The 56279-nt window shown below is 71.2% G+C and carries 53 protein-coding genes and 1 riboswitch (2 of these 54 cut by a window edge); of the genes, 23 read left to right on the top strand and 30 right to left on the bottom strand.

Going from position 1 to position 56279, the window contains the following annotated elements:
* A protein-coding gene (aroA, locus tag N4G70_RS19170) for a 3-phosphoshikimate 1-carboxyvinyltransferase (RefSeq protein WP_261713885.1) crosses the window boundary here: on the bottom strand, positions 1–481 show its 5' end (the start). Its footprint begins 845 nt before the window's first position; 481 of the gene's 1326 nt are visible here — the first part of the coding sequence; its start codon is at positions 479–481; its stop codon lies off the left edge, out of view.
* Between the two features lie 26 nt (positions 482–507).
* A complete protein-coding gene (locus N4G70_RS19165) occupies positions 508–1209 on the bottom strand; it encodes a M50 family metallopeptidase (protein WP_261713884.1) in 702 nt (233 codons plus the stop codon).
* A gap of 50 nt (positions 1210–1259) precedes the next feature.
* Here N4G70_RS19165 and N4G70_RS19160 point away from each other — a divergent pair, with 50 nt between their 5' ends.
* The 8 genes from N4G70_RS19160 to def all read left to right on the top strand — a co-directional run bounded on the left by N4G70_RS19160 (position 1260) and on the right by def (position 8815).
* Entirely contained in the window at positions 1260–2075 is an 816-nt protein-coding gene (locus tag N4G70_RS19160) for an SOS response-associated peptidase (protein WP_261713883.1), read from the top strand.
* A gap of 92 nt (positions 2076–2167) precedes the next feature.
* Entirely contained in the window at positions 2168–2821 is a 654-nt protein-coding gene (locus N4G70_RS19155; RefSeq protein WP_261713882.1) for an alpha/beta family hydrolase, read from the top strand.
* 258 nt (positions 2822–3079) lie between these two features.
* On the top strand, positions 3080–3724 hold the full coding sequence (locus N4G70_RS19150) for a sigma-70 family RNA polymerase sigma factor (RefSeq protein WP_167157084.1): 645 nt from the start codon (positions 3080–3082) through the stop codon (positions 3722–3724).
* Positions 3721–4035: a mycothiol system anti-sigma-R factor gene (rsrA, locus tag N4G70_RS19145; RefSeq protein ID WP_053729872.1), complete on the top strand. Its 315-nt coding sequence runs from the start codon at positions 3721–3723 to the stop codon at positions 4033–4035. The genes N4G70_RS19150 and rsrA overlap by 4 nt, the downstream gene beginning before the upstream one ends.
* Before the next feature lie 258 nt (positions 4036–4293).
* Complete coding sequence (locus tag N4G70_RS19140) at positions 4294–5736, top strand: HD-GYP domain-containing protein (protein ID WP_261713880.1); 1443 nt, start codon at positions 4294–4296, stop codon at positions 5734–5736.
* 1 nt (position 5737) lies between these two features.
* Positions 5738–6994, top strand: coding sequence for an HD-GYP domain-containing protein (locus N4G70_RS19135; protein ID WP_261713879.1), 1257 nt, complete (start codon positions 5738–5740; stop codon positions 6992–6994).
* 117 nt (positions 6995–7111) lie between these two features.
* The gene (locus N4G70_RS19130) at positions 7112–8092 is read left to right on the top strand and encodes a hypothetical protein (protein WP_261713878.1); all 981 of its coding nucleotides are present in this window, start codon (positions 7112–7114) and stop codon (positions 8090–8092) included.
* Between the two features lie 90 nt (positions 8093–8182).
* Complete coding sequence (gene def, locus N4G70_RS19125; protein ID WP_261713877.1) at positions 8183–8815, top strand: peptide deformylase; 633 nt, start codon at positions 8183–8185, stop codon at positions 8813–8815.
* A gap of 127 nt (positions 8816–8942) precedes the next feature.
* Here the strand turns inward: def and N4G70_RS19120 are convergent, their stop codons facing one another.
* From N4G70_RS19120 to N4G70_RS19035, 18 genes are all read right to left on the bottom strand, one after another.
* Positions 8943–9956, bottom strand: a complete 1014-nt coding sequence (locus tag N4G70_RS19120; RefSeq protein ID WP_261713876.1) for a ribonucleotide-diphosphate reductase subunit beta — start codon at positions 9954–9956, stop codon at positions 8943–8945.
* Complete coding sequence (locus tag N4G70_RS19115) at positions 9956–12331, bottom strand: ribonucleoside-diphosphate reductase subunit alpha (protein ID WP_261713875.1); 2376 nt, start codon at positions 12329–12331, stop codon at positions 9956–9958. The genes N4G70_RS19120 and N4G70_RS19115 overlap by 1 nt, the downstream gene beginning before the upstream one ends.
* Before the next feature lie 125 nt (positions 12332–12456).
* A riboswitch (cobalamin riboswitch) is annotated at positions 12457–12617 on the bottom strand.
* A 212-nt stretch (positions 12618–12829) separates the two neighbouring features.
* Entirely contained in the window at positions 12830–14455 is a 1626-nt protein-coding gene (mctP, locus tag N4G70_RS19110; RefSeq protein ID WP_261713874.1) for a monocarboxylate uptake permease MctP, read from the bottom strand.
* Positions 14452–14724, bottom strand: coding sequence for a DUF3311 domain-containing protein (locus N4G70_RS19105; protein ID WP_261713873.1), 273 nt, complete (start codon positions 14722–14724; stop codon positions 14452–14454). Before N4G70_RS19105 ends, mctP begins: the two co-directional genes overlap by 4 nt.
* 141 nt (positions 14725–14865) lie before the next feature.
* A complete protein-coding gene (locus N4G70_RS19100; RefSeq protein ID WP_261713872.1) occupies positions 14866–15843 on the bottom strand; it encodes a helix-turn-helix transcriptional regulator in 978 nt (325 codons plus the stop codon).
* A 32-nt stretch (positions 15844–15875) separates the two neighbouring features.
* On the bottom strand, positions 15876–17999 hold the full coding sequence (locus N4G70_RS19095; RefSeq protein ID WP_261713871.1) for an MMPL family transporter: 2124 nt from the start codon (positions 17997–17999) through the stop codon (positions 15876–15878).
* Positions 17986–18966, bottom strand: coding sequence for an aldo/keto reductase (locus tag N4G70_RS19090; RefSeq protein ID WP_261713870.1), 981 nt, complete (start codon positions 18964–18966; stop codon positions 17986–17988). The genes N4G70_RS19095 and N4G70_RS19090 overlap by 14 nt, the downstream gene beginning before the upstream one ends.
* On the bottom strand, positions 18966–19979 hold the full coding sequence (locus tag N4G70_RS19085) for an endonuclease/exonuclease/phosphatase family protein (RefSeq protein WP_261713869.1): 1014 nt from the start codon (positions 19977–19979) through the stop codon (positions 18966–18968). The genes N4G70_RS19090 and N4G70_RS19085 overlap by 1 nt, the downstream gene beginning before the upstream one ends.
* A 7-nt stretch (positions 19980–19986) precedes the next feature.
* Entirely contained in the window at positions 19987–21144 is a 1158-nt protein-coding gene (locus N4G70_RS19080) for an endonuclease/exonuclease/phosphatase family protein (protein WP_261713868.1), read from the bottom strand.
* On the bottom strand, positions 21137–22207 hold the full coding sequence (locus N4G70_RS19075) for a glycosyltransferase family A protein (protein ID WP_261713867.1): 1071 nt from the start codon (positions 22205–22207) through the stop codon (positions 21137–21139). Before N4G70_RS19075 ends, N4G70_RS19080 begins: the two co-directional genes overlap by 8 nt.
* 21 nt (positions 22208–22228) lie before the next feature.
* Positions 22229–23275, bottom strand: coding sequence for an NAD(P)-dependent oxidoreductase (locus N4G70_RS19070; protein WP_261713866.1), 1047 nt, complete (start codon positions 23273–23275; stop codon positions 22229–22231).
* Positions 23269–24699, bottom strand: a complete 1431-nt coding sequence (locus N4G70_RS19065; RefSeq protein WP_261713865.1) for an aspartate aminotransferase family protein — start codon at positions 24697–24699, stop codon at positions 23269–23271. The genes N4G70_RS19070 and N4G70_RS19065 overlap by 7 nt, the downstream gene beginning before the upstream one ends.
* Before the next feature lie 28 nt (positions 24700–24727).
* Positions 24728–25678 (bottom strand): lysylphosphatidylglycerol synthase domain-containing protein, encoded by a 951-nt coding sequence (locus N4G70_RS19060; RefSeq protein ID WP_261713864.1) that lies wholly within the window; start codon positions 25676–25678, stop codon positions 24728–24730.
* Positions 25675–26634, bottom strand: a complete 960-nt coding sequence (locus tag N4G70_RS19055) for a UbiA prenyltransferase family protein (RefSeq protein WP_261713863.1) — start codon at positions 26632–26634, stop codon at positions 25675–25677. Before N4G70_RS19055 ends, N4G70_RS19060 begins: the two co-directional genes overlap by 4 nt.
* A gap of 78 nt (positions 26635–26712) precedes the next feature.
* Positions 26713–27732: a glycosyltransferase family A protein gene (locus N4G70_RS19050; protein ID WP_261713862.1), complete on the bottom strand. Its 1020-nt coding sequence runs from the start codon at positions 27730–27732 to the stop codon at positions 26713–26715.
* A gap of 43 nt (positions 27733–27775) precedes the next feature.
* Positions 27776–28036 (bottom strand): hypothetical protein, encoded by a 261-nt coding sequence (locus N4G70_RS19045; protein WP_261713861.1) that lies wholly within the window; start codon positions 28034–28036, stop codon positions 27776–27778.
* Between the two features lie 24 nt (positions 28037–28060).
* Positions 28061–28246, bottom strand: a complete 186-nt coding sequence (locus tag N4G70_RS19040) for a hypothetical protein (protein ID WP_261713860.1) — start codon at positions 28244–28246, stop codon at positions 28061–28063.
* Positions 28247–28552: 306 nt separating this feature from the next.
* Positions 28553–29317, bottom strand: coding sequence for a GntR family transcriptional regulator (locus N4G70_RS19035; protein WP_261713859.1), 765 nt, complete (start codon positions 29315–29317; stop codon positions 28553–28555).
* 480 nt (positions 29318–29797) lie between these two features.
* Between N4G70_RS19035 and N4G70_RS19030 the strand changes: the two genes are divergently transcribed.
* The 9 genes from N4G70_RS19030 to N4G70_RS18990 all read left to right on the top strand — a co-directional run bounded on the left by N4G70_RS19030 (position 29798) and on the right by N4G70_RS18990 (position 40624).
* Positions 29798–31078: an extracellular solute-binding protein gene (locus tag N4G70_RS19030; RefSeq protein ID WP_261713858.1), complete on the top strand. Its 1281-nt coding sequence runs from the start codon at positions 29798–29800 to the stop codon at positions 31076–31078.
* Positions 31079–31153: 75 nt separating this feature from the next.
* A complete protein-coding gene (locus N4G70_RS19025; protein ID WP_261713857.1) occupies positions 31154–32152 on the top strand; it encodes a carbohydrate ABC transporter permease in 999 nt (332 codons plus the stop codon).
* 29 nt (positions 32153–32181) lie between these two features.
* On the top strand, positions 32182–33039 hold the full coding sequence (locus N4G70_RS19020) for a carbohydrate ABC transporter permease (RefSeq protein WP_261713856.1): 858 nt from the start codon (positions 32182–32184) through the stop codon (positions 33037–33039).
* Between the two features lie 9 nt (positions 33040–33048).
* A complete protein-coding gene (locus N4G70_RS19015; protein ID WP_261713855.1) occupies positions 33049–34575 on the top strand; it encodes a glycoside hydrolase family 3 protein in 1527 nt (508 codons plus the stop codon).
* Between the two features lie 799 nt (positions 34576–35374).
* A complete protein-coding gene (locus N4G70_RS19010) occupies positions 35375–36460 on the top strand; it encodes a phytanoyl-CoA dioxygenase family protein (protein ID WP_261713854.1) in 1086 nt (361 codons plus the stop codon).
* A complete protein-coding gene (locus N4G70_RS19005; RefSeq protein WP_261713853.1) occupies positions 36442–37761 on the top strand; it encodes a DUF6271 family protein in 1320 nt (439 codons plus the stop codon). The genes N4G70_RS19010 and N4G70_RS19005 overlap by 19 nt, the downstream gene beginning before the upstream one ends.
* Complete coding sequence (locus tag N4G70_RS19000; protein ID WP_261713852.1) at positions 37754–38926, top strand: type III PLP-dependent enzyme; 1173 nt, start codon at positions 37754–37756, stop codon at positions 38924–38926. Before N4G70_RS19005 ends, N4G70_RS19000 begins: the two co-directional genes overlap by 8 nt.
* Positions 38927–39445, top strand: coding sequence for a GNAT family N-acetyltransferase (locus N4G70_RS18995; protein WP_261713851.1), 519 nt, complete (start codon positions 38927–38929; stop codon positions 39443–39445).
* Between the two features lie 6 nt (positions 39446–39451).
* On the top strand, positions 39452–40624 hold the full coding sequence (locus tag N4G70_RS18990; RefSeq protein WP_261713850.1) for an MFS transporter: 1173 nt from the start codon (positions 39452–39454) through the stop codon (positions 40622–40624).
* Positions 40625–40999: 375 nt separating this feature from the next.
* Here N4G70_RS18990 and nagB read toward each other — a convergent pair whose 3' ends face one another.
* Positions 41000–41785 carry a glucosamine-6-phosphate deaminase gene (gene nagB, locus N4G70_RS18985; RefSeq protein WP_261713849.1) on the bottom strand — a complete coding sequence of 262 codons (786 nt, stop codon included), beginning with the start codon at positions 41783–41785 and terminating at the stop codon, positions 41000–41002.
* Between the two features lie 601 nt (positions 41786–42386).
* On the opposite strand from nagB, the gene N4G70_RS18980 reads away from it, so the two are divergent.
* Positions 42387–43853: a sensor histidine kinase gene (locus N4G70_RS18980; RefSeq protein ID WP_261714028.1), complete on the top strand. Its 1467-nt coding sequence runs from the start codon at positions 42387–42389 to the stop codon at positions 43851–43853.
* 213 nt (positions 43854–44066) lie between these two features.
* Here the strand turns inward: N4G70_RS18980 and N4G70_RS18975 are convergent, their stop codons facing one another.
* Positions 44067–44324, bottom strand: a complete 258-nt coding sequence (locus N4G70_RS18975) for a WhiB family transcriptional regulator (RefSeq protein ID WP_004937597.1) — start codon at positions 44322–44324, stop codon at positions 44067–44069.
* Positions 44325–44641: 317 nt separating this feature from the next.
* Positions 44642–45607 carry a diacylglycerol kinase family protein gene (locus N4G70_RS18970; protein WP_261713848.1) on the bottom strand — a complete coding sequence of 322 codons (966 nt, stop codon included), beginning with the start codon at positions 45605–45607 and terminating at the stop codon, positions 44642–44644.
* Positions 45608–45702: 95 nt separating this feature from the next.
* Between N4G70_RS18970 and N4G70_RS18965 the strand changes: the two genes are divergently transcribed.
* Entirely contained in the window at positions 45703–46134 is a 432-nt protein-coding gene (locus N4G70_RS18965; RefSeq protein WP_261713847.1) for a hypothetical protein, read from the top strand.
* An 81-nt stretch (positions 46135–46215) separates the two neighbouring features.
* Here the strand turns inward: N4G70_RS18965 and N4G70_RS18960 are convergent, their stop codons facing one another.
* From N4G70_RS18960 to N4G70_RS18950, 3 genes are all read right to left on the bottom strand, one after another.
* Positions 46216–47166, bottom strand: coding sequence for an RNA polymerase sigma factor SigF (locus tag N4G70_RS18960; protein WP_399035987.1), 951 nt, complete (start codon positions 47164–47166; stop codon positions 46216–46218).
* The gene (locus N4G70_RS18955) at positions 47163–47576 is read right to left on the bottom strand and encodes an anti-sigma regulatory factor (RefSeq protein ID WP_120721444.1); all 414 of its coding nucleotides are present in this window, start codon (positions 47574–47576) and stop codon (positions 47163–47165) included. The genes N4G70_RS18960 and N4G70_RS18955 overlap by 4 nt, the downstream gene beginning before the upstream one ends.
* Positions 47577–47864: 288 nt before the next feature.
* Positions 47865–48125, bottom strand: coding sequence for a UBP-type zinc finger domain-containing protein (locus N4G70_RS18950; protein ID WP_120721443.1), 261 nt, complete (start codon positions 48123–48125; stop codon positions 47865–47867).
* Positions 48126–48181: 56 nt separating this feature from the next.
* Between N4G70_RS18950 and N4G70_RS18945 the strand changes: the two genes are divergently transcribed.
* The gene (locus tag N4G70_RS18945; protein WP_261713846.1) at positions 48182–49780 is read left to right on the top strand and encodes a Na+/H+ antiporter; all 1599 of its coding nucleotides are present in this window, start codon (positions 48182–48184) and stop codon (positions 49778–49780) included.
* A 31-nt stretch (positions 49781–49811) separates the two neighbouring features.
* Here N4G70_RS18945 and N4G70_RS18940 read toward each other — a convergent pair whose 3' ends face one another.
* The 4 genes from N4G70_RS18940 to N4G70_RS18925 form a co-directional block, all read right to left on the bottom strand.
* Positions 49812–50693, bottom strand: a complete 882-nt coding sequence (locus N4G70_RS18940; protein WP_261713845.1) for a 1-aminocyclopropane-1-carboxylate deaminase/D-cysteine desulfhydrase — start codon at positions 50691–50693, stop codon at positions 49812–49814.
* A gap of 55 nt (positions 50694–50748) precedes the next feature.
* On the bottom strand, positions 50749–51339 hold the full coding sequence (locus tag N4G70_RS18935) for an N-acetylmuramoyl-L-alanine amidase (protein ID WP_261713844.1): 591 nt from the start codon (positions 51337–51339) through the stop codon (positions 50749–50751).
* A gap of 125 nt (positions 51340–51464) precedes the next feature.
* Entirely contained in the window at positions 51465–52655 is a 1191-nt protein-coding gene (locus N4G70_RS18930) for a globin domain-containing protein (protein WP_261713843.1), read from the bottom strand.
* 89 nt (positions 52656–52744) lie between these two features.
* Positions 52745–53188 carry an Rrf2 family transcriptional regulator gene (locus N4G70_RS18925; protein ID WP_261713842.1) on the bottom strand — a complete coding sequence of 148 codons (444 nt, stop codon included), beginning with the start codon at positions 53186–53188 and terminating at the stop codon, positions 52745–52747.
* Positions 53189–53436: 248 nt separating this feature from the next.
* Between N4G70_RS18925 and N4G70_RS18920 the strand changes: the two genes are divergently transcribed.
* From N4G70_RS18920 to N4G70_RS18910, 3 genes are all read left to right on the top strand, one after another.
* The gene (locus tag N4G70_RS18920) at positions 53437–54834 is read left to right on the top strand and encodes a family 2B encapsulin nanocompartment shell protein (protein WP_261713841.1); all 1398 of its coding nucleotides are present in this window, start codon (positions 53437–53439) and stop codon (positions 54832–54834) included.
* A 66-nt stretch (positions 54835–54900) separates the two neighbouring features.
* Positions 54901–55941, top strand: a complete 1041-nt coding sequence (locus tag N4G70_RS18915; protein WP_399036106.1) for a family 2 encapsulin nanocompartment cargo protein polyprenyl transferase — start codon at positions 54901–54903, stop codon at positions 55939–55941.
* 193 nt (positions 55942–56134) lie between these two features.
* Positions 56135–56279: the beginning of an MFS transporter gene (locus N4G70_RS18910; RefSeq protein WP_261713839.1), read on the top strand. The gene runs 1079 nt beyond the window's last position; only the first 145 of its 1224 coding nucleotides appear in the window; the start codon lies at positions 56135–56137; its stop codon lies off the right edge, out of view.

Raw genomic sequence — 56279 nt, 5'->3', positions numbered from 1 at the left:
GCACGGTCATCGGGAGCGCGCCGCGGTTGTCGTCGTCGACGCGGGCACCCAGCGCGCGCAGTCCGTCGATGACACCGCCCAGCGGGCGCTCGTAGGACCGGGGGTCACCGTCGAAGCGGATGGGGCCGTCGGCGAGGGTCGCCACCGGCGGCAGGAAGCGCATGACCGTACCGGCGTTGCCGACGTCCACCGTGGCCGGGCCGTGCAGGCCGGCCGGGATCACCCGCCAGGCCTCGCCCGAACCGTCGGGGCCCACGGCCTCCTCGATGCCGACGCCCAGGGCGCGCAGCGCCTCCGCCATCAGCAGGGTGTCGCGCGAGCGCAGGGGGCGGCGCAGCCAGCCGGGCTCGGCGGCCAGTGCCGCCAGGACGAGTCCGCGATTGGTGACCGATTTCGATCCGGGCACGGTGATCGTCGCGTCGACGGCTCCGCTCGCGAGGGGGGCGGGCCAGAGGGCGTGGTGCACGGGTGTTTCGGTCATGGCCCTCACTTTAGTGGGGCCGACGGCTAGAGGCCGAGCAGCCAGCGGCCGCCGCCGATCAGGGAGCACACCGAAACGGCGTGGAAGAGGAAGAGCCAGAGCGCCGGTGGTACGTGGGTGAGCCGGGCGAGCTGGTCGGCGTCCGAGTCGCCGTCGTTGTGCCGACGGCGCTTGCGCTGGAGCTCGAAGGCCGGGCGCACCCCGCCGAGCAGCAGGAACCACACGGCCGTGTACGCGAACGCGGACTGTACGTCGGGGCCGGTCAGCCAGGACACGAGCAGGAACGCGGCACCGGTGATCACCACGGTCAGGACGCCGTACGCGTTGCGGATCATCACCAGCATCGCGAGCAGCAGGGCGGTGGCCAGCCACAGCAGGAGGGTGATGTGGTGGGCGGCGAGCAGGGCGGCGCCGCCGAGGCCGAGGAGCGGCGGCGCGGTGTAGCCGGCGGCCGCCGTCAGGATCATCCCGAGGCCGTACGGCTTGCCCCGGCTCACGGTGAGGCCGCTGGTGTCGGAGTGCAGCCGGATGCCGTCGAGGCGGCGCCCGGTGAGCAGCGCGACCAGGCCGTGGCCGCCCTCGTGGGCGATGGTGACGGCGTTGCGGGACAGGCGCCACAGGCCGTGCGGGACGACGGCCACGAGCGCGACCACGCCGGTGGCTATGACCAGCCAGGAGGCCGGCGGGCTCTGGGTGCCGAACAGCTCGAAGTCTTGCAGCGCGGTCATTTCTGGGACGGCTCCTCACGGGGTACGGGGGCCGTGGCAGTCTGGCACCCATGTGCGGTAGGTATGCAGCGAGTCGCAGGCCCGAGGATCTCGCGGGCGTCTTCGAGGTGGAGAAGTGGGACCCGGCACAGGCGCTGGAGCCCGACTGGAACGTGGCCCCCACCAAAGAGGTCCTCGTCGTCCTGGAGCGCCCCCTGAAAGACGCCGAGGACCCCCGTCCGGTTCGCCAGTTGCGCAAGGTGAAGTGGGGGCTCGTCCCCTCGTGGGCGAAGTCGCCCGACGGCGCGGCCCGGATGATCAACGCGCGCGCGGAGACGATCCACGAGAAGCCGTCCTTCAAGAAAGCGTTCTCCTCCCGGCGCTGCATCGTGCCCGCGGACGGCTACTACGAATGGGTCACCGGCGTCGGGGAGCGGGAGCTGGAGGTCGAGGGGAAGAAGAAGCGGCCGCGCAAGCAGCCGTACTTCGTGACCCCGGCGGACGGCTCGGTCTTCGCGATGGCCGGCCTCTACGAGTTCTGGCGCGACCGCACCCTGCCCGACGACCACCCCCTGGCCTGGTGGGCGACGTGTTCGGTGGTCACCACCGAGGCCGAGACCGGCCCGCTGGGCGTCGCGCCCGCCGAAGGCCCGGGCTCGCTCGCCGAGATCCACCCCCGGATGCCGCTGATGCTCACACCGGACCGGTGGGGCGCCTGGCTCGACCCGTCCCACACGGACACCGAGTCGCTGCGGGGGCTGCTCGTGCCACCCCCGCAGGGGCTGATGCGGGCCTATCCCGTCTCGACGGCGGTGAGCAACGTCCGCAACAACGGGCCCGAACTCCTGAAGGAACTGGAGGGCCCGGAGGAGGGCACCCTGTTCTGACCCGTCCGATCCGTCCGGCCGGTGCGTCCCCCGGATGTGACCCGCCCCATGTCGTACGCGGGACCGGCCGGGACCGGCGGCAGGATGGGCCCGTGAGCGACACCGAGATCGTTGAGACCGGCGCCGGAGCGGCGCGCATCACCTGGCACCCCGCCGACGCCCCCCGCCTGGTGCTGGCCGTCGGCCACGGCGCGGGCGGCGGCATCGAGGCCCGCGACCTGCGGGCGCTGGCCGGCGCGCTGCCGCCGCTCGGGGTCAGCGTCGCCCTGGTGGAGCAGCCCTGGCGGGTGGCGGGCAAGAAGCTCGCCCCCGCGCCCAAGACGCTGGACACGGGCTGGCGGGACCTGTGGCCGGCCGTGGCGCAGCGGGGGCTGCCCGTCGTCGCGGGCGGCCGCAGCGCCGGGGCGCGGGTCGCCTGCCGCACGGCGGCGGAGCTCGGCGCGGCCGGCGTCCTCGCCCTGAGCTTCCCGCTGCACCCGCCGGGCAAGCCGGAGAAGTCCCGGGCGCCGGAGCTGCTCGGCGCGGGCGCGCCCACCCTCGTGGTGCAGGGCGGCAACGACCCCTTCGGCAAGCCCGCCGAGTTCCCCGCGCCGGACGCCTTCCCCGAAGGGAGCTACGAGCTGGTGGAAGTGCCCTTCGCCGACCACGGGTTCGCCGTGCCCAAACGGGCCGGCCTCACCCAGCAGGAGGCACTGGACGTGATCACCGGGGCGGTCGGGGCATGGCTGTGCGCGCTGACCCTCTGAGCGTCCGGCGCCCTGGGGAATGCCGGGTGGGGGAGCGCTGTTATGGCCGTCGTAAGGGATACGCAGACCAGTTGTGGAGAGGGAGTCCGTCGCATGGGTTCGACCATCTGCCCGAGCCGCAAGGCCGCCTCTGACCTGGAGTGGACGGTGCTTCCCGCGGCCAGGACGGCTCCTGTTCGAGCGGCGGGCGGAGTGGATCGTCGTCTATCCTCCGATTCGAGTGGGTCCGCATTCGGACTCAGCACACCGTTCGAGGAGGTGGGTCCGGTCACAGGGACCGACGACGGCCACGTGGAAGAGACCACCGCCGAGCGCAACGCGCGCTTCGAGCGGGACGCCCTGGGCTACCTCGACCAGATGTACTCGGCCGCCCTGCGCATGACGCGCAATCCGGCCGATGCGGAAGACCTGGTCCAGGAGACGTATGCCAAGGCGTACGGGTCCTTCCACCAGTTCCGCGAGGGCACCAACCTGAAGGCTTGGCTCTACCGGATCCTCACCAACACGTTCATCAACTCCTACCGGAAGAAGCAGCGCGAGCCCCAGCGCAGCGCCGCCGAGGAGATCGAGGACTGGCAGCTCGCGCGCGCCGAGTCGCACATGTCCACGGGTCTGCGCTCCGCCGAGTCGCAGGCGCTGGACCACCTGCCCGACTCGGACGTGAAGGCGGCCTTGCAGGCCATTCCGGAAGAGTTCCGCATCGCCGTGTATCTCGCGGACGTAGAGGGCTTTGCGTACAAGGAGATCGCGGACATCATGGGTACACCCATCGGTACGGTGATGTCCCGCCTGCACCGGGGCCGCCGCCAACTGCGCGGAATGCTGGAGGACTACGCCCGTGACCGCGGGCTCGTCCCGGCCGGCGCCGGTGAGTCGGACGAAGCGAAAGGCTCGGGCTCATGAGCTGCGGAGAGCCGCACGAGACGGACTGCTCTGAAGTCCTCGACCATCTCTACGAGTTCCTCGACCACGAGATGCCCCCCACGGACTGCAACAAGTTCGAGGTGCACTTCGAGGAGTGCTCGCCGTGCCTGGAGAAGTACGGCCTGGAGCAGGCCGTGAAGAAGCTGGTGAAGCGCTGCTGCGGCTCGGACGACGTGCCCAGCGACCTGCGCTCCAAGGTGATGGGCCGTATCGACCTGATCCGCTCGGGCCAGGCCGTGCCCGAGCAGGACGTCGTCACCGGAGAGGTGCCGACGCTCCGCCCCGAGTGACCGCCGTCCGCCCCTGTGACGCGGACGAAGAAAACCGGTGAACTGCCGCTCGCGGCAGAGCAGTTGAGGGCGGTCGCGACACACGTCGCGGCCGCCCTCCGGCATGTCCCGGCCGGCCGCCCCACGTCACCCGAAGGTGCTAATCCAGGCGGCCCGAACCGCCCTATTCCGACCATGCGCCTGACCGCCGCCGCACACGGGCCTATCCTCGCGAAGCTGTACGCACTGGGCCGACCGGGCGAATGGGGAGGTGGGGCCATGGCGGAGCCGCGGGGACTCAGGGACATTCCGGCGGGTGCGCGCATCGCCGTCCTCGGCGCCGTCACGGGCGCGGCCGCCTGCGCCCTGCCCGCCCTGCGCCAGAACGTGCCCTGGGCAGCCGTCGCGCTCCTGGCGGGCCTGTACGCGCTGTGCGAATGGCCCGCCCGCTGCCCGGTGCTGGCCGGGCGGGTGAGCGTGCCGGTCGCCTCCGGCTCCTTCTTCCCGGTGCTGCTCGCCGCCGTCTTCCTCCTGCCGCCGGCCGCCGCCGCCCTCGTCGCGGTGCCGGGCGCGCTCATCGCCCACGTCGAGGACGAGCCGCGCCGGGTGCGCCGCATCTGGCGGGCCGCCCAACTCGCCCTCGCCGCCCGGGCCGCGGCCGGCGCCCATGTGCTGCTCGGCGGGCGCGCGGCGCTGGGTGGCCGCTCCACCGCGACGGCCCCCGACTTCCCGTACGTGCTGGTCCCCGCCGCGGCCGCGGCGCTCGTCTTCTGCCTGGTCCTGACCGCGCTCGACGGTCTGATCCTCACCACCGCCGAGCGCCGCCCGGTCCGCACCGCCTGGCGCGGGCTGCTGCTGCGATCGCTCGCCCCGCACTGTGTGCACGGGCTCGCCGGGCTGATGATGGCGGTGCTGTGGCGCAGCCGGTTCGGACCGCCCGCGGCGCTGTTCGTGCTCCTGCCGATGTACATCTCCTGCTGGGTCTTCGCCCAGTACCACCGCGAGCGCGCCGCCCACCAGGCCACCATCCGCGCCCTCGTCCAGGCCGTCGACATCAAGGACCGCTACACCCGCGGCCACAGCGAGCGCGTCGGCCGGGCCTCGGAGCTGATCGCCCGTGAACTCGGCATGGAGGAAGGGCGGTTGGAGGTCATCCGGTTCGCCGGGATCCTGCACGACGTCGGCAAGCTCGGGGTGCCCACCCGGGTGCTCAGGAAGGACGGTCCGCTCACCGAGCAGGAGCGGGCGGTGATCGAACTGCACCCCGAGTACGGGCACGAGATGGTGCGCGGCATCGGCTTCCTCGGGGAGGCCCGCGCCGCGGTCCTGCACCACCACGAACGCCTCGACGGCAGCGGCTACCCCTACGGCCTCGTCGGGACCCAGATCCCCGAGGCCGCGCGCGTGGTGGCGGTGGCCGACGCCTTCGACGCGATGACCTCCACCCGCTCCTACCGGCGGGCCAGGCCCGTCGCCGCGGCCGTCACCGAGCTGGAGCGGTGCGCGGGCGCGCAGTTCGACCCGCGGATGGTGGCGGGCCTGGTGCGGGCGCTGTCCCGGTACGGGTGGCACGTGGAGGTCACCGCGGACGAGCCGGGAGCCGCCGGGGCGCGCGGAAACGTGCCTCCACCCCGCCCGACCGCCGCCCCCGGGGCGGACCGTCCCCCCGCCGGATCCGCGCCGCGCCCCGGGCCGGGTCCCTTCACCACGCCGGGAGCCTGAGATGGCCGCCCGTCCGACCGCCCCGGCGCTCGCCGTCCACGCCCTGGCCGGGGCGCTCACCGTCTGGGCGCTGGGGGCGACCCTGCGCGGCGGGCTCGTGGAGCCCGCCACCGCCGTGGCGTTCGGCGCCCTCATCGTCGTGGGCGAGCTGGCCCGCTGGGGCGCCCGGGACGGCGAGCGCGACCCCGCGCCGCTCGCCTCGGCCGGCGCGCTCGCCTACGCGCTGCTCGGCGAGAACGCCGGGCGGACCAGCCAGCACGGGGTCCTCCAGGTGATCGCCGTGGTGGTCGCCTCCGGCCTGCTCGGCTCCGTACCGCACGTGGCCGTCGGACGCGGCCCGAGCCCGGACCAGGTGGCCCGGCGGGTGCTCACCGTCGCCTTCGCCGCCGTCTGCTTCCAGCCGCTCTACAACTCCGGGCTCCTCGACGACTGGTTCGGCTACGGACCGTACTTCGCGCTCGTCCTCCTGCTGCTGCTCGTCCTGACCGCGCTGTGCGACGCGGTGGTGGCGGCCCTGCTGCTGCGCGCCCGCACCCGCTACCCCTTCGGACCACTGCTGCGCGACGAGTTGCGCGGGCTGCTCGGCATCGGCTCCGCCGTGTGCGCCACCGGCACCGTGATCGCCCTCGCGGTCGCCGTCGCCGGGCTCTGGGCGCTGCCCGTGTTCTGTGTGCCGCTGCTCCTGACCCAGCTCGCCTTCCGGCGGTACGCGGCCGTGCGCACCACGTACCGCCAGACCATCACCTCGCTGGCCCGCGCCACCGAGATCGCCGGATACACCAAGCCGGGCCACGCCCGCCGGGTCGCCGAGCTCAGCCGGGCCGTGGGGCGCGAGCTGGGGCTCCGCGAGAGCGAGCTGACCGTGCTCGAATACGCGGCCCTCATGCACGACATCGGGCAGCTCTCCCTGCTCGACCCCGTCCCCGCCGGGGCCACCGCCCGGCTGCCCGCGGCCGAGCAGCGCCGCATCGCCCTGCTGGGCGGGGCCGTGGTGCGCCAGACCGGGGTGCCGGCCGGAGTCGCCCGCGTCGTCGAGCGGCAGGCCGACCCCTACCGGGAGCAGCCGCTGCCCGCCCGGATCGTGCGCGCGGTCAACGCCTACGACGATCTCGCGGAGGGCGCCGACGGCCCGGGCGGATCCCTGAACGCACTCGAACAGCTCCGCCTGGGCACCGGGCGTGACTACCATCCCCAGGTCGTCGAATCACTGGCACGCGTGCTGGCCCGGGGCTGTCTGACCCGGGGGTCTCCTGGGTAACCCAGGAGTAATGAGCGGCCTTCCGGCCGGGCATGGTTGGATGCGAAAAGAACCCAGAAAACTGGGAGACCGTAAGACCGACCCGGTAGCCGGGGCCGGTCTGGGCAGGCGGGAATCGTGAGGATCTTCGGCAAGGGACGGCACCGGCCCTCCGCCTCGTGGCGGCAGGCCACAGACCGTGCGTTCACGCTGATCGGCGACGGCAGGTACGAGGACGCCGGCGCGCTGCTGACGCGCGCCGCGGACCTGGAGCCCTGGCTGTCGGAGTCCTGGTTCAACCTGGCGCTCCTGCACAAGTTCCGGCACGACTGGGAGCAGGCGCGGGCGGCCGGGCTGCGCGCGGTCGCGCTCCTCGACAAGGAGTCCGGCGCCCCCGACTGGTGGAACGTCGGCATCGCGGCCACCGCGCTCCAGGACTGGCCGCTGGCCCGCCGGGCCTGGCAGGCGTACGGCCTGAAGGTGCCGGGCGAGGCCACCGGCAGCGTTGAGCCCGTGGGCATGGAGCTGGGCAGCGCCGCGGTGCGCCTGTCGCCCGAGGGCGAGGCCGAGGTGGTGTGGGGCCGCCGGCTGGATCCGGCCCGTATGGAGGTGCTGTCCATTCCGCTGCCGTCCTCGGGCCGGCGCTGGGGCGAGGTCGTGCTGCACGACGGGGTCCCGCACGGCGAGCGCACCACGGCCGCGGGCCCCTCATTCCCGGTGTTCGACGAGATCGAGCTGTGGGCGCCCTCGCCCGTGCCGACCTGGGTGGTCCTCCTGGAAGCGGCCACCGAGGCCGACCGGGACGCCCTGGAGCGGCTGGCGGCCGAGGCCGGTTTCGCCGCCGAGGACTGGTCCTCCTCCGTACGTCTGCTGTGCCGGGCCTGCTCCGAGTCGCAGATGCCCAGCGACGAGGGCGACGGCGAGCACCTCGACCCGCACGACCACAGCGAGCCCGGCCACCCGGGCCCGCTCGGGCACCGCACCTCGGGCGACCTGTGGGTCCCCGAGCGCGAATGCGGCATCGCGGCCCCGGCCGGCCTGGTGCGGGGGCTCCTCGACGGCTGGGTGGCCGACAATCCGGACAGCCGGGAGTGGCGCGATCTGGAAGAGGTCTGCTGAGGTCCGTGGCGCATCCAGGAGATCTCCGGCGGACCGGGCCTTAGGCTGTACGGGATCGGAATCGGGTTTTCAGGAAGGCTTACGGCGGACATGGCGCAGCAGGAGACGGACCAGCAGGTGGAGAACGACGGGTTCGTCGTGGACACGGAGGACTGCGAGGCGCGTGAGCTGGCCCACCGCGAGCGCGGCACCGCCCGCCCCATCACGGTGGTCGGCAACCCGGTGCTCCACAGGGAGTGCAAGGACGTCACCTCGTTCGACGACGACCTCGCCCGGCTGATCGACGACATGTTCGCCAGCCAGAAGGCGGCCGAGGGCGTGGGCCTCGCGGCCAACCAGATCGGCGTGGACCAGAAGGTCTTCGTGTACGACTGCCCCGACGACGAGGGCGTGCGCCACGTCGGGGTCGTCTGCAACCCGGTCCTCGAAGAGCTCCCGGCCGAGCTGCGCGTCCTGGACGAGTCCAACGAGGGCTGCCTGTCGGTGCCGACCGCCTACGCCGAACTGGCCCGCCCCGACTACGCGGTGGTCACCGGCCAGGACGCCGAGGGCAACCCGGTCAAGGTGCGCGGCACCGGCTACTTCGCGCGCTGCCTCCAGCACGAGACGGACCACCTGTACGGGCGGCTGTACATCGACCGCCTCTCCAAGCGGGACCGCAAGGACGCGCTGCGGCAGATGGCGGAGAACAGCCCGCGCTACGAGGTCGTCCCGAACGACTGACCCCGGCGGTACGCGCGGAGGGGCCCCGCACCGGCATGGTGCGGGGCCCCTCCGCGCGGTTCGACCGCGGACCGTGCGTGGCCGGTCGCGCGGTTCTCCGCGCCCCTCAAGGGGCGCGGAGCGGGAGCTAGAAGTCCTCGTCGAAGCCCACCGAGCCCTCGACCGCCACCTGGTAGGCGGACGGGCGGCGCTCGAAGAAGTTCGTCAGTTCCTGGACGCCCTGGAGCTCCATGAACGAGAACGGGTTCGACGAGCCGTACACCGCGGGGAAGCCGAGCCGGATCAGGCGCTGGTCGGCGACGCACTCCAGGTACTCGCGCATCGACTCGGTGTTCATGCCGGGCAGGCCGTCACCGCACAGGTCGCGGCCGAACTGGAGCTCCGCCTCGACCGCTTCCTTCATCATGTCGGTGACCTGCTCCTGAAGCAGATCGTCGAAGAGGTCCGGCTCCTCCTTGCGGACGGTGTCCACGACCTCGAAGGCGAAGTTCATGTGCATCGTCTCGTCGCGGAACACCCAGTTGGTGCCGGTGGCCAGGCCGTGCAGCAGGCCCCGGCTGCGGAACCAGTAGACGTAGGCGAAGGCACCGTAGAAGAACAGGCCCTCGATGCACGCCGCGAAGCAGATCAGGTTGAGCAGGAAACGGCGGCGGTCGGCCTTGGTCTCCAGGCGGTCGAGCTTCTCCACCTCGTTGATCCACTTGAAGCAGAACTGCGCCTTCTCGCGGATCGAGGGGATCTCCTCGACGGCGTCGAACGCGGCCGCGCGGTCCTGCGGGTCGGGCAGATAGGTGTCGAGCAGCGTCAGATAGAACTGGACGTGCACGGCCTCCTCGAAGAGCTGACGGCTCAAGTAGAGCCGCGCTTCAGGGGAGTTGATGTGCTTGTAGAGGGTGAGCACCAGGTTGTTGGAGACGATCGAGTCGCCCGTCGCGAAGAACGCGACCAGCCGGCCGATCATGTGCTGCTCGCCCGGCGTCAGCTTCGCGAGGTCGGCGACGTCGGAGTAAAGGTCGACCTCCTCGACGGTCCAGGTGTTCTTGATCGCGTCCCGGTAGCGCTCGTAGAAGTCCGGGTAGCGCATGGGACGCAGGGTCAGCTCGAAGCCCGGGTCGAGCAGGTTCTTGTTCTCGGAGCTCATTACTGGCAGGCCTCGCAGGACTCGGGGTTTTCCAGGGAGCAGGCGATGGCGTCGGCGTCGGGCGCCGCCTGCTGGGCCGGGACGGTGGCGGTGGCCTGCGCGGCGCGGGCGATGCGGGTGGCCGGGCGCGAGCGCAGGTAGTACGTCGTTTTGAGGCCCTGCTTCCAGGCGTACGCGTACATCGACGACAGCTTGCCGATGGTGGGCGTCTCCAGGAACAGGTTCAGCGACTGCGACTGGTCGAGGAAGGCGGTGCGGGCGGCGGCCATGTCGATCAGGGCGCGCTGCGGGATCTCCCACGCCGTGCGGTACAGGGCGCGCACGTCGGCCGGGATCCAGCCGAAGCCCTGCACCGAGCCGCTGGCCTCGCGCAGCGCCTCGCGGGACTGCGCGTCCCACACGCCGAGCTTCTTGAGGTCCTCCACCAAGTAGCCGTTCACCTGGAGGAATTCACCGCTCAGCGTCTCGCGCTTGAAGAGGTTGGAGACCTGCGGCTCGATGCACTCGTACACCCCCGCGATGGAGGCGATGGTCGCGGTCGGGGCGATCGCGAGGAGCAGCGAGTTGCGCATGCCGACCGTGGCGATGCGTTCCCGCAGGGCCGCCCAGCGCTCCGGCCAGTTCAGCTCGACGTCGTAGTGGTCGGGGTGCAGCACCCCGCGGGCGGTGCGGGTCTTGTCCCAGGCGGGCAGTGGACCACTGCGCTCCGCCAGGTCGGCGGAGGCCTCGTACGCGGTCAGCATGATCCGCTCGGCGAGCTTCGTGGACAGGGCCTTCGCCTCGGGGGAGTCGAAGGGCAGCCGCAGCTTGAAGAAGACGTCCTGGAGACCCATCGCGCCCAGGCCGACCGGACGCCACCGGGCGTTGGAGCGGCCGGCCTGCTCGGTCGGGTAGAAGTTGATGTCGACGACCCGGTCGAGGAAGGTCACGGCGGTGCGGACGGTCTCGTCGAGTCGCTCCCAGTCGATCCCGTCACCGACGACGAACGCGCCGAGGTTGACCGAGCCGAGGTTGCACACGGCCGTCTCCCCGTCGTCGGTCACCTCCAGGATCTCGGTGCACAGATTGGAGGAGTGGACCGTGTGGCCGGGCTCGGCGGTCTGGTTGGCGGTGCGGTTGGAGGCGTCCTTGAACGTCATCCAGCCGTTGCCGGTCTGCGCGAGGGTGCGCATCATGCGGCCGTACAGATCCCGGGCGGGCATGGTCTTGAGGGCGAGGCCCGCGGCCTCGGCCCTGCGGTAGGCGGCGTCGAACTCCTCGCCCCACAGGTCCACCAGCTCGGGCACGTCGGCCGGGGAGAACAGCGACCACGACGCGTCGGCGTCGACCCGGCGCATGAACTCGTCGGGGATCCAGTGCGCGAGGTTCAGGTTGTGCGTACGCCGCTGGTCCTCGCCGGTGTTGTCGCGCAGCTCCAGGAACTCCTCGATGTCGGAGTGCCAGGTCTCCAGGTACACCGCGGCCGCGCCCTTGCGCCGGCCGCCCTGGTTGACCGCGGCCACCGAGGCGTCCAGCGTCTTGAGGAACGGGACGATGCCGTTGGAGTGGCCGTTGGTGCCCCGGATCAGCGAACCCCGGCCGCGGATACGGGAGTACGAGAGGCCGATGCCGCCCGCGTGCTTGGAGAGCCGGGCCACCTGGTGGTAGCGGTCGTAGATCGAGTCCAGCTCGTCGAGCGGCGAGTCGAGCAGATAGCAGGACGACATCTGGGGGTGGCGGGTGCCGGAGTTGAAGAGCGTGGGGGAGGACGGCAGATAGTCCAGGCGGCTCATCAGGCCGTACAGGGACGCCACTTCGTCCAGGGCGCGGACCGATCCGTCCTCGGCGAGGCCGGACGCCACGCGCAGCATGAAGTGCTGGGGGGTCTCGATGACCTTGCGGGTGATCGGGTGGCGCAGCAGATAGCGGGAGTAGAGGGTGCGCAGGCCGAAGTAGCCGAAGCGGTCGTCGGCGCCGTCGGCGAGGGCCGCGTCGACCAGGGCGTCGAGCCGGTCGGCGTGGGCGTCGACGAAGTCGGCGGTGCGGTCGGCGATCAGTCCCTCGCGGTGGCCGACCGCGACGGATGCGGAGAACGACACCGCGCCCTGGGAGGCGGCCTCCTCGGCGACGGTGAGCGTCAGGAGCCGGGCGGCGAGGCGGGAGTACGCCGGGTCCTCGGAGATGAGCCCCGCGGCGGCCTCGGTGGCCAGCTCCCGCAACTCGGCGGCGTCGGAACGGGCGTTGCGGCCCCGCAGCGCGGCCGCGGCGACCCGGCCGGGGTCGGTGTCCGCCAGGTCGGCGGTGAGCTCCGTCAGGGTCCGCAGCAGCGCGGTACCCGGGGCATCCGCGAGCTCGTCGGTGATCGCTGAAGCGGGATCCGCTGGGGCGATGGTCACTGTGGGGGCACTCCCTCGCTCGGCACGGGGCCTTCGGGGGAGGCGTCGGCGCGCCTCGGGGCAGCCCTCGGCGCGTCGTCCACCGGCCCAACCGCGAGGCCCGGACGTCTGGCACCCGATTCGGTCGAGCCGGGTGCGCCATCGGCAGGTGCTCGGACTCGACGCGTACGTATCCGTACGGGTCATACCGTTGCGGGACAGTTCCGGATTCGCACCGGATTCCCCTGCGGCGACAGCGAGCATGAGCATACATGTGGGGGGCGCTGCGGACGGCACCCCCCACATGTTGTGTCGGTCGCGGAGAAACCTCCTTGCGGCGTTCCTCTCCGCTATCGTCGGAGACAGACCGTCGAGGAAGGCGAGCGAGGCATGCCCGTGACGACCGACCGGCCCCACATGCTGCCCGACGAATTCGGCTGGGTGCGCTGATCGACGCATATGAAAGGGCCGCCGCACCCCTCAGGATGCGGCGGCCCTTTCGCGTACGAACAGGCGAACTCAGTGCGCCGCCCCCGCCGTCGCCGGCGGCAGCTCCGTGACGACGCCGGGGTCGCCCGCGTCGGCCGTGTAGTCCTCGGGGGAGGTCTCGTCGATGCCGTCGGGGGCCTTGACGGCGCGCAGGGCCACCGTCAGGACCACCGTCACCACCACGTTCAGGACGAACGCCGTCAGACCGATGTAGCCGATCTCGCCGATGCCCGGGATCTCCTTGGAGGAGCCGCCGAAGTGCTTCTGGGTGGGCGAGGCCACCCCGTACGCGGCGAGCGTGCCGTAGACCATGCCGACCGCCCAGCCCGCGAGCAGCGCCCAGCGGTGGAACCAGCGGGTGAACAGGCCGCCGACCAGGGCCGGGAAGGTCTGGAGGATCCAGATTCCGCCCAGGAGCTGGAAGTTGATGGCGACCGTCTTGTCCATGGTCAGGACGAAGACCAGCGCGCCGACCTTCACCACGAGCGAGACCAGCTTGGAGACCTTGGCCTCCTGGGAGGGGGTCGCGTCCCGCTTGATGAAGTCCTTGTAGATGTTGCGGGTGAAGAGGTTCGCCGCCGCGATGGACATGATGGCCGCCGGGACGAGGGCGCCGATGCCGATCGCCGCGAAGGCGACGCCCGCGAACCAGTCCGGGAACATGTCCTCGAAGAGCTGCGGAATGGCGAGCTGGCCGTTCTTGACCTTGACGCCCGCCGCGATCGCCATGAAGCCGAGCAGCGCCAGCAGGCCCAGCATCAGCGAGTACAGCGGCAGGATCGTGGTGTTGCGGCGGATCACGTTGCGGCTGCGCGAGGACAGCGTCGCGGTGATCGAGTGCGGGTACATGAACAGCGCGAGCGCCGAGCCGAGCGCGAGCGTGGCGTACGTCCACTGGCTCGAATCGCCGGGCACGATGGCGCCCGTGGGCTTGCCCGTCGCCGGATTCGGCGTCGCGAACTTGTGCTGCGCCGCGCTGAAGATGGCGTCGAAGCCGCCCAGCTTGATCGGGATGTAGATGATCGCCACCGCGATGACGAGGTAGATCAGACCGTCCTTCACGAACGCGATCAACGCGGGGGCGCGCAGGCCCGAGGAGTAGGTGTACGCCGCGAGCACCGCGAACGCGATGAGCAGCGGCAGGTCCTTCACGAACCAGTTGCTGGACTCGCCGCCCACGCCCATGACGTCCAACACGGCCTGGATGCCGACCAGTTGGAGCGCGATGTAGGGCATCGTGGCAAGGATGCCGGTGATCGCGACGGCGAGCGACAGGCCCTTCGAGCCGAACCGGCCGCGCACGAAGTCCGAGGTGGTGACGTAGCCGTGCTTGTGCGAGACCGACCACAGGCGCGGCAGGAAGGTGAAGATCAGCGGATACACGAGGATCGTGTAGGGCACGGCGAAGAAGCCGGCCGCGCCCGCCGCGTAGATCGCCGCGGGCACCGCGACGAAGGTGTACGCGGTGTAGAGGTCGCCGCCGAGCAGGAACCAGGTGACCCAGGTGCCGAACGACCGCCCGCCCAGGCCCCATTCGTCGAGGCTCGCCTCATTCTCGGCCTTGCGCCAGCGGGCGGCCATGAACCCGATGACCGTGACGGCCAGGAAGAAGAAGATGAAGACGCCGAGTGCGACGCCGTTCACGCCGTCCTTCACTTGGACGCACCCCCCTTGGTGGTGTCAGAGGTGGTGCGCGAGCGCTGGTCGTGCTGCCACAGCTTGTACGCGAGCATCGTCAGCGCGGTCGAGATCAGCACCCAGAGCATCTGGTACCAGTAGAAGAACGGGATGCCGCCGAGCACCGGGTCCGCCTTGGCGTACGAGCTCACCCACAGCATCGCCCCGAAGGGCGCGATCAGGCAGAGCGCGATGATCACGCGCAAGGGCGTGATCACCGGTCTCTTCACTTCCGTCGATTCCGGCATTGGGTGGCTCCGTCCCCTCACGATCACCTGTGCGTTGGATCACTTGGTAATGCGCAGGAAATCTAGGGGAGAGATTCGGTCAAGGGAACCCCCGTCCGGATTCCGGACGGGCCGCAACCGGACGACGTCCTTGCCGGAGCGTCAGAGCCAGCCCTCCTTGGCCGCGCGGACGCCCGCCTCGAAGCGACTGCGGGCGCCCAGGCGGGACATGAGCTCCGAGCTCATCCGGCGCACCGTGCGCAGCGACACCCCGAGTCTGCGCGCGGCGATGTCGTCGGTGCAGCCGATCCCCAGGAGCAGCACCAACTCCCGTTCCTGGGGCGAGAGGGCGTGCTCGTTGCGGCGCGGGGCCTCCCCGAACGGGGTGCCCGACTCCCACAGATGGTCGAAGAGGACCACCAGCGCGTTGACCAGGCCCCGGCTGCGCACCTCCAGGGCGCCGGCCCGCGCGTCCTCGGGATCCACCGGGACCAGCGCCGCGCTGCGGTCGACGATCACCATCAGCATGGGCACGATCGGCACGGTGCGGGCCTCGCCCCCCAAGTCGCAGTACCAGCGGACGTATTCGAGGGTGGGCGCGTCGTTGCGGAAGCTCTCCTGGTAGATGCTGCGGATCTGCACGCCGCGCTCCAGGGCCAGCTCGTCCAGGGGCTGGCTGGCGTCCATCGTGTCGGGCAGCTGGGCGCCGCCGGGCAGCAGGGAGAGGCACTCGGCGCGGGCGCTCCCGGCCAGGTCCTCCAGGCGCTCGCGCACCGCGTCCACGCCGTGGATGCGGTCGACGACGTCGTGCCGGAAGGTGTTGCCCGCGTGGAACTTGGCCAGGATCGCCGCCACCGTCTGCTCGGCCCGCTCCACCTGGCGTCTGCGCTTGGTCAGCTCGGCCTCGGCCCGCGACAGCAGGAACGCGAATCCGACGTCCGGGCTGAACGGGGCGATGCCGTCCGAGGCATCGTCCATGAGCACGAGCTTGAGGTCGGCGAGATGGCTGAGCGCCGCCCGCACCTCGGTCTCCGACCAGTCCAGATGCTCCGCCAACTCCGGTATTCCGTAATCGGGTTGGGACAGCAGGAGCCGGTAGACGGTTTCTGTGGACTGCTGAATTCCGAGTGCCTCGAGCATGCGGTTCCCCCAGGTGCGCGTATGCCGTGGTGTCACTGTGCGTGGTCCGATGGTTCGACCAGGGGGATCGTATGACCGAGACGCAATCCAGGTCTAGACCAATAAGATGACAGCGGTGTGGCCGGAAGGCCGCTTGCGGGGGGTTGTGCGGCCGTGTCGTGAACGAGTCGTCGAGACGGGCCCGACAGCACCGCGAGGGCGCGGAGCGGCACGGAACCCAGCAGCGCCGCTCCGCCAAGTCCCGTGACCAGAATGGCCAGTTCCACTTGCGGGCCGAGCCCGATGGCCAGAAGTGGCAGGGCGACCACGAGCCCGACGCGGGGCCGGACGCGGGCCATCGCGTCGTGCGCCACGGCGTGGTCGAGCGTGTTCAGAAAGGCGAAGGCCCCCGCCACCAGGGGAATCCACCCCGTCACCGCCCCCGTCGCCGCCACCCCGCCGAGCGGCCGGGACCCGATGCCGTACTGCCAGACCAGCACCAGGAGCCCGGTGGTCGCCACCGCCGCGACCACCGCGGACAGCGCGGCCCGCCCGGCCCGCGCGGAGGTCCCGGCCCTCCGTGGCCGCACGAGCGCGAGGAAGCCGAGCAGTGCCATGGCCGCGAGCGCGCCCGGAAGAATCCGGTACACGCCCCGTACCAGGTCGGGTTCGGGCACCCCGGAACCCCCGACCTGCGCCCCCGCGTCAGCCGTCGCGGAACGCACGTCGGCCATCGCGCGGCGGCCGGACGGGGTCATCGGCTCGGCGGAGGGGACCACCGCGACCAGCGCGGAGCCGTCGCGGCGCCAGGCGGCGTCGCGCGGGGCGGCGGCCGCCAGGACGCCGGGGACCTTGACGGCGAGCGATGCCGAGCGTTCGGCGTCCGGGCCCGAAGGGGCAAGCACCTCAAGGGGGTTGAGCACCCCGGACGGAATCCCGGCGGCCGTCAGCTGATCGAGCCCGTCCCGGGCCGGACCGCTCTCCACCAGGGCCTCGGCCCGGGGGTTCCCGGCCGTCAGCAGCCCGCTCGCGCCGATGAGCAGCCCGAGAGCCGCCAGGACGCCGACGGCGAGCAGCCGGTGAGTGGGCCGAGGGGCAGGCGCCAACTCCCTTGCATCTCCAGGAGGTTGGCGCATCAGCCCCCTCCCCGCGACAGGCAGCAGCGCCGGGCCCAGTGTCAGGGCCGCCAAGGTGGCCGCCAGGCAGACCATGGCCCCCGCGATGCCGATCGAGCGCAGGAAGGGCACGGGGAACAGGGCGAGGGTCGCCAGGGCCGCGGTCCCGGCCAGAGCTCCGGTGGTCGCCGGGCCCGCCAGGGCGGACCCCGCCCGGTGCGGCGCGAGCCGGGCGTCGGTCCCGCCCACCAGCTCCGCCCGCCAGGCGCCCAGCAGGAGGGCCGAGCGACGCACCGAGAGGGCGAGCGCCGCGACCGGGATCAGGTACACCACGACGAAGCTGATCTCCATGGTCCCTGCCAGGGCGAGCACCACCAGGAGGGCCACCACCGACGACGCCGCCGTGAGCAGCAGCGGCAGCAGCAGGCGTCGCACCCCGAACGCCCTGAGGAGCAGGGTGAGACCCCCCAACGCGCAAGCAACTTTGAGCAGTTGGAGGCCCGGGCCCGGCCGGGCGAGGGCGCTGTCCTGCTGGAGCGGCAGCACGCCCGTCACATTCACCCAGGCGCCGGGCAGCGCCTCGCGCAGCCCGGTCCGCAGCCGTTCGGTGGCGTCCCGCACGGCGGTGAGCCCGGCCAGGTCCGGCTTCCCGGAGAGCGGATACACCAGGGCGAAGGTGGTGCGGCCGTCCTGCGCCAGGAACGCCCGGTCGCCGGTGTCGGCGTACGAGACCACCCGGGTGCCCGGCGCCGTGGCGGCCGCGAGGCCGGACCTCAGCCGGGCGGCGGCGAGCGGCGAGCGGCCGTCGGTGCCGTCCGGCCAGGTGACCACGGCGACCAGCGGGGCGACGCCCGCGCCGGCCCCGTACCGCTCGGTGATCGCCGCGTTGGCCCGGGAGCCGTCCTGGCCGGAGGTGGTGAAGCTCTGGTCGAGGCGGCCCAGGTGCGTGGCCGCCGCGACCCCGCCCGCCACCAGCACCGCCAGCCACACCAGGCACACCAGCCTCCGGTGATCGGCGGACAGGCGGGCGAGCCCAGCCGCGTACCGCTCAGTTCGCCGCATCGAGTCCCGCCGCGTCGAGCCGGGCCCTGACCTCGTCGGCCAGGACCAGATCGACCGCGTCGAGCGACTCGTCGAGCTGGCCCACCGAACTCGCCCCGATCACCGGCAGGATCGGCAGCTCGCCGCCCAGGGCCCACGCCAGCACGACCTGTCCGGGTGCGACCCCGAGCTCCTTGGCGACCTCCCCGAGCACGGCGAGCCGCTGGGTGGAACCGGCGTGCCGGTACTGCTCGGGGATCTCCTTGGCCGGGTTGTTGTAGGCGCCGGTGAGCTGAGTGGTGTAGGCCACGAAGGTCAGTTCGGGGTGGGTGCTCAGATAGTCGAGCAGCTCCTCCGAGGCGTGCGGGTTCACCCCGAAGTCCGCGCCCGGACGCGGCTGGAGGTAGGTGTAGCGCTGCTGCACCGCCGCGTACGCCGGGCCGCCCGCGCGCTCGGCGGCGCCGCGCGACTCCTCGACCCGCCAGGCCGCGAAGTTGCTGCACCCGGGAAGCGTGATCTTCCCGGCGTCGGCGAGCTCGGCGAAGGCGCCCATGGTCTCCTCGACGGGCGTGACACGGTCGTCGATGTGCGCGTAGTACAGGTCGATCCGGTCCGTGCCCAGATTGCGCAGACTGGCCTCCACCTGGCGGCGCAGGACCGGCGCGGACAGGCCCTCGGCGGCCTCGGGCCACGGCGCGTCCAGCGGCTCGGGCAGCGCCCCGACCTTGGTGGCCAGCACCATCTCGTCCCGTACGCCCCGGCTGCGCAGCCACTTGCCGATGACGAGCTCGCTCTCCGCGCCGGTGGCGCCCGGCTCCCAGAAGGCGTACGTGTTGGCCGTGTCGAGGAAGGTGCCGCCCGCCTCGTAGAAGCGGTCCAGGACGGCGAAGGCGGTGGCCTCGTCGATCCGGGTGCCGAAGGGAAGCGTGCCCAGGCACAGGGTGCTCACCCGCAGGCCGTCCTTGCCGCCCAGCTCTCGGTACTGCATCAACGGTTCATCTCCTTGGAATCGGTGGTGGTGGTGATCGTGACGTCCTGCGCCAGATGGTCGGAGAGACCTCTCGGGTCGCGGAACGCGTAACTCCGCGCGCGGAGCCCGGCGCTGGTGAACACCCAGTCGATGCGCCAGAGCCGCGGCCTCCACCGGGCGTGCCAACTCGCCGGGAACAGCGAGCGGTTGGCGCCGATGGCGTCGTGCGCGGACTTCGGCATCCGGCGGATGTCGCCGATGGCCGCGCTGGTGTTGAAGTCCCCGGAGACCAGGAACAGGTGGGGGTTGGCGAGCAGATCGGCGACCAGCGCGTCGTACTCCCGGCGCCGCGCCTCGTGCCGGCGCCGCATGTCCCGGAAGAACGCCCGGCACAGCGGGTTCATCACCGTGAGCTGGACCGGGATGTGCACGTTGTACGTCGACAGGACGCCGGCCGGGGTGTCCACATCGGCACGCAGGGAGCAGGCGCCGACGGGCACCGGGGGACCGGCCGGCGGGAACCGGGACAGGGTCACCGCGTTGTTGTCGATCAGCAGATGGTGGTCGGGGAACTCGCGCCGCAGCCGCTCCTCGTCGTCGATGTCCCACACCTCGCCGCCCTCGTACCCGTTGAGGTACTCCTGGAGCAGGTAGACATCGGCCGGCAGGGTGTGCAGAAAGGCGTAGAAGTCGTCGGGGTCGCGGCCCTGGTTCCAGTGCTGGGTGTTCCACGACACCACCCGGATGCCGTCGCCTCCGGCGTCGCGGCCGGAACCGCCGCCCAGCGCACGGTGGTTGAAGCCGCTCTGTGTCCAGCCCGCCATCAGGCATCCGACTGCCAGGGCCGCGCCGGACCCGCTGCCGGTGGCCGCCGACGCCACGAGCAGCGCGAGGGGCGCGGCCGCGAAGAGCGGCGGCGGCAGCAGCGACACCGCGAGCCAAGGCCACCAGCGGCCGTTCAGGACGAGATGCGCGCCGAGGAAGGCGGCCCAGACGAGCGCGCAGACGGCTACGGCGGAAGCGGGGGACACGGACGGCTCACCTTTCACCGGTGTTCTTCTCGGCGGGCGGCACGGACACCCACAGATCCTGCATCGAGTGGTCGGACAGCTTCTCCGGCGCATCGAAGCGGTACTTCTCCGCCCTGGCCCCGTGCCCCGTGAACGCCCAGTCCGTGCGCCAGAACGGCTTCCAGCCGCCCTGCTCCCAGCTGGTCGGATACAGGTCGTCGCTCGCGCTCATCGCGTCGTCGAGCCGCGCGCGCATCCCGTCGAGTTCGGACATGGCCGCCGTGGTGTTGAAGTCGCCCGCCACGACAACGGGGTTGGGGTTGTGCGCCACATCGTCCTCGAGGCCCGCGTACTGGGCCTGCCGGGGCCCGAAACTCTTGCGCATATGGGTGTAGAAGGCGTCCGAGAGCGGGCCGTCGGGCATGCTGTTCCAGACCGGCATGTGCAGGTTGTAGAACGACACCGTTCGCCCCTTGATCAACAGGTCGGTGCGCAGCACCTTGGCCTCCCGGTAGCGCGTGGTCCAGTCGGCGTCCGGCGCGAGGGCGCGGGCCGGGCCGACGGCGGGGCGGGCGACGACGGGGAAGCGGGAGAGGGTGACCAGCTCGCCGTCGGCGGTGACCTCGTACCCCGGGAACTCCGCGCGCAGCCGCGCCAGATCGTCGATCGGCAGACGGCCCTTACGGTCCGGGGTCACGTGCTGGTACTCGTGCAGCAGATACACATCGGCCTTCTTCGACTTCAGGAAGGCGTAGAAGTGGTCCTGGGTGCCCAGGAGTTGGTTCCACGAGTTGGTGTTCCAGGCGACGACGCGGATCGAATCCGGGCCGGCCTCGTGATCCGGGGTCCACAACGCCCCGAAGTTGATCCCCGACTGGCCCGCTCCCAGGACGAGTGCGACGGCCACCGCGGCTCCGGTACGCCACCGGTCCCGGCCCCGCGCCAGCGGGAGCAGCACCGCGAGCACCAGCGGCAGGACGACGTAGGCGAACGGCGGTAGCGCTCCCGCCAGTTCGCCGAACCAGTAACGGCCGTCGAGTGCCCACTCCACCGCCAGGCACACCAGCCAGCCGAGCGCCGCCCAGCACACCAGGCGCCCCGCCCGGCGGCGGGCCGGCCGGGCGGGCGGGGAGTCCGGCGCCGGCTCCCCGGGAGCCTCGGCGGGCGCGATCCGCAGCTCAGACACCGGAAGCACCCACCGCGGAGCCGAGCGCCGCGCTCCCCGACGGGCGGGGCCGGGGATCGTAGAGGTGCCGGAAACGGGAGGAGCACAGCCACTGGACGCCCGCCACCCCGATGGCCGCGAACACCGTCAGGTTCACCAGGAAGTTGACGGCCACGAAGTACCCGAGGAACAGCCGCCCCCGATGTCCGCGCACCACCCGGTACATGTCGAGGTCGCCGAGCACCGACAGGACGAAGAGGGCGACCGGAAGCAGCGACCACACCGGGCCCCACAGCGCCGGCGCCGCCAGGGCCGCCACCGAGAGCGGGGCCGCGAGACTCGCGCCCGCCCGGGGGCCGGTCACGAAGCCGCCCTGGAGGGCGCGCCGGCTCAGGATCAGCGGCACCGCGAGCCGGGCCCGGCTGAACACCTTCTCGAGGACGATCCGTACCGTGTCGTCGTGGTCGTGCCGGCCGCGCACCTCCAGGGAGCTGAGCACCTTGTACCGCTCCGAGATGCGCCGCCCGTAGTCCTGGTCCTCGGTGTGGCGCAGCAGCGGATTGAACGGGCCGACCTCCTCGAACACCGTGCGGCGCATCGCCAGGATCGCGGTGTGCACGGTGTCGATGACGCCCTCGGACTTCAGCAGCAGGTAGTACTGCTGGAGCGAGCGGTACTCCTCGATCAGGCTGTCCCGGATGAGCGGCTCCGGCTCGTAAGTGCCGCACACCGCGCCGTACTTGACGCCGTCGACGCCGTCGGTCAGCAGGGCGACCGAGCGCTCGACCGCGTCGGGGTGCATCGCCACGTCGGAGTCGAGGAAGACGAGCACCTCGCCCCGGGCGAGCTCCGCCCCGAGGTTGCGGGCCACCGCGACCCCGCTGTTGGTGCCGGTGCTCACCACCCGGGCGCCGAGCGCGGCGGCGGTCGCGGCGGAGTCGTCGGTGGAGCAGTCGTCGATGACGATGATCTCGATGTTCGGGTACGTCTGGTTCTGCGCGGCCTCCACACACAGGCCGATCGAGCGGCCGTAGTTGTAGTTGGGGATGATCACGGAGACCAAGGGCTGCTGGTCGCTGGGCACGGTGTCTACTCCTCGGATCTCTTAGAACAGCACCTTGGCGAGGGAGAGGGCTCCCTGGCGCCACGGTTCGACACTGGTGACGCCCTGCCCCTTGGCGGGGGCGGCCTGGGTTCGCCGGTGCTCGCGCCACCAGGCGTAGGTGCGCAGGATCGCGTCCTGGTTGGAGTGGCGCGGGCTGAAGCCGAGCTGCTCGCGGGCCCGGTCGGTGCTGACGTAGGAGTCGTCGAGCAGCTTGTGCAGCAGGCGCCCGTAGACCGGCGAGAGGCCGGTGCGCTGGAGGGCGCTGAGCGCGGCGAGCGCGGGCCTGGCGGGCAGCGAGCGCACCCGTCTGCCGTGCCCGGCCGCGTCCAGGACCGCCTGGAAGTCCTCGCGGATGGTGCCGAACTCGGTGGCGCCCAGGTTGAACGTGCCGTCCGCGCGCTCGGCCGGCGCCTCCATCGCGGTGACCACCGCGTCCACGAGGTCGTCCACGTCGAACATCTGGATACGGACGTCACCCCTGCCGAGGACGGGGAAGTGCCGGCCCTCCTCGGCCCATTCGAAGAGCATCGCGAACAGGCCCATGCGGCCCGGCCCCAAGAACGTCTTGGGCCGCAGGATCGGCAGGCACATCTCCTTGCCCCGGAACCGCTCGGCGACCACCTCCGCCTCCGCCTTGGCGGCGCTGTAGGTGTCGACGGGCTCGCGCGGGTACTCCTCGGGGGTGGGCACCACCTTGGGCAGCCCGTACACGGCGGTCGACGATATGTGCACGAAACGCGGCACGCCGTTGGCCTCGGCCGCGCCCAGGACCGCCTCCGTACCACCGACGATCACCGAGCGGATCTGGTCGGCCGGATAGCTGGGCAGCGCCGCCGCGCAGTGCACCACCACGTCCGCGTCGGCGGTGACCCGCTTCATGGTCACGGTGTCCCGGACGTCCGAGACGGTGTGGCTGAGGCGTTCGTGCGCGGTGCGCGGGGCCCGAAGATCCACGCAGTGCACATCGTGGCCGTCGGCGAGCAGCCGCTCCACGAGGGTCGAACCGAGCATTCCGGCACCGCCGGTCACGACTGTCCTGGTCACCACAGCGACGACACCTTCTCCTTGACGAAACGGGTGAGCAGCCGCGGCAGGCCCTGGGCGAGCGTGGCGTCGAGGGCGTCCAGGAAGTACTCGACCTCGTGGTCCTCGGTGATCAGCGAGGGAGCCGCCATCAGCGGGTTGTCGCCGTTGAGCGTGTAGTAGGCGTAGACGCCGTGGTCGCGGTAGAGCGCGTTGACCACCGAGGAGGTGATGAGCTTGGTGCGAAAACGCGGGTCCTTGGTCATCGCGCCCGGCACCAGCTTGGTCGCCAGTTCCAGGAGCTTGGGGCCCTTGTGCAGGAACACCCCGTGCAGCGCGCCCACCCCGCGCACCTCGGACACCACGTCCGGGTGCTCCTTGGCGATCCGCTCCAGACCGGGGCCGAGGACCCGCTCGATGGCGCGGGCCCGGGCCGGATAGTCGTCCTCCACCGCGATGTTGACGGCCTCGATGGCGGTGATGGCCTCCTCGCCGAACCCGTAGTAGGTGGTGCTGGTCGACTGGAGCAGCGCGTCGGTGAGGTTGTCGTAGGCCTTGCGGAAGACCGGCTCGCGGGCGATGAACGCCGAGATGGAGGACTTGCCGCCGCCGAACGACTTGGAGGTGGTGAGGATGTCGGGGACCAGGCCCTCGTGGCGCATGAAGTAGAAGAGGCTGCCGGTCTTGCCCCAGCCGGTGTAGATCTCGTCGAAGAGCAGCACGATGTCCTCGCGGGTGCAGAGCTCCCGGAGCCCGCGCAGGAACTCCTCCGAGCACACGTTCATCGTGGACGCGCTGAGCGGCTCGATCAGAATGCAGTAGACATCCGAATCGCCCTTGGCCGTACGGGACTTGGCGACCTCGCGCTCGACGGCCGCCAGGTCCCCGTACGGGAAGACGCCGACGCCGGGGATGCCCGGGAACTGGAAGGTCGACTGGTTCTGCCCGGTCAGACTGCCCGAGCCGAGCAGCTTGCCGTGGAAGCTGATGTCGGCCCGCAGCACCTTCGAGCGCCGCCCGCCGTGGTACTTGTACGCCAGCTTCACCGCGCCCTCGACCGCCTCCGCGCCCGAGTTGGGGAAGAACGACATGTTCAGATCACCCGGCAGCAGCTCGGCCAGGTTGTGGCCCAGGGCCGCGATGTAGGGCGAGAAGTAGGTCTTGTGGACCTCCATGCGGCGCTCCTCCTGGAAGCGCCGGCGGGCGGCCAGGATGCGCGGGTGGTTGTGGCCGTGGTTGAGGACCCCGACCCCGCCGGTGAAGTCCAGGACGCGCCGGCCGTCGCGCTGGTGGATGTAGGCGCCCTCGGCGCGCTCCACGAGCTCCTGGCCGAAGCCGAAGGAGGTCATGAGCGAGACCTGGCTGCGGTTGACGTGGTCCTTGTAGAGGCCGTGGACCTGCTTGGTGGTCAGCGACTCGCAGTCGTCGACGGAGTAGAGCTGTGGCATGGAATCCCTCTTCGTGGGAGGCGGACGGTCAGGAAGTGGCGGCGGCGGGCTTGCCGGAGGTACGGGTCAGGAGCAGCGCGGCCCCGCCGACCAGGACTTCGCTCAGGGTGCAGACGACCCGGCTGGCGACGGCCGCGGCGGCCGCCGCCTGCCAGGGCAGGACCGCGGACAGGGCGAGCATCAGGACGGCCTCGCGGGCGCCCCACCCGTCGGGCAGGACCACCACCAGGCTCGCGGCGGCCGTGGCGAGCGCGAACCCGCCGACACACACCGGGAGCGCCTCGGCGGCGGGCGCACCGAGCATCACGGCCAGCGCCCACAGGTGGAGCCCGGACACCGCCCAGGACGCGGCGGCCGAGGCCATCGCCCGGCGCATGCCCCGGTCACCGGCGGTGGCGGTGGGCGGGGGCCGGCGGGCGAGCCTGGCGCCCAGCGCGGCAAGGGAGTTGATGAGGCCGGGCCGGACGGCGCAGGTCACCGTGGTCGCGACCGGGAGCAGCAGCCACCAGGCGTCGCCGCCAAGCGTCCAGGGCGCCGCGATCGGGCCGATGGTGAGACCGGTGAGGACGGCCGCCATCAGGTTGAGCAGGAACACGGCGACCATCACGGGCCCGGGCACCCCCACCGCGCGGCCCATCTTCACCTGGGCGAGCACCCCCCAGACCGCGCCGGGCAGATACTTGCTGAGGAAGGACGTGAAGAAGATCCGGGTGGCGGCGGCCCCGGGCACCTTCGGGCCCAGGTCGGCGAGCAGGGTGCGCCAGGTGACCATGGACAGGAGCACGGCGCCCGCGTTGGCGGCGAGCGCCCCGAGCAGATAGGGCACGGCCCCGGGGCGTACCACCAGATCGGCCAGGTCCCCGATCCGGTCGTGCAGGGCGAAACCGATGCCGGTGGCGACGGCGAGCGGGAACAGGACGGGTGCGGCCCGGCGCAGCGGGCCACGCGGGGCGGCCGGGGCGAGGTCGGCGGCCGTCATGACGCGGTGTGGACGAACAGCGCGGAGCCGCCGACCAGGCAGGACCACACCAGCGCGTTGGACACGGTCACCCGGTCCCGGAACAGGGCCCGCGACGGGTTGCCGCCGCCCGCGTCGACCACGAGCAGTTGCAGATAGCGGGCCAGGCCGAACAGCGCGAACGGCGCGGTGAGCATCGCGACGGCCGTGCCGTGGGCGCCGAACACGGCACTGTTCTGCACCTGAAGTACGTAGCTGATCGCGGTCAACACCGCCGCGAACACCAGGAGTTGGTCGAGGAAGCCGACGGTGTAGCCGCGCAGCGCCGGCCGGTGCAGGACACCTCCCACGCTCATCTCGTGGCGCCGCTTGCCGAGGATCAGCATCAGACACAGCGAGAACACACAGAGCGCCAGCCAGTCCGGTACCGGCGAGGACGCGGCGAGCGCGCCCTGCACGAGTCTGAGGACGAAGCCGAGCGCGACGATGAAGACGTCGAGCAGCGGTACGTGCTTGAGGCCTCTGCTGTACGCCGCGTTGAGGGCGAGGTAGGCGAGGACCGGCCACCAGGCGGCGGCCGGGGCGACCCCGAGCAGCGCGCACCCGGTGACGGCCGCCCCCAGCAGCACGACGAGCACCCCGGCGAACGTCATGGCGGCGGCCACCTTGACCCGGCCGGCGGCGATGGGGCGGTTGCGCTTCTGCGGATGGCTGCGGTCCCGGTCGCGGTCGCTGATGTCGTTGACCAGGTAGACGAGCGCCGAGGCCAGGGTGAAGGCGATGACGGCGGCGACCGCGCCGCCGAGCAGCCGGCCGGCCGGGCGTTCGGCGCCGAGCAGCCCGAGCGGCACCACCACCAGGTTCTTGGACCACTGGCCGGGCCGGACGAGGGAGGTGAGATCGCGAAGGAGGCTGGGGGGCCGGGCCTGCTGGGTGCGGGCCGGCTGCTGGGCGAGCGTGGGGCCGTAAGTGGCCATGGACAGGCTCCAGTTGCTGACGGGCGGTGGCGGGGGACACCGGGCGGAGGAGGCGGGCGTGGCGGGCGGGGCCGGGGGTCACCGCCGGCCGGTGGCGGGCACCGGGGTGCGGCGGCGGACGGTGGGCCCGAACTCCGGCTCGGTGAGCCAGCGCACGACCCCGCGCGCCGCGCCGAGCACCAGCGCCAGATGCAGCACGAAGTGGACGCCGGTGAACCACAGCAGGAAGCCGGGCCCCTTGGTGCGCAGGACGAAGGAGCTGAGCCCCGGGTCGGCGCAGGCGAAGACCAGGACGCACAGGGCGGGCACGAGCAGCAGCCACGGCGACAGGAGGCCGAGGAGCAGCGCGGGCGGGGCGAGGGCGGCGGCCAGCACACCGAGCGGCCGGTTGGCGCTGAGCCCGCCCGCCCGCATCTGGCCCACGGCCGCGATGAGGAGCTGGGAGCGCCGGTACTGCTCACGGAGCATCGGCAGCAGCCGGTCCACGTCGTCGTGGCGTCCGGTGACCGTCTCGGACATGCGGATGCGGTACTTCTCGACGAGCCGCCCGCTGTACTCGACGTCCTCGGAATCCCGCAGGTTCTCGTCGAAGGGGCCGATCTCCTCGAAGACGTGCTTGCGGATCGCGCCGAGCGCGAAGAACGCGGTCCGCACCTCGCCGGCGCCGCGCCGGCGCCAGAAGTGCGCGTGCAGCGCGTGATAGCGCTCGATGGGCCCGTCGTCGTAGAGCGGCTCGGGGTCGAGCACGCCGTGCACACAGCCGAGGCCCGGGTCGTCCAGGAGCTGGTCGACGGCGTTGGCCAGGGCGTCCGGGGAGAGCGCGGTGTCCGAGTCGAGGAAGAAGAGGATCTCGCCACGGGCCGCGGCGGCGCCGAGGTTGCGGGCCGCGGAGACGCCCCTGTTGCGCGGACTCGCGATGAGGACGCAGGGGAATTCCCGGGCGATGTCCCGCGAGCGGTCGGTGCTCGCGTCGTCGACGACGATGACGTCGAGCGGGGCGTGGGTCTGGGCGAACACCGATTCCAGACAGGCCCGCAGGGTCTTCTCGTAATTGAAATTGGGGATGATGACGGACACGCTCGGGCGGGCCCTGGGCATGGCGAATTCCGTTTCTGGAGTGCTGGGGATTACGGCGGCGGTTTCACAGGAGCCTGAAGTCCGTGATGTGGAAGCGGGCGAACTCCGGCGACGCGGCAAGGAGCCGTACACAGACGTCCAGGGCGCGGGCGACGGCCTCGGTCTCGTCCGGACTCCGGAGGTAGAGGGCCAGCCGGATCGACTGGCCCCACACCAGCGCACGGGCCGGCTCCTCATGGCCGCAGTGCGCGTCGATGCGCCGGAGTGTTTCGATGACCTGTGTCTTCGTCGGGGGTTCGGCACAGTCCCCGTCAGAGGCGGTCATCGAGATGCCGACGAGGTAGATGGGTCAGCCCCAGGAGAATCCGTCACCGGGGTTCGGGGACGGGACGGGGACGACGACGGTGGCGGAGTCGGCGGCGCCGGCGAATTGATGGGCCGGCACGGTGGTGTTTCCCTGTGCGGTCAGTACGCATGCGAACAAGGCGGCGGCCGGAAGGAGAAGAGCCGCGATCGAACGGAACCTGGCACGCATCGAGAACCACCTTTTCGTAAGGAGCGGGATTTCCTTTGGCGGGTTCAACACTGGCGGACGGCGGACGGGGTGTCACCGGAATCCGGGTGGCCACAACCGCCCGGCAGGACGGTGCCACCGAAGCCGGCCCCGTCCGGCGGCCCGATCACCCGGCTCAGCAGGGGTTCCGTCGCCGGGGGCACTTTGGTGCCAGGCACAAGGTGCCTGTGTCCCACTGGAGTTGGACTCGAAGCCCCGGGGAACGCGAAACGGCCACGCCCTGAGGGCGTGGCCGTTTCTCTGCGGTACGGGTACGGGGGCGGGGGCTCAGTCGGCCGGGCGCTTGAGGCGGGCCACGAACTTGTACCGGTCGCCCCGGTACACCGAGCGCACCCACTCCACCGGCTCGCCCTGGCCGTCCAGGGAGTGCCGCGACAGCATCAGCATCGGCAGGCCCACGTCGGTGCCGAGCAGCCCCGCCTCGCGCGGGGTGGCGAGCGAGGTCTCGATGGTCTCCTCGGCCTCCGCCAGATGCACCCCGTACACCTCGGCGAGCGCGGTGTAGAGGGAGGTGTACTTCACCAGGGAGCGGCGCAGCGCCGGGAAGCGCTTGGCGGACAGATGGGTGGTCTCGATGGCCATCGGCTCGCCACTGGCCAGGCGCAGGCGCTCGATGCGCAGCACCCTGCCGCCCGCGCCGATGTCGAGCAGGCCCGCGAGGGTGTCGTCGGCGGTGACGTAGCCGATGTCCAGGAGCTGGGAGGTGGGCTCCAGGCCCTGGGCCCTCATGTCCTCGGTGTAGGAGGACAGTTGCAGCGGCTGGGAGACCTTCGGCTTGGCGACGAAGGTGCCCTTGCCCTGGATGCGTTCGAGGCGGCCCTCGACGACCAGTTCCTGAAGAGCCTGGCGCACGGTGGTGCGGGAGGTGTCGAACTCGGCGGCCAGGGTCCGCTCCGGGGGCACCGGGGTGCCGGGCGGAAGGGTTTCCGTCATCTCCAGCAAGTGGCGCTTGAGGCGGTAGTACTTGGGAACGCGCGCGGTGCGGGTGCCCGCGGCCGTCTCCGTCTCGCTCCCGCTCCCGTCGGCGGTCATGGTCTGCCTTCCCGAGTGCTGCGCTGCTGCCGTCACCGGCTCCTCCGTCTGTCGCGGCTCACATGGTGGCACGGACCGGTCACGGGTCGTCGCCCTCCGTCAGGGTGTCGGTCCGGGAACGCGATCGACAAGCCCTTCTTATACACCGCCGTGCGGCGGACGTGCGGAGAAGTGCCCAAGTTGGTCTAAACCATTAAAGCTCAGGGGGCCGCACGCGGCAGCTCGGCGGGGGCCGGGAGGGGCGCGCGGGGGAGGAGTTGGGGGGTGTGTCGGGCGGTGAGGTGTCGGTCCGATAACGGACGGTCTCAGCGTTCTTATCGACCCTTGACACCCCAATAGGTCTAGGCCAAGCTCCCGGTACTGGTCTAAACCATTAAAGACCAGATCCCAGCCCCACGGGCAGTACTCGTCGTATGCCGCATCGCGGTGGGCGGGGCCACGCAGAAGGCAACGGGGTCAGTCATCCCTGAGGAGAGTGGCGTGAAGCGCAAGCTCATCGCGGCGATCGGCGTCGCGGGCATCATGATCGGTGCCGCGGCATGCGGCGGCAGTGACAAGAAGGATGGCGCCGCGGGGGGCGACGCCAAGGAGCTGACCGTCTGGCTGACGGTCGACGCCCAGAAGAACTGGCCCGAGCTGGTGAAGGCCGCGGACGACGCGATCGTCGCCAAGCACCCCGGCCTGAAGATCAACCACGAGTACTACGGCTGGCCGGACAAGAACGCCAAGCTCGACGCGGTCCTGGCCACCGACAAGGCGCCGGACGTCGTCGAGATGGGCAACTCGGAGATGCTGCCCTACACGGTCAAGGGCGCCTTCGCCGAGGTCGACCCGTCGAAGTTCGACAACTCGGCCGGCTGGCTGGACGCGCTCAAGGCGTCCGTCACGTACAACGGCAAGACCTACGGCGTTCCCTACTACGCCGGTGGCCGCACGGCGACCTGGCGCAAGGACATCGCCGCGGAGTCGGGGATCACCGCGACCCCCAAGACGTACACCGAGCTGACCGCCGACCTGGACAAGATCCAGGCCAAGCAGGGCGACAAGTTCAGCGCCTGGTACCAGCCCACCCGCGACTGGTACGCGGCCATGTCCTTCGTCTACGACGCCGGCGGCTCGATCGCCAAGCAGGACGGCGACAAGTTCAAGGCGAACCTGTCCTCGCCGGAGTCCGTCAAGGGCCTCACCGAGTTCAAGAACGTCGTCGACAAGTACATGAAGAACGACAAGACCAAGGACGAGGCGGACCGCCCGATCGTCTACGGCCAGGGCAAGTCGGCCCTCGTCTTCAGCCCGGCCTGGGAAGGCGCCAACGCCGCCCTGCCGGAGAACGACAAGGTCGGCAAGCTCGCCGAGAAGATCGAGAGCTTCGTCATGCCGGCCCCGTCCGGCAAGGCCATGCCGGTCTTCCTCGGCGGCTCGGACCTCGCGGTCCCGGTCAAGTCCAAGGCGCAGGCCCTCGCGGCCGAGTGGATCAACGCCTTCACCGGCACCCAGGGCCAGAAGGGCCTGGTCGCCAAGGGCAACCTGCCCAACAACAAGGCGGACCTCGCGCCCCTGAAGGCGGACCCGAAGACGGCCGTGCCGGCCACCGCGGCCGAGTCCAGCTGGTTCGTCCCGATGGCGCCGGGCTGGGGTCAGGTCGAGAAGGCCAAGACCCTCCAGGACATGCTCCAGGCCATCGGCACCGGTAAGAAGACGGTCGAGGCAGCCGCGAAGGACGCGGACGCCGCGATCGACAAGGTCATCAACACCAAGTGACCTTTGGGCAGGGCCCCGTCACGGTGACGGGGCCCTGCCTGGCCAGTTCCAGAGAGGGATCACCAGGAGCGCGCGATGAGTGCCGCAGAGACAACCACCGCCAAGGTGCCGCCGGCGCGGCGCGACCCACTACCGGGTGCTGGATCCGGTCATCCCGGCAAGCCGGGGAAGAAGCGCGGCACGGGCGGGGGAGCGGCGGTGCCCTGGGCACTGCTCGCACCCTGTCTGATCGTCCTCGCGCTCGTCCTCGGCTATCCGCTGGTACGGCTCGTCACCCTGTCCTTCCAGAAGTTCGGGCAGCCCCAGCTCTGGGGCTTCCAGGCCGCCGAGTCCGTCGGCCTCGACAACTTCACCGATGTCCTCGGCGACAGCGAGTTCTGGCACGTCGTCGTGCGCACCATCGTCTTCGCCGCCACCGCGGTCGTCCTGACCATGGTCGTCGGCATGCTCATAGCCCTGCTGCTCCAGCGGGTCTCGGGCTGGGTCAAGACCCTCATCAACATCGCCCTGGTGGCGAGTTGGGGCATGCCCATCGTCGTCGCCATCACCATCTTCAAGTGGATGTTCGACAGCGACTACGGCGTACTGAACTGGCTGCTCAGCCAGTTGCCCGGGGTCGACGTCACCGGACACAACTGGTTCATCGACAGCACCCAGGGCCTCGCCGTCATCATGCTGCTGGTGGTCTGGGGCGCGGTGCCGTTCGTGGTCATCACCCTCAGCGCCGGTCTCACCCAGGTCCCCAAGGAGCTGGAAGAGGCCGCCCGGCTCGACGGCGCCGGATCCTGGGGCGTGTTCCGCCACGTCACCCTGCCGATCCTCAAGCCCATCATCGTGATGCTCGCGACGCTCTCGGTGATCTGGGACATGGGCGTCTTCCCGCAGGTCTTCGTGATGCGCGGCGGCCACCCCGAGCCGGAGTACCAACTCCTCACCACGTACTCGTACGACAAGGCCTTCGTCGTCAACGACTACTCCCAGGGCTCCGCGATCGCCCTGCTCACCGTGCTCCTGCTGCTCGGTGTGATCGCGGTGTACATGCGCCAGATGCTCAAGATCGGGGACGTCGAGTGAGCTCCGCGATCGCAAAGGACGGAGTGACGATGGCCGCCTCCACCGCCGCCACGCGTACCAGGCCCAGCCGCAAGAAGACCAAGCTGGGCTGGAACCTGCTCGGCCTGCTGGTCTTCGTCACCGCGGGCTTCCCGGTCTACTGGATGCTGAACACCGCGTTCAAGCCCTCCACGGAGGCGATCGACCCCGATCCGCACCTGTTCCCCACGCACTTCACGCTGGACAACTTCCAGCGGGCGCTCCAGATCGGTGACTTCTGGGGCTCGATCGGCCGGTCCCTGACCGTCTCGCTCGTCGTCGTCATCATCGGCATCGCGGTCGGCCTGCTCGCGGCCCTGGCCATCTCCCGGTTCGCCTTCCGCGGCCGCAAGATCGTCATCATCGGCATCCTCGCGGTCCAGATGGTGCCGCTGGTCGCCATGATCATCCCGGTCTTCCTGCTCCTCAACGACCTGGGTCAGTACGACAAGCTCTCGGGCCTGATCATCACGTACCTGACCTTCATCCTCCCCTTCACGGTGTGGACGCTGCGCGGTTTCATCGTCAACGTCCCCAAGGAGCTGGAGGAGGCGGCCATGGTCGACGGGTGCACCCGCACCGGCGCCTTCATCCGCGTGGTCTTCCCGCTGCTCGCCCCCGGCATGGTGGCCACCTCGGTCTACGGTTTCATCCAGGCGTGGAACGAGTACCTCTACGCCCTGATGCTGATGAGCCAGAATCACCAGACGGCCACCGTGTGGCTGTCCAACTTCACCACCCAGCACGGCACCGAGTACGCCCCGATGATGGCCGGATCGACCATGATGGCCGTTCCCATCGTGATTCTCTTCCTCCTCGTCCAGCGCAAGATGGCCGCGGGTCTGACGGCCGGCGCAGTGAAGGGATAACCCCGCCCCATGACGACTATGACCACGGGTTCCGCCACACTGACCCGCGACGCCCTCGCCGTCCTCCAGCCCGGGTTCGTCGGCACCACCGCCCCCGACTGGCTGCTGCGCCGCATCGGCGAAGGCCTGGCCTCCGTCGGCCTGTTCGGCCGCAACATCGTCTCCGCGCCCCAAGTGGCGGCCCTGACCGCCCAGTTGAGGGCCGAGCGGGACGACCTCCTGGTGGCCATCGACGAGGAGGGCGGTGACGTCACCCGCATAGAGGTCCGCACCGGCTCGTCCTTCCCCGGCAACCTGGCCCTCGGCGCGGTCGACGACCTGGACCTGACCCGCGAGGTCGCGCGCGAACTGGGCCGCCGGCTCGCCGCGTGCGGGGTCAACCTGAACTGGGCGCCGTCCGCCGACGTCAACTCCAACCCGGACAACCCGATCATCGGCGTACGGGCCTTCGGGGCCGACACCGACCTGGTGGCCCGCCACACGGCCGCCTACATCGAGGGCCTCCAGGCCGCCGGGGTGGCCGCCTGCACCAAGCACTTCCCCGGCCACGGCGACACCAACGTCGACTCGCACCACGCGATGCCCCGTATCGACGTGGACCTCGACACGCTGCACCGGCGTGAGCTGGTGCCTTTCCGTGCCGCCATCGCCGCGGGTTCCAAGTCGGTCATGAGCGCGCATATCCTGCTTCCCGCGCTCGACCCCGCCCGTCCCGCCACGCTCAGCCCGCGCATCCTCACCGGACTGCTGCGCGAGGAGCTCGGCTACGACGGGCTGATCGTCTCGGACGCGGTGGAGATGCAGGCCATCGCGGGGACGGTCGGCATCGAACGAGGCTCCGTCCTCGCGATCGCGGCGGGCGCCGACGCCCTGTGCGTCGGCGGCGGCCTGGCCGACGAGGGCACCGTACTGCGGCTGCGCGACGCGCTGGTCCAAGCGGTACGGGACGGCGAGCTGGCCGAGGAGCGCCTGGCCGACGCCGCCGCACGGGTCCGTGCGCTGGCGGCGTGGGCCCAGCGGGCCAGGGCCGAGGCGACGCCGGGCGCGGCGGTGCAGGAGGGGACCGCGCCCGGCGCCACCACCGGCATCGCGAGCGACATCGGCCTGGTGGCCGCGCGCCGGGCCGCCCGGATCACCGCGGCGCCGTCGTGGCGCCCGCTGGAGTCGGCCCCGTACGTGGCGACGTTCACGCCGGTCATGAACATCGCGGTGAGCAGCGAGACCCCCTGGAGCATCGGCGCCGAGCTCGCCGAGCTGCTGCCCGGGACCGAGGGGGGCACCTTCGGCACGGACAGCGGCGCGGCCGAGGTGCTGGCGGCCGCGGGGGAGCGCCGGGTCGTGGCGGTCGTCCGCGACGAGCACCGCCACCCCTGGATGGCGGCCGCCCTCGACGCCCTGCTCGCGGCCCGGCCGGACACGGTCGTGGTCGAGATGGGCGTGCCGCGGGCGACCGCGCGCGGGGCGCTGCACATCGCCACCCACGGTGCGGCCCGGGTGTGCGGGCGCGCGGCGGCGGAGGCCATCGCCGGGGTATGACCCGGCGCGAAAGCCGCGGGGCGGGGTGACGGTCGGCGGACCGTGACCCCGCCCCGTTTGCATGTGCGGGTACGGGCGGGGACACGTGAAGAAGATGTACGAAGGGGCCGAGTTTTCATGTCCGAGAGGGCCGACTTCCCACGCGCCACTCGGAGGGACCAACTCCGCTTCCCGCTCCGGGCGGCCGTCAACTCGGCTGTGCGGAGCTCTACTTGACAGTACGTATCACCTGCGTGTCCGGTGCGTGAACCCATCCCATTTGTGCCGCGTGGGGCCCCAACTTGGGGCTTGACACCGGAAGTTGGTCTAGTCCACCTTGGAGGTACGCAAGATCGGTGTAGGTGCCCTCGGCCCGCGAGCGGCACCGTGCGCAAGGAGGTGGCAACCCCGGCCCAGTCTTCGTGGAGACCCTCACTCTCCACCTGGTGACCGGCCGGCGCGACGACGCGCCGAGCACGCCACGACCGGTTGCCCCGCGCCTCTTCGCTCTCGCAATGCTCGACTGTGAACCGGTCGGCGCAAAGCCTCCGCCGAGGGCGCCCCGCATCGCCCGGCACCCGCACATCCCCGGCCCCGGACGGCCGCGGCGCGGGCCGGACGCGAGGACGACCGTACGCCGACCCCTTGTGCCGCAGCGCTTCGCCGCCGTCCGTGACCTCCCCCGGCCGGCCGCGCGACCCGCTCCGGACGCCGCACCCCGCCGATCCCCGCCCGCAGGAAGCCCGCGCCACGGGCCGATTCCCCATGCCACCCGGGGATCCGCACAGCCACCGACCCTTTTCGACCCTGGAGCGATCGCATGCCGGCCCCCGACCGATATCTCTACCGAGCCGCCTCCGGCGTCCCCTACTTCAGCTCCGACGGCGGCGAGACCTACCTGGCCCGGACGCCCCTGCGCGACCTGGAGAAGACGCGCCCGCTGCGCGTCCTGTCCGAGGACGACTTCGCGTTCTGGCAGACGTACGGCTATGTCGTCGTGAAGCAGGCCATCCCGGCCGACGCCGCCCGGCGGCTGCTCGACTTCGCCTGGGACTTCCAGGGCCTGGACCCCGAGCGGCCCGAGACCTGGTACTCCGAGGACCGTACCTTCGCCACCGAGCTCGAACAGCACCTGCACGTCTACGGGTTCGTCGAGGCCTACCACCACCAGCTCCTGTGGGACAGCCGCCAGACGCGACGGGTCTACGACGCGTTCGCCGACGTATGGGACTGCGAGGAGCTCTGGGTCACCCTCGACCGGCTCAACCTGAACCCGCCCAACGTCAAGGACCGGGACCGCGCCCTGATCGAGCCCACCGACAAGGGCTTCGACATCGAGCTGCACTGGGACGTCGACACCACGCTCGGGGTGCTGCCGCAGCGCGTCCAGGGGATCATCGCGCTCAACGACACCCAGGACGACCACGGCGGATTCCAGTGCTCGCCCGAGCTGTTCCGTCGCTTCGAGGAGTGGAAGGTCACCCAGCCCGCCGACCGCGACCCCATCCGGCCGGGCGCCGACCGCACCGAGTTCCCGGTCGTACGGCCCGAACTGAAGGCCGGCGACCTGCTGATCTGGAACGGGCTCCTCGCGCACGGCGTGGCCGCCAACACCTCTGACAACGGTGTCCGCGCCGTCCAGTACCTCTCGATGATGCCCGCCCTGGAATCGGACCAGGAGGTGCGCAAGTCCCGCGTCGAGTCCTGGCGCAGCCTGAGCACCCCGGACTGGAACAAGACGCTGGTCGGCGACGCCCGACGGCACGAATCCCTCAGGTATCCCACCGCCACCCTGAACGAGCTCGGCGCGAAGCTGCTCGGCCTCGAATCCTGGCACGGCCAGGACGCGGCCGGACAGGACGCCGAGCGGCCGACCGGAGATCCGTCATGCGCAGCATCTGCCTGACCCTGCCCACCAACCGGCCCTGCGCCGCCACGATCACCGCGCTCGGCGAGGAGGCCGCGTACGCCGCCGAGCACTTCGACGTCGAGGTGCATCTGCTGGTCCTCGACTCCTGCGCCGCACCCGTCCACGCCGAACACGCCGTCGCACTCCGGCAGTTGACGCCCCGGCCCGATGTCGTCGTGCACCACCTGGACGAGGCGCGCCAGCGCGACTTCCTCCAGCGGGTCATCGAACGCTCCGGCGTCGCCAAGCCCGAGCTGATGCTCGACCTCATGCTGCCCGCCGACGTCTCGTACGGGGCGTGCACCAACCGCGCCTTCCTGATCGCGAGCGCGCTGGGCTGTACGTCGGTGCACCGCAGGGACTCCGACAGCAGCTACCAGGCGCTGGACGGCGAACCCGTGTACCCCATCCACCACGAGCTCCTGTCGCTGGGCAAGCGGGCCGTGGACGCCCTGCCCGATGTCACCCGCACCCGGCTCGACCCCGCCGACGTGTACAAGCCCGTCGCGATGGTGGGCGCCTCGTTCGTGGGCGAACTGTCCGTGGACATCGGCGAGATCCGCGAGCTGGACCCCGAGATCTACTACGAGGTGGTCGGCCTGTGGGCCGAGGCCGGGACCCCGGCCGAGGAGCGCCGCGAGCTGGTCGACGACTCCTTCGTCGGCGCCGGCACCGACCCCTTCACCCACGACGAGTCGACGCTGGGCACCCCCGACATCTGGCGTGTCGACATGTGCAACATCGGCCTCGACCACGAGGTCTACGAACGCGTGCCGCTGCCACCCGCGACCAGCACCATCGGCAGCGACTACTTCCTGCTGCACCTGGTGCGCGACGCGACGCTGCCCGGCGTGGTGCACAACCGGCACATCGTGAACTACTACACCCCCGAGCGCCGGACGGGCCCCGGGTTCACCGCCTACCAGCTCCGGTTCACCAAGTTCCTCCTGTCGATGCTCTACCTCTACCCCGTCTACACGGCGATGGAGCGGGCCCGTGGAGCGCTGCTCGACGAACAGCACCGCATACGCGTCGACGAGATAGCCCGCCACGTCGGGCACAGCGTGGGCGCGGACCGGACCGAGAACATCCGCAGGCTCGACGTACTGGACCGCTGCTACCGCCAACTGGGCGCCAAATACGCCGAGTTCGCCGATCACATCGTCCCCCTTCGCGAACGGCTGCTCGACGAGGCCCAGGCCGACATGGAGGACTTCGCCCTGCTCATCGAGGCATGGGGGCCGCTGGTGGCGGCCAGCAGATCCGAGCGCCCGGCCCGGGGTGTCGACGATGCGTGAGAGCACGGCGCTCCGGGCGGCCCTGACGGCCGCCACCGACGACCGGATCTTCTTCGACCTCACCGGCATCGAGGCCCAGTACGCGGCCCTGCTGCGCGAACTGCCCGGCATCGCGGTGCGTTTCGCGATGAAGGCGTGCCCGGTGGACGAGGTCCTCGCGTGCCTGGCCGGCCGGGGCGCCGGCTTCGACGCGGCCAGCCCCCGCGAGATCGAACAGGCCCTGCGGACGGGCGTACCGGCCGACCTAATCCACTACGGCAACACGATCAAGTCGGACGAGAACATCGCCGACGCCTACCGCCTGGGCATCCGTGACTTCGCGACCGACAGCGTGGAAGATGTCGCGGCGATCGCCCGACTGGCCCCCGGATCACGGGTGTTCTGCCGCCTGGCCACCAGCGGTGAGGGCGCGCTGTGGGGCCTCAGCCAGAAGTTCGGCTGCTCCGCCGGCGACGCCGTCCGCGTCCTGGAAGCGGCGCGCGACGCGGGTCTGATCCCGTCGGGGCTCTCCGTGCACGTCGGCTCACAGCAGATGACGTCGGAAGCCTGGCGCAGTGCGCTGGACGACCTGACGGACCTGGTGGGAATCCTCAACGGGCGCGGAATCCTGCTCGACACGATCAACCTCGGCGGCGGCCTGCCCGCCCTCGGCTGCCTCGACAGACGGGGCCGGCCACTGGACCCGCCCCTGGACAAGATGTTCGCCGTCCTGCGCGAGGGAATGCAGCGCCTGCGCGAGGAATCCTTGTCACCACTGGAGTTCCTCATGGAACCCGGACGCCATCTGGTCGCCGACCACGGCGCCATCCGGGCCCGCGTCTCCCGCCTCACCACCCGGCGCCGTCCGGACGGCGAGCGCGGCCACTGGCTGTATCTGAGCTGCGGCAAGTTCAACGGGCTCTACGAGATGGACGCGTTGCAGTACCGCCTGGAGTTCCCCGGCCACACGGCCGGCCGCCATGTCCCCGCCGTGATCGCGGGCCCCACCTGCGACAGCGACGACGCCTACGACCACGAGTCGGGCCCTGTCCAGGTTCCCGCCGAGGTGGCCTCCGGTGACCCGGTCTGGGTCCACTCCTGCGGTGCGTACGCCATCGGCTACACCACCCGGGGCTTCAACGGCTTCGATCCGCTGCCGTACACCTGCATCGGAGGTTCGCGGTAGATGTCCCCGCTCAAGACCCAGCTCCCGCCGGACACGGACGTCCTGATCCGCCCGCTCGCCGAGCGCGACTGGGACGCCATCGTGGCCCTCGAAGCGGGCGCCTACACCGAGGACGGCCTCTCCGAGGGCCGCGAAGCCCTCAAGTCCCGCTATTGCGCGGGCACTTGCTTCGTCCTGGAGCACGAGGGCCGCGTCGGCGGATACCTTCTGGCGCTGCCCTATCCGCCCTTCACCAGCCCGGACCTGAGCAGGGCCGAGCAGGCCGGCCACCCCTCGCGCAACCTCCACGCCCATGACCTCGTCATCGCCGAGCACCTGCGCGGCCGGGGCCTGGGCCCCCGACTCCTGACCCATCTCCTCATCACCGCACGAGAGTTGGGGTACGAGCGGATCTCCCTCGCGGCGGTCCGGGGGGCCCACGTGCTGTGGGCCCAGCTCGGCTACCGCCCCCACCCCGAGGTCGAACTGCCGGCGAGCTACGGCCCGAACGCGATGTACATGTCCATGGAAGTAGGCTGACAACGCATGTATCGCGTGCGCGATGACTACCGGCGATCCCAAGCGGCGATCGCGGCACTGTTCTGCTGCCTCGGGTTCCAGTACGCCACCTGGGTCTCGCGGATTCCCGCCCTCAAGACGAGGCTCGACCTGTCCGAGGCGCAACTCGGCCTGCTCCTCATGGTCTGCGGAGCCGGCGCGGCCATCTCCTTCCCGCTGGTTGCGGTCCTGACGAAACGGCTCGGCTCGCGCCGGCTCGCCCTCCTCTCCGCGCTCGGCCTCGGCGTGGTCCTGCTCGCCCTCTCCGTCACGCCGAACTATCCGGTCACGCTGCTCATCGTGTGCTGCGACGGGATCGCGGTCGGCTGTCTCAACGTCGCCATGAACGCGCAGGCGGCGGCCCTGGAGGTCAAGTACCGGCGGACCACCATGGCCAAGATGCACGCCACGTTCAGCGCGGGCTCGCTGTTCGCCGCGCTGCTCGCCTCCGGCGTGACCTCGCTCTCCTCGGCCCTCCCGTCCCACTTCGTCACGGCGACGGCGCTGCTCGCGCTGCTGGTGCTGGGTGCGAGCGGGGGCCTTCTGACGGACGACGCGCCTTCGGCGGAACCGGCTGTGCCGGTCGCCGAGAAGAAGTCCCGGGGTCTGACCCTGCCGACCAGGGTGACCATCTGGATGGGGCTCGCGATGGCGTTCGGCACGGTGACCGAGGGAGCCATGAACGACTGGTCGGCGCTCTACCTGAAGGACGTGGCGGGAGCGGCCGCGCACCTGGCGCCGCTGGGCATCGCCGTCGTCTCGGTGATGATGGTGCTGGCCCGCCTCTTCGCCGACGGCTGGCGCACCAAGTGGGGGGACGACCGGATCGTACGGGTCGGCAGCGCGCTGGCCGGCGCGGGCCTCACCCTGGCGCTGCTGGTCGGGGGAGTGGTGCCGGCCCTGATCGGCTTCGCCTGCGTGGGGCTCGGCATCGCGGCGGTGACGCCCTGCGTGTACGTGGCCGCGGCCCGCCAGGGCTCCGACGCGCTGGCCCTGGTGGCGGCCATGGGCACGACGGGTCTGCTGGCGGGGCCCGCGGTGATCGGCTTCATAGCCGACGGTACGGGGCTGGCCTGGGGGATGGGCGCGGTGGCGGCCTCGGCCCTGCTCGTCTCCCTGTGCGCGACACGCATCCGCTTCCCGGCGCTGGCTGAGGCGTAGGGGACGCTCCGGGGGCCCCGCCCCGCTCCCCGGTGCGCTTCCGCGCGTGTGCGTTTCGTCTGCGGTTGGTGGTGGCTGATCGCGCAGTTCCCCGCGCCCCTAGGGGGCTGGGGGCCCCGTCCCCGATGTGCCTCCGGGGTGTGTGCGTTTGGCTGCGGGTGGTGGGGGGCTGATCGCGCAGTTCCCCGCGCCCCTGGGGGTCGGCGCCGCGGTCGGCGGGCGGCCGGGGCGTTTGGGGGCGCGGGGAACTGCGCGAGGAGCGACCGGGGTCCGCAGGTGGAGGGGGTTTGGGGGCGCGGGGAACTGCGCGAGGGGGGCTCAGGGAGTCGCCGGGTCGGGGCGGGCGGCGTTCCGGGATCCGAGCCCCCCGGAGGGCTAAAGCCCTTGCCACACCGGCTTGTTGACGAACGTGTGCCGGAAGTACGGCGCAAGCTTCAGCTTCGACGCCGCCGCCTCGTCCACCACAACCGTCGCATGCCGGTGCAACTGCAGCGCCGACGCCGGCACCACCGCCGCCACCGGCCCCTCCACCGTCTGCGCGACCGCCTCCGCCTTGCCCTCGCCCGTCGCGAGCAGCACCAGGTGGCGGGCCTCCAGGATCGTGCCGATGCCCTGGGTGATCACGTGGTGCGGCACCTGGTCGATGTCGTCGTCGAAGAAGCGCGCGTTGTCGACCCGGGTCTGCTCGGTCAGCGTCTTGATCCGGGTGCGCGAGGCGAGCGAGGAGCAGGGCTCGTTGAAGCCGATGTGCCCGTCCGTGCCGATGCCCAGGATCTGGAGGTCCACTCCGCCGGCCGAGGCCAGCGCCAGGTCGTACGCCTCGCACGCGGCCTGGACGTCCTCGGCGGAGCCGTCCGGCCCGATGAAGGAGTCCGCGCCGAGCCCGAGCGGCTCGACGACCTGGCGGATGACGGTGGCGCGGTAGGACTCGGGGTGGCCGGCGGGCAGCCCGACGTACTCGTCGAGCTGGCACACGCGGGCCCGCGAGACGTCCACGTCACCGGCGGCGACCTTCGCGGTCAGCGCGTCGTAGATCGGGATCGGCGTCGAGCCGGTGGCCACCCCGAGCAGGGCGTCGGGCTTGCGGCGCCACAGGGCGGCGATCGACTCCGCGATGAGTTCGCCGCCTGCCTTGGCGTCCGGGACGATGACAACTTCCACGTGGGCCTGCCGATCTGGAGACGTGACACTACAACGGGCGTGGTATAGACCAATCTAGCAGAGCGACGGCCTTCACGACGGGCGGTCGCACCCACTGCCATGGTCGGCCGGACGGGTTGCCGGAACGTATACGGGGGCGGCCATTCGGAGGCATGGACCGTGGCGCGCCCACATTTCGTCCAGACGTCGGCCGGCGCGAGGAACGTCCGGCCGGGCGGCCCACCCGGGCGGAGATCGTCCCGCGAACGTGCCTGACCCGGACGGCCCACCGGCGCGGGAAACTCGCCGCCACCGAGGGTTGCGGTGCCCGGGTCGGCAGGGAATATTGCGGGGTGCAGATGGATGGACATGGCAGAATGGTCTAGTCCACAATGAAACAACACATCGCACTTCCGCCCACCCCGCACAGGCGGGCGGAACCGAGGCCCCGGCGCTCTCTGCCCTGACTGCGCCGTGACCTCCCTTGATGGCCGGGGGGACCGCACACCCGCCGGCCGGCAACCGGGCTGCGGTGCCCGGACGGGCCGAGGGTCCCGTCCAGGCGCCGCGGCCCGCAGTCATATGAGTGCTCCCGCGCAGGTACGCTCACCCCGTGCCCTCCATGAACGACCTCGTCCGCCAGCACACCGCTCTGAGTGAGTCCGACCTCGAGTGGCTGCACCTGCTGGTCTCGGAGTGGCAACTGCTCTCCGACCTGTCCTTCGCCGACCTCGTCCTGTGGGTCCCGACCCTGGACGGCACCCGCTATGTCTCGGTCGCACAGATGCGGCCCAACACCGGCCCCACCTCCTACCAGGACGACATGGTCGGCCACCTGGTGCCGCGCGGCCGGCGCCCGCTCCTGGACGCCGCGCTCGACGAAGGCCGCATCGTGCGCGAGGGCGACCCCGAGTGGCGCGAGGAGGTCCCGGTCCGCGTCGAGTCGATTCCGGTGCGCCGGGAGGGCCGCGTCCTCGGCGTCATCGCCCGGAACACCAATCTGCTCACTGTCCGTACACCCTCGCGGCTGGAACTCACCTACCTCCAGTCCGCGTCCGACCTGGCCCAGATGATCGCCGCGGGCTCCTTCCCGTTCCCCGGCCAGCAGGTCGACATGGACGCGTCGCCCCGCGCCGGTGACGGTCTGATCCGGCTGGACGCGGACGGCATCGTCCAGTACGCCTCGCCCAACGCGCTCTCCGCCTACCACCGCCTCGGCCTCGCCTCCGACCTCGTCGGGCAGCACCTCGGCCAGCTCACCGCCGACCTCGCGCCGGCCCGTGGCCCGGTCGACGAGGCCATCGTCAAACTCGCCAGCGGCTACGCCCCGAGGGAGGCCGAGGTCGAGGGCAACGGCGGGGTGATCCAGCTGCGCGCCATCCCCCTGAAGCCCAAGGGCGCGCGCATCGGCTCGCTCGTGCTGCTGCGCGACGTGACCGAACTGCGGCGCCGCGAACGCGAGTTGATCACCAAGGACGCCACCATCCGGGAGATCCACCACCGGGTGAAGAACAACCTCCAGACGGTCGCCGCGCTACTCCGCCTGCAATCCCGCCGGATGGACTCCGACCAGGGCCGCGAGGCGCTCAACGAGGCGGTCCGGCGCGTGGGTTCGATCGCCATCGTGCACGAGACGCTGTCCCAGAACCTGGACGAGCGCGTCGAGTTCGACGAGATCGCGGACCGCGTCCTGGCCATGGTCGCCGAGATCTCGCCCGGCAAGGTCAACTGCCGCCGCACCGGCCGCTTCGGCATACTCGACGCCGAGGTGGCGACCCCACTCTCCATGGTCCTGACCGAGGTGTTGCAGAACGCGCTGGAGCACGCGTTCGCGCCCGGCGAGCAGGGTTCGGTGGAGGTCTCGGCACTGCGGGGCGGCACCCGCGAGGAGGCCCGGCTGCTGATCACCGTGCGGGACGACGGCCGGGGACTGCCCGAGGGATTCGACGCCCAGCGCACCGGAAACCTGGGCCTTCAGATCGTACGGACGCTGGTGGAGGGCGAGTTGGGCGGAACCTTCGACATGCTGCCGGCCCCGGGGCGTGGCACGAAGGTCGTGCTCGACGTTCCGGTGGGACCCGACAAGTAGCGAACGCCTCCGCCCGGACAGGCGGCGAGTACCCCCGCATCATCGACGTACACCCCCGCATCATCGACGTACACACAGCAGCGAGCCCCGAACCATGAATGAGGTTCGGGGCTCGAATGCTGTGGGTTTTTCCTGCTGCGCGCTGCGGCTCGGGGGGCGGTGACTGCGTACGCTCTGTACGCGCCGCGCGGGGCTAAGGCGGGAAGTGGGGGCTCAGGCGGTCGCGTTGCGCGCCCGGTTGCGAGCGGCACGGCGCTTCATCGCGCGGCGCTCGTCCTCGCTGAGGCCACCCCAGACGCCGGAGTCCTGGCCGGACTCGAGCGCCCACTGCAGGCACTGCTCCATGACGGGGCAGCGGCGGCAGACGGCCTTGGCTTCCTCGATCTGCAGCAGCGCAGGACCGGTGTTGCCGATGGGGAAGAACAGCTCGGGGTCTTCCTCACGACAAACGGCGTTGTGACGCCAGTCCATGGCTGCTACCTCTCTCGGTGTTACATGCGGGTGCTTGTGAATGTGAACGCTTTCACGAATCCCTCAACAAGGGAAGGGCCATCTTCCAGTTGGACTGGTGGTGGTCCGTGATTTGAGGAGGGGTTCTGGCTTTCAGTGGAGGCCGGTGTTGCGGGCCGTCCCGATCGCCATGTAGAGATTCGCAAACCTCGGCGGCGGATACAACCCCTTCCGGAAAGTTTTTTTGGATTCCTCGGTGTCGACTGGGTCACAGTCGTACTTCCATGGGGTGGATGCCAGCCTAAACGTTCGAGTGAAAGGACTTTGGGCCCTTCCACTCACACAATCACACGCAGTGCACGGCGTACGCCTGTGAACGCGACGCTAGTACGCAGGCCCAGGTGGTCGCCGTCCATCTGGAACGGGAGCGGGGCCTTGGAATGCAAGGTGAAGTCCGTCAAGTCGTGGAGTGATACGGCGTGCTTGCCGTGCGGACCCCGTTCGGGGGTCGACGTCAGGAGCTGGGTGGCGTAGCGGGTCGCCGAGGGGGTGGTCATCTTCGTCAGGGCGAGGACGTCCAGGGCCGCCTCGAAGGAGGCCTCCGGAGATGCGTACAGCGGACGATTGCCCAGGTAGGTGTAGGGGGAGGTGTTGCAGACTATCGACAGGACAAGATCCTCGACGGGGTCCGAGCCGGGGCGCTCCAGGGTGATCTGGCCGTGTCTGCGATGGGGCTCTCCGAAGAACTGTCGGGCCACCTGGCGCAAATAGAGCGCGTGCGTCGAACGCTTTCCGCGCTCCCTCTGCTGTTCGACCCGGCCGACGACTCCCGCGTCGAATCCGAACCCGGCACAGAAAGTGAACCAGCGTTCGGGGACGCCTTCGTCGGGGCTGCCCGCGACTCCCGAGGCGAGACCGAGGCTCACCGTCCGGCTCCGGTTCTCGCGCAGCGCGTCCAGAATGACACCGGTCGACTCCACAGCGTCATTGGGCAGACCGAGCGCCCGCGCGAACACATTGGTGGAACCGCCGGGAACCACCGCGAATTCCGGGAGTTCGGGGCTCGGCCCGTTGTGCAGCAGTCCGTTCACGACCTCATTGACCGTGCCGTCGCCGCCGAGCGCCACCACCAGGTCGATGTCGTTGCTCTCGGCCGCACGGCGCCCGAGGTCCCGGGCATGGCCGCGGTACTCGGTGGTCACCGCCTCCAGCTTCATCTCGCTGGCGAGGGCGTGGAGCAGAACGTCACGCGTGCGCGCACTGGTGGTGGTAGCCGCCGGATTGACCACGAGAAGTGCACGCATGGGCGCCAGACTACCTACCGGGGGGTACCGGAGCGCACTCTGGGCCCGGCCGCCCGCCCCGGGGAGGGCCCCGTCGCGCGGGCTACCCTGGCCGGGTGAGTACTGAGCAGACCCCCGAAGCCCCCGCCGCGCGCCCCGGCCGGCTGACCGCCGCGGCGGCGCTGTCCGCGCTGGAAGGCCTCGCTCTGGTCGCCGGTGGCCTCTTCATGCTGGTGATGGGTCTCACTGGCAAGCCCGACCGGCCCACCCAGGCCGAGACGGGCGGTGTGACCCTGATGGTGCTCGGCCTGATCCCGCTGATCGCCGCGCGCGGACTGCTGCGCCGCCGGCGCTGGAGCCGGGGGCCCGCCATGATCACGCAGATCATGGCGCTGCCGGTGGCCTGGATGTTCCTCAACTCCGACGGTGCGCCCTGGATCCCGGCCGGCATCGCGCTCGCGGCGGTGGCCGTCAGCGGGCTCGTCCTGCTGGTGAACCCGGCCACCACCGAGGCGCTCGGGATCCGCGGGCCGATGCGCGACGCCTGAGGCGAAGGGCCCCGAGCGCGCTCCCGGGCCCGGTCGCTCCCCGAGGCGCGCCCGGAGCCCCGGGCAACCTCTCGGACCCGGCTACTCCTCGACGAGAAGCCTCTCCCGCAGCTGGGCCAGCGTGCGGGCCAGCAGCCGCGACACATGCATCTGCGAGATGCCGACCTCCTGCGCGATCTGCGACTGGGTCATGTTGCCGAAGAACCGAAGCAGCAGGATCCGCTTCTCCCTGGGCGGCAGGTCTTCGAGGAGCGGCTTGAGGGACTCGCGGTACTCGACCCCCTCCAGCGCCTCGTCCTCCGCGCCCAGCGTGTCCGCCACGGCGGGCGACTCGTCGTCGGTGTCCGGCACGTCCAGGGACAGCGTGGAATAGGCGTTGGCCGACTCCAGGCCCTCCAGGACCTCCTCCTCCGAAATGCCGAGCCGCTCGGCCAGTTCGTGCACCGTCGGTGAGCGCCCGTGCTGCTGGGACAGCTCCGCCGTCGCCGTGGTGAGCGCGAGCCGCAGCTCCTGGAGGCGGCGCGGCACCCGCACCGCCCAGCCCTTGTCGCGGAAGTGCCGCTTGATCTCGCCGACGACGGTGGGCGTCGCGTACGTCGAGAACTCCACGCCCCGCTCGGGGTCGAAGCGGTCCACCGACTTGATCAGGCCGATCGTGGCGACCTGGGTCAGGTCGTCCAGGGGCTCACCGCGGTTGCGGAAGCGCCGCGCCAGGTGCTCGACCAGCGGCAGGTGCATCCGGACCAGCCGATTGCGCAGTTCGGCCTTCTCGGACGAGCCGTCGGGCAGTTTGCGCAGCTCGATGAACATCGCCCGCGCCCCGCTGCGATCGCGTGGATCGTGGTGCCTGTGCTCGCTGTGTTCGCTCATAAGGGCCGCCCGCTCTGCCTGCTCCGCCGCGTACAAAACGCCATTTGGGCCATCCACAGGGCTGTCCTCCGGGTGCGGCCGGGCCTGCTGCTCCGGGATGCCCGCGGGGCGCGCCGCTTCCGGGATGCGCTCGCCGTCCCGCACCGGACCCTCCTCGCTCACGCCGGTCCGGGTCCCGCGCCGCGCTGTTTGTACAGGCTGATGGAGACCGTGCGGTCCTCGGCCACGGTGGAGTCGACCTTGCCGGCCAGGGCGGAGAGCACCGTCCACGCGAAGGTGTCGCGCTCCGGGGCCCGCCCGTCGGTGGTCGGCGCCGCGACGGTGACCTCCAGGGAGTCGTCGACGAGGCGGAAGACACAGCTCAACACGGAACCTGGGACGGCCTGCTGGAGCAGGATCGCGCAGGCCTCGTCGACCGCGATGCGCAGGTCCTCGATCTCGTCGAGGGTGAAGTCCAAACGTGCCGCGAGTCCGGCCGTGGCCGTACGCAGCACCGACAGGTAGGCACCCGCGGCCGGCAGCCGGACTTCCACGAAGTCCTGATTCCCGGGCTCGCCTGCGATCTGGGACACCCTCACCTCCAAGGTGGCACAAGCTCTGTCAAGGCCCGGGGAGGGGGGAGGTCCCGGGGCAGTGGGTACGGGGTCCGTACCTGGACTGGCGACGCTATCGCGATCCATGGTGCCCTGTCGCCGGAAGCTCTCCCGGCGGCTGTCACTCATGGTAAGCCTACGAGTACGGACAGTGGCTAGAGGTTTGCAGTGCCCAATTGCTGTGAACCGGGACCGGGTTGACGTACCCAGGCACCGCGGGCTTCGAACCTCCGCGTCCGCTCCGGACGGGGATCGGGGAACGGCTCCTCACACCAGCACGCCGTCCACGAAACACCAACGCCAGCTCTCGCCGGGCTCGAAGGTCCGCATCACCGCGTGACCGGTCTCCTTGAAGTGGCCCGTGGCGTGCTGATGCGGCGACGAGTCGCAGCACCCCACATGGCCACAGACCAGACACAGGCGGAGCTGGACGGGGTGCGTACCCTCTTTCAGACACTCCGGGCAGGTGTCGCTCAGCGGGGCCGGCTCGGGGCGCGGCAGTTCTGCAACGTGCGGGCACTCGCTCATGATGGCCAGGTTACGACGGAGCGCGGGGCACTGGTGAGTGGGGACGGACGGTTGTGATGGATGCATTGCCGCTGGTGGCGCTGATCGCGGCGAGTGCCGCGGTCGCGGGGGCCGCGCGCCGGACGCCGGTGCCGGCGCCGCTGCTCCTGGTGGCGGTGGGGCTGATGGGGGCGTACGTTCCCGGCGTTCCCGAGTACACCCTCGACCCGCACATCGTGTTGCCCCTGGTGCTGCCGCCGCTGCTGCACACGGCGGCCCTGGAGAGTTCGTACCTGGATCTGCGGGCCAACCTCCGTCCGGTGGCGCTGCTTTCGGTCGGCTACACCCTGTTCGCGACGGTCGTGGTCGGCTATCTCGCGTATCTGCTCGTACCCGATCTCCCGCTGACCGCGGCCCTGGTGCTGGGCGCGGTGATCGCGCCGCCGGACGCGGTCGCCGCCACCGCCATCGCCCGGCGGCTGCGGCTGCCCAGCCGCATCACCACGATCCTCCAGGGCGAGTCCCTGGTGAACGACGCGACCGCGATCACCGCGTACAAGGTGGCGCTCGCGGCGGCGGTCGGGGCCGGGGCCACCTGGGGCGACGGGCTCAAGGAGTTCGCGCTCGCCGCGATCGGCGGGATCGGGGTTGGGCTCGTCCTGATGCTGCCCATCCACTGGCTGCGCCGCCACCTCCACGAGGCGCTGCTCCAGAACACGTTGTCGCTGCTCATCCCGTTCATCGCCTATGCGGCGGCGGAACAGGTGGGGGCGTCGGGCGTGCTCGCGGTGGTGGTCGTGGCGCTCTACCTCGGGCACCGTTCCTGGCAGGTGGACTTCGCGACCCGGCTCCAGGAGGAGGCGGTGTGGAAGGTGGTCGCCTTCGTCCTGGAATCGGCGGTGTTCGCGCTGATCGGCCTGCAAATGCCGGTGGTTCTCAAGGGACTTGGGGAGTACGGGGTCGCTGAGGCGGTCTGGTACGCGGTGGGGGTGTTCGCCCTCGTGGTGGCCGCCCGCTTCGTCTGGGTCTTCCCGGCGACGTTCCTGCCGCGCGCGGTCTCCGAGCGGATCCGGCGGCGGGAGCCGGAGACAGACTGGACGGCGCCGGTCATCGTGGGGTGGGCCGGCATGCGCGGGGTCGTCTCGCTCGCCATCGCCTTCTCGATCCCGCTGACGATGGAGGACGGCCAGGACTTCCCGGCCCGCAACCTGGTCCTGTTCCTCACCTTCACCACGGTCATCGGCACCCTTGTCGTACAGGGTCTGACGCTGCCCCCGCTGATCCGGCTGCTCAAACTGCCCGGACGGGACACCCAGGCCGAGACGCTGGCCGAGGCCCAGGCCCAGAGCGAGGCCTCCCGGGCGGCCGAGGCCCGCCTGGAGGAGCTGCTCGCCGACGAGCGCAACACCCTGCCGCCGCCGCTCGCCGCCCGGCTGCGGACGGTCCTGGAGCGGCGGCGCAACGCTGTGTGGGAGCGGCTGGGGGCGGTCAACGAGACGACCGGCGAGTCGGCGGACGACACCTATCGGCGCCTGTCCCGCGAGATGATCGACGCGGAGCGCACGGTGTTCGTGTCCCTGCGCGACGAGCGCCGCATCGACGACGAGATGATGCGGACCCTGCTGCGCAGACTGGACCTGGAGGAGGCGGCCGCGTACCGGGAGGGCGAGGACTAGCCGCACCCCCGGCCGCCGGAACGTACGGGCCTCAGGGCCGCCCGGTGATCACCGCCGCCACCCTCGTGCCCGCCGGGAACGCCCCTTCCTCGGCCAGGGCCACCAGCGCGTACAGCAGTTTCGCCACGTACAGCCGCTCCACCCCCACGCCGTGCCGCTCCTCGAAGTCCCGGGCGAAGGCGTCCAGTTCGGCGGGCAGGCGGGCGTAGCCGCCGAAGTGGAACCGCTCGTCCAGCGTCCAGGCGCCCCGCACCTCGCCGAACGCGGCCCGCTGGAGGTCCCGTATCTCCTCGCCGAGGAAGCCGCCCTTCAGGACGGGCACCCCGAGCGCCCGCTGTTCCGGACCGAGTCCGGCGGCGAGCCCGGCCAGGGTGCCGCCGGTGCCGCAGGCCACCGCGACCACGTCCGCCTGCCCGCGCAGCTCGGCGCCCAGCTCCGTACAGCCTTGTACGGCAAGGGAGTTGCTGCCGCCCTCGGGCACGACGTACGCCTCGGGGGCCAACAGGTCCAGGAGGGCCGCCAGGACCTCGGGGTCGGACTTGCGGCGGTAGGTGGCGCGGTCGACGAAGTGGAGCCGCATCCCGTCCGCCGCGCACCGCGCGAGGGACGGATTGAGGGGCCGCTCGGCCAGTTCGTCGCCCCGGACGACTCCGATGGTGGGGAAGCCGAGCAGGCGGCCCGCGGCGGCCGTCGCGCGCAGATGGTTGGAGTAGGCGCCGCCGAAGGTGAGGAGGGGCCGGCCGGCGGCGGCGCGCAGGTTCGGCGCGAGTTTGCGCCACTTGTTGCCCACCAGGTCCGGGTGGATCAGATCGTCCCGCTTGAGGAGCAGCCGCACCCCGTGCCGCGCGAAACGCTCGTCCGCCGCTTCCTCCAGGGGCGAGGGGAGGCGGGGGACGAGCGCTTCGGAGGTCATGCCCCCATTGTCGCGGCGGCGGTCACGGAGGGCATCACGGCACCCCTTCCGCCGGTCACTTCAGGCGCTCGTGCACCCGCTCCCGCAGCCAGTCCATCGTGAAGCCGCTCGGGTCCACCTTGCCGACCTGCCACTCCTTGTGGCCGATGACCGAGCGCTCCGTCCAGCCGTAGTGGCGGCACACGGCCGCGGCCGCCTTCACGATGGCGTCGAGCTGGGCCGCGGGCCACGGGTCCTCGCCGTCACCGAGGTTCTCGCACTCGAAACCGTAGAAATGGGTGTTGCCGTCGGTGTTGTTCGTCACCGGCGGCGGCAGCCGCTTCTCGGCGATCACGGCGCGCAGCACGTCGCCGTCGCCCGCGCCCGCGTGGTTCGCGCGGCCGTTGCCGACCAGGTGCACCGTGCCGTTCTTGGTGATCACCCCGTGGCAGAGCGGCCCGGGCAGCGCGTCGTAGCCGTCGTAGCAGAGGCGGACCGTGGCGTCGGCGCCGTGGGTGGCGGTGTGGTGGATGACGACGCCGTTGACCGGGCCCCAGCCGCCGTGGCCGGCCCGGTTATGAGTGCGCCACTGGCCGACCTCGACAACGGTGAGGCCCTCGGCGCGCAGGGCGGCGAGGAATTGGTCTGCGGACAGGGGAGGGGCCATGGCCGCCTCCTTCCAGAGCGGTGCGGACTGTCTCGTACCGCTTGTACCCCAACTCCCGCTATGGGGCGATCTGTTCGGTTTGCCGAGCGAGCCGATCCGGACAGGCGTGGCTCGCGGGGAGTGGATCAGTGCTGGGCCAGCCACAGGTCGGGTCCGAACACCTCGTAGTGGATGTCGGCCGCCGGTACGCCCTTGGCGAGGAGCTGGCCGCGCACCGCCCGCATGAAGGGGAGCGGGCCGCAGAGGTAGGCGCGGGTGCCCGGCAGGACCGGGAGCGCGGCGAGGTCCATCAGGCCGGTGCGGTCGGCGGGGTGGCCCGGACCGGGCGCCTCGTACCAGAAGTGGGCCGCCGCGTCAGGGAGTTGGGCCGTGAACGCCGTGTGCTCCTCGCGCAGCGCGTGCGCGGCGGGGGAGCGGTCGGCGTGCGCCACGGTCACCGGGGCGCGGTGCCCGTCGGCCGCCAGCCGCTCCAGCATCGACACCATCGGCGTGCAGCCGATCCCGGCCGAGGCGAGCAGCAGCGGCGCCTCGTCGCCGTCGAGGACGAGATCGCCGTACGGGGCCGAGACGCGCAGCCGGTCGCCCTCGCGGAGCCGGGCGTGCAGGTGGCCGGAAACCTCCCCGTCCGGGTCGCCCTGGACGCGCTTGACGGTGAGGGAACGCAGCTCGCCCCCGGGGGCCGAGCGCAGGCTGTACTGGCGTATCTGGCGGGCGCCGTCGGGGAGTTCGACCTGGACGGAGACGTACTGGCCCGGGCGGAAGGCGGGCGCGGGCGCGCCGTCGGCGGGGCGCAGCCGGAAGGTGGCGCAGTCGGGGGTCTCCTCGACGCGGGCCGCCACGGTCCACTCGCGCCAGACGTCCCCGGCGAGCAGGCCCCGCTCCTCGTACAGCCGGGTCTCGGCGGCGATCAGTCCGTTCGCCATCAGCCAGTACACCTCGTCCCACGCGCCGGCGACCTCGGGCGTTACCGCCGCGCCGAGCACCTCGGCGATCGCGGCGAACAGGTGCTGGTGGACGACCCTGTACTGGTCGGCGGTGACGCCGAGCGAGGCGTGCTTGTGGGCGATCCGGCTCAGCATCACATCCGGGCGCTCTTCGGGGTGGTCCACGAGATACGTCGCGAAGGCGGCGATGGAACCGGCGAGCGCCTGCCTCTGGAGGCCGGACGCCTGGTTGCCCCGGTTGAACAGATCGCGCAGTAGCTCGGGGTGGGCCGCGAAGAGACGTTGGTAGAAGCGCTCGGTGATGGTGTCGATGGCCGCCGCGACGGCGGGCAGGGTGGCGCGTACGGTCACGGTCGACTTTTCGGACAGCATCGACGGGCTCCTTCTGTGAAATTGGCAGGCAGAATGCATATTAAAGGCCGTGAGGAAGGCGGCGCGGGCCGGTGGGCGGCCGCGCGGTGTCAGCGGCTGGTGATGCCGATCAGGAGGGGGCCGGTCGGCGAAGCCACGAGATCCTCCACGGTGAGCTCGTCCAGGGAGTCGTAGAACGCCTCCCTCGCGCGGTGCAGCGCCCGGCGCAGCCGGCAGGCCGCGACCAGCGGGCAGGGCGCCGCCCCTTCGCACTCCACGACCTCGGCGGGCCCTTCGAGTTCGCGCACCAGGCCGCCCACGGAGGCGAGTCGGCCGGCCGTGGTCAGCACGAGCCCGCCGCCCCGGCCGCGCCGCGCCTCGATGAGGGAGAGGTGCTGGAGCCGGGCGACGACCTTCGCGGTGTGCGTGTACGGGATCCGCATCGAGTCCGCCACCTCGCGCGTGGTGGGCGGGGCCTGGTCGTCGGCGTGCTCGATGACCGCGAGGCGCATCAACACCCGCAGCGCCAGATCGGTGAATCTCGTCAACCGCATGCGAGCACCGTAGATAACTTGCATGCCGCGTGCAAATTAGATCGCCCGTGCTCGGCGTCGGTTATCGGCCGGGTGGCTGCCGGGCCGACGGTGGAGGCCGCGCGGGGACTGTTCGAAGACTTCGCGTGCTGCCCCTCCCGTCGATGCTCTAACCCCACTCATTTGAGTAATGGCGGTGGGACTCTCTGTGATGGAAGTGTTCTCAGGGCAGTCCGGCTTGAAGATCGTGAACGCTCAGAAGGAGTCACATGTCCGTCGAGGCAGGCCCCGAGAACCGCGCCCAGCAGAGTCTCGGCACCGCTGCCGCGCGAAACTTGGCGACCACCACCAAGTCCGCGCCGCAGATGCAGGAGATCACCTCCCGTTGGCTCCTGCGGATGCTGCCGTGGGTCCAGGTGCAGGGCGGTACATACCGGGTCAACCGACGCCTCAGCTACTCGGTGGGAGACGGGCGGATCACCTTCGTCCAGACCGGCGAGCGGGTCGCCGTCATCCCCGCCGAACTGGGTGAGCTGCCCGCCCTGCGGGACTTCGAGGACGAGGCGGTGCTCGGCGAGCTCGCCAACCGCTGCGAACAGCGCGACTACGCCGCGGGCGAGGTCATCGCCACCGCGGGCGACGTCACCGACCGCGTGTACCTGCTCGCGCACGGCCGCGTCGAGAAGGTCGGCACCGGCCAGTACGGCGACGAGACGGCGCTGGGATTCCTCGCGGACGGAGCGCACTTCGGCGAGCGGGCCCTGGTCTCCGGCGAGGCCGCGTGGGAGTGCACCTTCCGCGCCACCACCGGCTGCACCGTGCTGATCCTGAGCCGCGCCGACGTGCTCAACCTCGCCGAGCGCTCCGACGCGCTGCGCGACCACCTCGCGGCGGTCTCGGCACTGCCGGAACAGCGCACCAACAACTACGGCGAAGCGGCGATCGACCTCTCCGCCGGACACGTCGGTGAAGCGGTCATCCCGCACACCTACGTCGACTACGAGGGCGCGCCCCGCGAGTACGAACTCTCCGTGGCCCAGACCGTGTTGAAGGTCCACAGCCGCGTCGCCGACCTCTACAACCAGCCGATGAACCAGACCGAGCAGCAGCTCAGGCTCACGGTCGAGGCGCTGCGCGAGCGCCAGGAGCACGAGCTCATCAACAACCGCGAGTTCGGTCTCCTGACCAACTGCGACTACGGCCAGCGCCTCCAGCCGCACGACGGCGTGCCGAGCCCCGACGACATGGACGAGCTGCTCTCCCGCCGGCGCGGCAACAAGCTCTTCCTCGCCCACCCGCGGGCGATCGCCGCCTTCGGGCGCGAGTGCAACAAGCGCGGCCTGGTGCCCGAGTCGGTGGAGGTCGCCGGCAACCACGTGCCCGCCTGGCGCGGGGTGCCGATCTTCCCGTGCAACAAGATCCCGGTCAGCGACGCCCGTACGACCTCGATCATCTGCATGCGTACCGGCGAGGCCGAGCAGGGCGTCATCGGTCTCCAGCAGTCGGGCATCCCGGACGAGATCGAGCCCAGCCTGTCGGTCCGCTTCATGGGCATCGACGAGCAGGCGATCATCTCCTACCTCGTCACCGCCTACTACTCGGCCGCGATCCTGGTCCCCGACGCGCTCGGCGTCCTGGAGAACGTCGAGGTCAGCCGCTGGCGGTGAGCCTCCGGTCCGGGCGCGCCGGCTCCGGCGCGCCCGTGCCGCCGTCAACCCCGAGGAAGGGCACACCTGTTGGCAAGGCCGGAAACCGTGGAGGGCCGTGAGGCCGTAGATCTGCTCGAACGCACCCGTACCGCCGTCACCCCGCATCTGCGCTCCACCGTCGAGTCGCTGCCCGGCCCCCTGCGACGGGTGGCGATGTACCACTTCGGCTGGGAGCACGCGGACGGCACCCCGGCAGGCACCCCGGCCGGCACACCGATCCGGCCGGCCCTCGTCCTGGCGGCCGCCACCGCGCTCGGGGGCCGACCGGAGGCCGCCGTGCGGGCGGCCGCGGCCGTCGAACTCGTCCACCACTTCACCCTGCTCCACGACGACGTCATCGACGAGGACGCGACGCCCCGCGAGCGCCCCACCGCCTGGACCGTCTTCGGTACCCCGGACGCCGTCCTCGTCGGCGACGCGCTGCTCGCTCTCGCGCTCCGGCTCGTGGCGGACGAGGGCCTCCTCGTGTCCGCCGCCGCCTCGGCCCGGCTCGCTGCCTGCGTCGTCGAACTCTGCGCCGGCCAGCAGGCCGACCGCGCCTTCGAGCATCGCGGCCCGCGCGACGTCTCGCTCGACGCGTGCCTCACCACGGCGATGGCGAAGACCGGGGCGCTGCTCGGCTGCGCCTGCGCGCTCGGCGCGCTCTACGCGGGCGCGGGCGAGGAAGAGGTCGCCGCCATGGACGCGTTCGGCCGGGAGGCCGGGCTCGCCTTCCAGCTCATCGACGACCTCATCGGGATCTGGGGCGACGCCGGACGTGCCGGGAAACCCGCGGGCGCCGACCTCGCCGGGCACAAGAAGTCGCTGCCCGTCGTCGCCGCGCTGAGCTCGGGCACCCCGGCGGCGGCCGAACTCGCCGAGCTGTACCGGGGCCCGATGGGGGCCGACGCGGTCGCCCGGGCCGCCGACGCGGTGGACCGCGCGGGCGGCCGCGACTGGGCCCAGATCCACGCCGCCGACCGGATGGCCCGCGCCATCGACCACCTCTCCCGCGCCGTTCCCGACCTGGCGGCGGCGGGCGAACTGCTCGCCCTGGCCGAGTTCGTGACCCGCCGAGGCCCGTGATCCGCTGCGGCTCGTGTCTCGCGGGAGCCCGTGACTCGCCGCGAGCCGCGACCCGCCGGGGCTCGGTAATTGGCGGTGCGGGACCCGGCGGTCAGGCCGGTCGTAACCGGTATCCCCGCCGTACGGAATGGCCCAGGCAGACCGGGTCCAAGTGGCCCCAACACCGGGCCATTCGACTTGATTTGATGAGGGCATGCCCTCTCGACTCCTGCCGCCGGCCGGCCCCGCCCGCGGCCTCGCCGCCGCCCAGCTCGTCAACTCGCTGGGCGACGGCGCCTTCCTCGTCACCTCGGCGCTGTACTTCAGCCGCGTGGTCGGCCTCTCGCCCACCCGTATCG

Source organism: Streptomyces sp. ASQP_92, from assembly GCF_025399895.1.
Lineage (GTDB): Bacteria > Actinomycetota > Actinomycetes > Streptomycetales > Streptomycetaceae > Streptomyces.
This window is presented reverse-complemented; position numbering and strand designations above follow the sequence as displayed.

Excerpts from the sequence above, each read along its gene's own strand:
- N4G70_RS19015 (WP_261713855.1), top strand. The coding sequence starts at position 33,049 with ATGACGACTATGACCACGGGTTCCGCCACACTGACCCGCGACGCCCTC.
- N4G70_RS18945 (WP_261713846.1), top strand. The coding sequence starts at position 48,182 with ATGGATGCATTGCCGCTGGTGGCGCTGATCGCGGCGAGTGCCGCGGTC.
- N4G70_RS19140 (WP_261713880.1), top strand. The coding sequence starts at position 4,294 with ATGGCGGAGCCGCGGGGACTCAGGGACATTCCGGCGGGTGCGCGCATC.
- N4G70_RS19105 (WP_261713873.1), bottom strand. The coding sequence starts at position 14,724 with ATGCCGGAATCGACGGAAGTGAAGAGACCGGTGATCACGCCCTTGCGC.
- N4G70_RS19005 (WP_261713853.1), top strand. The coding sequence starts at position 36,442 with ATGCGCAGCATCTGCCTGACCCTGCCCACCAACCGGCCCTGCGCCGCC.
- N4G70_RS19025 (WP_261713857.1), top strand. The coding sequence starts at position 31,154 with ATGAGTGCCGCAGAGACAACCACCGCCAAGGTGCCGCCGGCGCGGCGC.
- N4G70_RS19160 (WP_261713883.1), top strand. The coding sequence starts at position 1,260 with ATGTGCGGTAGGTATGCAGCGAGTCGCAGGCCCGAGGATCTCGCGGGC.
- N4G70_RS18970 (WP_261713848.1), bottom strand. The coding sequence starts at position 45,607 with ATGCGTGCACTTCTCGTGGTCAATCCGGCGGCTACCACCACCAGTGCG.
- N4G70_RS19120 (WP_261713876.1), bottom strand. The coding sequence starts at position 9,956 with ATGAGCTCCGAGAACAAGAACCTGCTCGACCCGGGCTTCGAGCTGACC.
- N4G70_RS18930 (WP_261713843.1), bottom strand. The coding sequence starts at position 52,655 with ATGCTGTCCGAAAAGTCGACCGTGACCGTACGCGCCACCCTGCCCGCC.
- N4G70_RS19010 (WP_261713854.1), top strand. The coding sequence starts at position 35,375 with ATGCCGGCCCCCGACCGATATCTCTACCGAGCCGCCTCCGGCGTCCCC.
- N4G70_RS18975 (WP_004937597.1), bottom strand. The coding sequence starts at position 44,324 with ATGGACTGGCGTCACAACGCCGTTTGTCGTGAGGAAGACCCCGAGCTG.
- N4G70_RS19100 (WP_261713872.1), bottom strand. The coding sequence starts at position 15,843 with ATGCTCGAGGCACTCGGAATTCAGCAGTCCACAGAAACCGTCTACCGG.
- N4G70_RS18995 (WP_261713851.1), top strand. The coding sequence starts at position 38,927 with ATGTCCCCGCTCAAGACCCAGCTCCCGCCGGACACGGACGTCCTGATC.
- N4G70_RS18950 (WP_120721443.1), bottom strand. The coding sequence starts at position 48,125 with ATGAGCGAGTGCCCGCACGTTGCAGAACTGCCGCGCCCCGAGCCGGCC.
- N4G70_RS19000 (WP_261713852.1), top strand. The coding sequence starts at position 37,754 with ATGCGTGAGAGCACGGCGCTCCGGGCGGCCCTGACGGCCGCCACCGAC.
- N4G70_RS19165 (WP_261713884.1), bottom strand. The coding sequence starts at position 1,209 with ATGACCGCGCTGCAAGACTTCGAGCTGTTCGGCACCCAGAGCCCGCCG.
- rsrA (WP_053729872.1), top strand. The coding sequence starts at position 3,721 with ATGAGCTGCGGAGAGCCGCACGAGACGGACTGCTCTGAAGTCCTCGAC.
- N4G70_RS19050 (WP_261713862.1), bottom strand. The coding sequence starts at position 27,732 with ATGCCCAGGGCCCGCCCGAGCGTGTCCGTCATCATCCCCAATTTCAAT.
- N4G70_RS18940 (WP_261713845.1), bottom strand. The coding sequence starts at position 50,693 with ATGACCTCCGAAGCGCTCGTCCCCCGCCTCCCCTCGCCCCTGGAGGAA.
- N4G70_RS19095 (WP_261713871.1), bottom strand. The coding sequence starts at position 17,999 with ATGCGGCGAACTGAGCGGTACGCGGCTGGGCTCGCCCGCCTGTCCGCC.
- N4G70_RS19055 (WP_261713863.1), bottom strand. The coding sequence starts at position 26,634 with ATGGCCACTTACGGCCCCACGCTCGCCCAGCAGCCGGCCCGCACCCAG.
- def (WP_261713877.1), top strand. The coding sequence starts at position 8,183 with ATGGCGCAGCAGGAGACGGACCAGCAGGTGGAGAACGACGGGTTCGTC.
- N4G70_RS18935 (WP_261713844.1), bottom strand. The coding sequence starts at position 51,339 with ATGGCCCCTCCCCTGTCCGCAGACCAATTCCTCGCCGCCCTGCGCGCC.
- N4G70_RS18920 (WP_261713841.1), top strand. The coding sequence starts at position 53,437 with ATGTCCGTCGAGGCAGGCCCCGAGAACCGCGCCCAGCAGAGTCTCGGC.
- N4G70_RS18925 (WP_261713842.1), bottom strand. The coding sequence starts at position 53,188 with ATGCGGTTGACGAGATTCACCGATCTGGCGCTGCGGGTGTTGATGCGC.
- N4G70_RS18980 (WP_261714028.1), top strand. The coding sequence starts at position 42,387 with ATGAACGACCTCGTCCGCCAGCACACCGCTCTGAGTGAGTCCGACCTC.
- N4G70_RS19020 (WP_261713856.1), top strand. The coding sequence starts at position 32,182 with ATGGCCGCCTCCACCGCCGCCACGCGTACCAGGCCCAGCCGCAAGAAG.
- N4G70_RS19060 (WP_261713864.1), bottom strand. The coding sequence starts at position 25,678 with ATGACGGCCGCCGACCTCGCCCCGGCCGCCCCGCGTGGCCCGCTGCGC.
- N4G70_RS19045 (WP_261713861.1), bottom strand. The coding sequence starts at position 28,036 with ATGACCGCCTCTGACGGGGACTGTGCCGAACCCCCGACGAAGACACAG.
- N4G70_RS19135 (WP_261713879.1), top strand. The coding sequence starts at position 5,738 with ATGGCCGCCCGTCCGACCGCCCCGGCGCTCGCCGTCCACGCCCTGGCC.
- N4G70_RS19040 (WP_261713860.1), bottom strand. The coding sequence starts at position 28,246 with ATGCGTGCCAGGTTCCGTTCGATCGCGGCTCTTCTCCTTCCGGCCGCC.
- N4G70_RS19090 (WP_261713870.1), bottom strand. The coding sequence starts at position 18,966 with ATGCAGTACCGAGAGCTGGGCGGCAAGGACGGCCTGCGGGTGAGCACC.
- N4G70_RS19035 (WP_261713859.1), bottom strand. The coding sequence starts at position 29,317 with ATGACCGCCGACGGGAGCGGGAGCGAGACGGAGACGGCCGCGGGCACC.
- N4G70_RS19065 (WP_261713865.1), bottom strand. The coding sequence starts at position 24,699 with ATGCCACAGCTCTACTCCGTCGACGACTGCGAGTCGCTGACCACCAAG.
- N4G70_RS18990 (WP_261713850.1), top strand. The coding sequence starts at position 39,452 with ATGTATCGCGTGCGCGATGACTACCGGCGATCCCAAGCGGCGATCGCG.